A 57,671-nucleotide genomic window follows, 5' to 3' on the forward strand; every position below is an offset into this window, starting at 1 on the left:
GGGGGGGGGGGGGGGGGGGGGGGGGGATCCTGGGGCGTCCAGTTCGCTGGGCCACCAGATGTGGTGGCCCAGGTCGAGGGTGATCGCGGAGACCAGGACCGACCGGACGACGAAGGTGTCGAGCAGCACGCCGAAGGCGACCGCGAACCCCATCTCGGCGAAGCCGACGAGCGGCAGGGTGCCCAGGGCGGCGAACGTGCCGGCCAGCACCAGCCCCGCGGACGTGATCACGCCGCCGGTCGCGGCGAGGCCGGTGAGGGTACCGGTGCGGGTGCCGGAGTGGGTCGTCTCCTCACGGATCCTGGTCATCAGGAAGATGTTGTAGTCGATGCCCAGCGCCACCAGGAACACGAAGACGAAGAGCGGGAACGCGGTGTCCTCGCCCTCGAACCCGAACAGGTGGTGGAAGGCGAACGTGCTCACCCCGAGCGCCGCCGCGAAGGAGAGCACGACGGTCGCGATGAGGACCAGCGGGGCGACCACCGCCCGCAGCAGCAGCCCGAGGATCAGCAGCACGACGGCGAGGATCATCGGGATCAGGAGCTTGTTGTCGTGCGAGGTCGCGCGGTTGGCGTCCTGGATGACCGCCGTGCCGCCGCCGACCTTGGCATCGGCGCCCGGCACCGCGTGCAGCGTGTCACGGGCCCGGTCGACGGTCTGCTTGGCCTGCGCGCTGTCCGCCGCCGACGCCAGCGTGGCCTCCAGGTAGACCCGGCCGTTCTTCTCGGCGGGAACGCCCGGCGGGGTGGTGACGGAGCCCGGCGCGACGCCCTGGACCGAGCCGAGGGCGGTACGCACCTGGCCCGCGGCCCCGGCCTTCGCGACGACGACGAGCGGCTGCCCGGCGCCCGCCGGGAAGTAGCGGCCCGCGACCTCCTGGCCGACCACCGAGTCGGGGGTGCCGGTGAAGCCCTGGGCGGTGGTCAGACCGTCCGCCTTCAGACCGATCACTCCGAGCGAGAGCACGCCGAGCACCACCGCGGTGGTCACCCAGACCGCGCGCGGCCGCTGGGCGATCCGCTCGCCCAGCCGCGCCCACACCCCGCTGCGGGTCGGCTCCTCGGAGCCCACGTGCGGCACTGCGGGCCAGAACACCCAGCGGCCGACGATGACGAGCAGCGCGGGGAAGAGCGTGATCATCGCGAGCAGGGCGACGGCCACCCCGATGGCGGCGACCGGTCCGAGACCCGAGGTCGAGTTCATCTCGGCGGCCATCAGGCAGAGCATGCTGACCGCGACCGTCGAGGCGCTGGCGAGCACCGCGGGCCCGGCCCGGTGCAGGGCGAGGGCCATCGCCTCGTGCCGGTCGTCGTGGCGCCGCAGTTCCTCGCGGTAGCGGGCGACGAGCAGCAGCGCGTAGTCCGTGCCGGCGCCGAAGACGAGGACGGTGAGGATGCCCGCGCTCTGCGCGTTGACCACCAGGCCGGCGTGCTTGGAGAGCAGATAGATCACCGCCTGGGCGGTGAACAGCGCGCCGACGACGGAGATGATCGGCAGGAAGAGCAGGCTCACGCTGCGGTAGGTGAGCAGCAGGATCACCACGACCACCGCGAGCGCGGCGAACAGCAGGGTGCCGTCGAGTCCTTCGAACGCCTCGGCGGAGTCGGCGGCGTAGCCGCCAGGACCGGTGATGTGCACCTCGAGGCCGGCGGCGTTCCTCTCGGCGGTGGCCCGGATCGCCTTCACCGCGTCGGCCAATCCGTTCCAGCCGCCCGCGTCCACACCGACCGGGACGATCAGCTGGGCCGCGCGCGGGGTGCCGGTCTTCTCCAGCACCGGACCGATGGTGCGGGAGCCGAGGATGCCGTGCTGCGTCATGGTCCTGAGGGACGCCGCGTCCTGGGTGACCTTGGCGCGGTCGGCCGCGGTGAGACCGCCGGGCCGGGCGTACACGACGACCGCGGGGGCGGTGTCGGGAAGGAAGTCCTTCTGCAGGTTGAGGACCTGGGTGGACTCCGCACTGCCGGGGAGCCATGTCGAGGAATCGTTCTTCTGCTCGTCCGTCAGTTTCTGCGCCAGTGGCGAGACCACCACCAGCAGCACCAACCACAGGACCAGCACGACCCACTTGCTGCGCCGGCCGCACACCAGGTGCGCCCACCGTCCGGTTCCGCTCACGACGAGTCCCCGTTCCCCGTTGCGTACAGTGCCGGCAGCCCTCCCGAACCCTGCGGGGAGGATGGTCCGTGATCCAGCATGGCACCGGTGTTCGAGATCGTTCTGCCGTTTTACGGAACGGGCGCGTTCCTTGGGCGGGCAGTGGTCGGGGACGTCCCGGGATCTGGTTTGCTGGGCATATGAGCGTGCAGATCAGCCCCAGTATCCTTTCCGCCGATTTCGCCCGGCTCGCCGACGAGGCGAAGGCCGTGGAAGGCGCCGACTGGCTCCATGTCGACGTCATGGACAACCACTTCGTGCCCAACCTGACGCTCGGCGTGCCGATCGTGGAGTCGCTGAGCAGGGCGACGGACATCCCGCTCGACTGCCACCTGATGATCCAGAACCCGGATCGCTGGGCCCCCGCCTACGTGGAGGCGGGCGCCGGTTCCGTCACCTTCCACGTCGAGGCTGCGGCGGCCCCGGTGCGGCTGGCGCGGGAGATCCGGGCGAAGGGCGCGCGGGCGTCGATGGCGCTGCGGCCCGCGACGCCGATCGAGCCGTACGAGGACCTGCTGCCCGAGCTGGACATGCTGCTGATCATGACGGTCGAGCCCGGCTTCGGCGGTCAGGCGTTCCTCGACATCATGCTGCCCAAGATCCGCCGTACCCGGCAGCTCATCGACAAGCACGGCCTCGAGCTGTGGCTGCAGATCGACGGCGGGGTCTCGGAGCGGACCATCGAGCGGTGCGCCGAGGCGGGCGCGGACGTCTTCGTCGCGGGTTCGGCGGTCTACGGTGCGGACGACCCGGCGGCGGCGGTGCGGGGGCTGCGCGACCTGGCCTCGGCGGCCTGTGCCCACTGACGATCGGGCTACGCGTCCGTAACACGCGCGCCATCTGCGAGGATGAGCGCGGAGCCGATCAGATGGGCAACTGGGGAGAGCAACGTGACCACAGGCCGCACACAGGTGCGCATGGGCCCCGGCGAGATGGTCCAGGCCGCAGCGATGGCGCGCCGTTTCTACCTCGAGGGAAAGTCCAAGATCCAGATCGCCGAGGAGTTCGGCGTGAGCCGCTTCAAGGTGGCCCGGGTGCTGGAGACCGCCCTCGAACGTGACCTGGTCCGGATCGAGATCCGGGTCCCGGCCGAGCTGGACGCCGAGCGCTCCGACGCGCTGCGCGCCCGCTACGGCCTGCGGCACGCGGTCGTCGTCGAGACACCGCCCGAGCAGTCCGACGCACCCGACCCGGAGAACCTGGGCAAGGTCGCCGCCGACCTGCTCGGCGAACTGGTCACCGAGGGCGACGTGCTCGGCCTGGCCTGGGGCCGCTCCATCATCACCATGGCCAACGCCCTGGACCGGCTGCCGCCGTGCACCGTCGTCCAGCTCACCGGTGTGTACGACGTGGGCACCGCCGAGCGCGGCTCCGTCGAGGCGGTGCGGACCGCCGCCGCGGTCTCCGGCGGCGAGGCGCACCCGCTGTACGCGCCGATGGTGCTGCCCGACCCGGCGACGGCCGCCACGCTGCGCGCCCAGAGCGGGATCGCCGCCGCCATGGGGTACTTCGACAAGGTCACCGTCGCGGTGGTCTCCATCGGCTCCTGGGCGGCCGGCATCTCCACCGTCCATGACGCGCTGACCGACGCCGAGCGCGAGCACTACGCGGGGCTCGGCGTCGCCGCCGAGATGTCCTCGCACCTGTTCGACGCCGCCGGGCGCCGGGTCGGCCGCGACCTGGGCGAGCGCTGCATCACCATCGAGGCCGACCGGCTCCGCCGGATCCCCGAGGTGCTGGCCATCGCGGGCGGGCTGCGCAAGGCCGCCGCGATCGATGCCGTGCTGCGCTCCGGGCTGGTCACCAGCCTCGTGACGGACACCGCCGCCGCCGACCACCTGCTGTACGCGACCGGCGCCGCCCCCCGCCCCGCCCTGGTCCGCGCGGACCCCGACGGCTCGTAACCCGCCGCAGGGGACCGGACGCCGCGCGTCCCCCGGCGCCGTGCGGAACCGGTCCACCGGACGCGACCGATCCGCAGGTCACGCCCGCCGTCCGACCGCGCGCCACCGTGCTCGGGCCGGGACCGTGTGGCAGCATCGGCCGCATGCTGCTGCGGTCCGCCACGCGCGCGGCCGCCGCCGCGCTCCTGCTGTGCCTCGTCCTGCTCCTCACCAGCTGTTCCGCGCACTCCGGGAGTACGCGTGCGGGGAGCACGACGCGCCCCCCGGCGTCCACAACCGCCTCCGATCCTTCCGGCCCCTCCACTTCCGGCCCCTCCGCCAAGGTCCCGCGCTGGGCCGACGGGCGGGCGGCGGTCGGCGGCGGCCGGCTGCCCGCCGAGGCGCGGGACACCCTGGCGCTGATCGACCGGGGCGGCCCGTACCCGTACCCCAAGGACGGGGCGGTGTTCGGCAACTACGAGAAGGAACTGCCCCGCGAGAAGCCGGGCTACTACCACGAGTACACCGTCCCGACCCCGGGCTCGCGCGACCGCGGCGCCCGCCGGATCATCACCGGCGCGGGCGGAGAGCTCTACTACACCGACGACCACTACGAGACCTTCAAGGCGGTGCTTCGGTGACGGCCACCGTGCTCGACCTCGCCGGCGTCACCACCCGGCACGAGTTCATGGACCGCTGCGCCCGGTCGCTGTCCCTGCCGGAGTACTTCGGCCGCAACTGGGACGCCCTCGCGGACTGCCTCACCGACCTGTCCTGGTGTCCGCCGACCCCGCGCCGGCTGCGGGTCACCGGCTGGCAGGAGTACGCCGCCGCCTCGCCCCGTGAATGGCGCATCGTCACGCAGATCCTGCGGGACGCCGCCGACTTCTGGCAGCACACCGACACCCCCCTCCACGTGAGCGTGGAGGAAGCCACAAACGCGGAATGAGTGCGCTGGTGGAAGGCACAGAACGGGGGCCACCGGTTCGCCAGAACTTGGTCGCATCGGCGATGATGGCGTAGGAGCCGCAGCCTGGACGGTGCTGGTTCGGTGCTGACTCCCCACCCGCCCCAGACGTACAACCGCAGGTGAGAGAGCCAGTATGAAATTCCTGAACGACGTGAAGCCCCCCTACGACCTGACCTACGACGATGTCTTCATGGTGCCCAGCCGCTCCGCGGTCGGGTCCCGGCAGGCGGTGGACCTCGCGTCCCCCGACGGCACCGGCACCACCATCCCGCTGGTCGTCGCGAACATGACCGCCATCGCCGGCCGCCGGATGGCCGAGACGGTCGCGCGCCGCGGCGGCCTCGTCGTCATCCCCCAGGACATCCCGATCGACGTGGTCGCCGACGTCGTCGCGTACGTCAAGAGCTGCCACCTGGTGCTCGACACCCCGATCACGCTCGCTCCCTCCCAGACCGTCGCGGACGCGCTGTCGCTGCTGCCCAAGCGGGCGCACGGCGCCGGTGTCGTCGTCGAGGACGGCCGCCCGGTGGGCGTCGTCACCGACCACGACCTCACGGGCGTCGACCGCTTCACCCAGCTGTCCGAGGTGATGACGCGCGACCTGCTGCTGGTGGACGCCGACATCGACCCGCGCGAGGCCTTCAACCGCCTCGACGCCGCCAACCGCAAGCTGGCCCCGGCCGTGGACGCGGACGGCCGGCTGGTCGGCATCCTGACCCGCAAGGCCGCGCTGCGCGCCACCCTGTACACGCCCGCCACCGACGCGAACGGCAAGCTGCGCATCGCCGCGGCCGTCGGCATCAACGGCGACGTCGCGGTCAAGGCCAAGCAGCTGCTGGACGCGGGCGTGGACACGCTCGTCGTCGACACCGCGCACGGCCACCAGGAGTCGATGCTCGCCGCGGTCAGGGCCGTACGCGCGCTCGACCCGCAGGTGCCCATCGTGGCGGGCAACATCGTCGCCGCCGAGGGCGTGCGCGACCTCATCGAGGCCGGCGCGGACATCATCAAGGTCGGGGTGGGCCCCGGCGCGATGTGCACCACCCGCATGATGACCGGCGTGGGCCGCCCGCAGTTCTCCGCGGTCCTGGAGTGCGCCGCCGAGGCGAAGAAGTACGGCAAGCACGTCTGGGCCGACGGCGGCGTCCGGCACCCGCGCGACGTCGCGATGGCGCTGGCCGCGGGCGCGTCCAACGTCATGGTCGGCTCCTGGTTCGCCGGTACGTACGAGTCGCCCGGCGACCTCCAGCAGAGCGCCGACGGGCGGCTGTACAAGGAGAGCTTCGGCATGGCCTCGGCCCGCGCGGTGCGCAACCGCACGAGCGAGGAGTCGGCCTACGACCGGGCCCGCAAGGCGCTCTTCGAGGAGGGCATCTCCACCTCGCGGATGTTCCTCGACCCGACACGCCCGGGCGTCGAGGACCTGATCGACTCGATCATCGCGGGGGTGCGCAGCTCGTGCACCTACGCGGGCGCGGGCTCGCTCGCCGAGTTCGAGGAGAAGGCCATCGTCGGCATCCAGAGCGCCGCCGGCTACGCCGAGGGCAAGGCCCTGCACGCCAGCTGGAGCTGACGGAACCGCCTGCTGAGCGCCGGACCGGTGGGAGAACCCGCCGGCCCGGCGCTCTCGCGTTCCGACCCCTCACAAACCGGACAACGCAACGACCCGCCACCCCGGGGGCAATGATTCGGCGCGGCACGGCGGTTTCGCGCAACGATCATCCGCCGATGCGCAACGGACCCGCATTACGGGTTCCCCTCATACCTCGTAAGGTCATGCCCTGTACGTGGAGCGGTGGCGACCCCCAGCTCGGCGGTTCCCACCGGTAGTGCGCCGGGACGCGCACTCCCGTACGGTGCCGCCGCGACCTCGCCGCCGTCGTCCGAGCCGGCACGACCAAGGAGCCCCCGCAGTGGCACGATCTGGCGCAGCGCCGTCCACCCCCGACCCGACCCGGGCGGACCAGGCCCCGGGCGGACCCCCCGCCGGCGGTGGCTTCGGCGGCAGGCTGATGCGGCGCAAGCCCGTCGACCGGCTCGTCGCCGAGGGCGGCCACGGTGACGGCGGAGAGCTGAAGCGTTCACTCGGCATGTGGCAGCTGACGATGATCAGCATCGGCGCGACCCTGGGCACCGGCATCTTCGTGGTGCTGGGCGAGGCCGTCCCCGAGGCCGGCCCCGCGGTCGTGATCTCCTTCGTCATCGCCGGGCTCACCGCGCTCTTCTCCGCGCTGTCCTACGCCGAACTGGCGGGCAGCATCCCGGTCTCGGGATCCTCGTACTCCTACACCTACGCCACGATGGGCGAGTTCATCGCCTGGCTCTGCGGCTGGTGCCTGATCCTGGAGTACGGGGTGTCGGTCGCCGCGGTCGCCGTCGGCTGGGGCCAGTACCTCAACGAGCTGCTGCAGGGCACGATCGGGCACACCATCCCCGACGCGCTGGCCAATCCGCCGGGCGAGGGCGGCGTCGTCAACGTCTGCGCCCTGGCGGTCGTGCTGCTCGCCATGGCGTTCCTGCTGCGCGGCGCCCGGGAGAGCGCCCGTGTCAACACCGTCATGGTCGTCGTGAAGATCGCCTCGCTGGTGCTGTTCTGCGCGGTCGCCTTCACCGGCATCCGGGCCGGCAACTTCCGCCCCCTGATGCCGCTGGGCATGGCGGGCGTCAGCGCCGCGGGCGCCACGCTGTTCTTCTCGTACATCGGCTTCGACGCCGCCTCCACCGCCGGTGAGGAGGCCAAGAACCCCAAGCGCGACATGCCGCGCGCGATCATCCTGTCGCTGCTCATCGTCACGGTGCTGTACTGCCTGGTGGCGCTGGTCGCCGTCGGCGCCATGCCGTGGCAGCAGTTCGGCGACGCCGACGCCGCCCTCGCGCTGATCCTCCGCCAGGTCACCGGGCAGAGCGTCTGGGCGGTGCTGCTCGCCGCGGGCGCCGTCATCGCGATCGCCAGCGTGGTGCTGACGGTGCTGTACGGGCAGACCCGCATCCTCTTCTCGATGTCCCGCGACGGCCTGGTGCCCAAGATCTTCTCGAAGGTCGACCCGAAGTCCGGCACCCCGCGTGCCAACACCGTGATCGTCTCGCTCTTCTGCGGCGTGCTGGCCACGCTGGTGCCGCTCGGCGAGCTCGCCAACGCGACCAGCATCGGCACGCTCTTCGCCTTCGCCCTGGTCAACGTCGCGGTGATCATCCTGCGCCGCACCCGGCCGGACCTGCCGCGCACCTTCCGCGTCGCGTTCTCCCCGGTCACGCCCGCCATCGGGTTCCTGCTGTGCGGGTGGATGATGACCAGCCTCGGCGCCGAGACCTGGAAGTGGTTCGGAATCTGGATGGCCGGCGGACTCGTGCTGTACTTCACGTACGGCATGCGCCGGTCCCAGCTCGCCCGAGAAGAAGTGTGAACCACCCGCTGTGCGCCTGAATGATCTCGACGAACGCATCGTCCACGCCCTTGCCGAGGACGCCCGGCGCTCCTACGCCGACATCGGCACCCAGGTCGGGCTCTCCGCCCCCGCCGTCAAACGGCGGGTGGACCGGCTGCTGGCCTCCGGCGCCATCACCGGCTTCACGGTGCGGGTGGACCCGGCGGCGCTCGGCTGGGAGACCGAGGCGTTCGTCGAGATCTACTGCCGGCGCAACACCGGGCCCGGTGACATCCTGCGCGGGCTCACCCGCTACTCCGAGGTCGCGACCGTCTCGACCGTCACCGGCGAGGCGGACGCCCTCGTCCAGGTCTTCGCCTCCGACGTGCGGCACTTCGAGCGGGTCCTGGAGCGGATCGCGGGGGAGCCGTTCGTCGAGCGGACCAAGTCCGTCCTGGTGCTGTCGCCGCTGCTGCGGCGCTACACGTCGGGTTCGCCCGCCTGACGCCCGCCGGCCGGGCCCGCGCAACAGATCGCCGCTGATCCGCTCCGAGACGCAACGGATCGCTGGTCGGTGCGCAATATTCAGATCTTGTCGCCCGAGTGGCCGGAAACGTACGGTCTAGGAGACCCCGAACCGACCACCTTGCGACGAAGAGGATCCATGCCGCCGCTGCGCATCGCGCTGTACCAAGGGCCCGGCGGCGTTCCGGATTCCACCGGCGCCAGCCTGGCCGCGCTGGACGGCGCCGCGCGGCGCGCGGCGGCCTCCGGCGCCCGGCTGCTCGCCACCCCCGAGATGTACCTGACCGGGTACGCGCTCGGCGACCGGATACCGGAGCTGGCCGAGGCCGCCGACGGTCCGGGCGCGCGGCGCGTCGCGGAGATCGCCGCCGAGCACGGCATCGCGATCGTGTACGGCTATCCCGAGCGTGCGGGCACCGCGGTCTTCAACTCCGCGCAGCTCATCGGCCCGGACGGCACCGCGCTGGCGAACTACCGCAAGACCCATCTGTTCGGCGGCTTCGAGCGCGAGCACTTCACGCCCGGCGACACCGCCGTGGTCCAGGCGGACCTCGACGGCACCCGGATCGGGCTGCTGATCTGCTACGACGTCGAGTTCCCGGAGAACGTCCGGGCCCATGCCCTCGCGGGCACCGACCTGCTCGTCGTCCCCACGGCGCTGATGCGCCCGTACGAGTTCGTCGCCCAGACCCTCGTCCCGGCCCGCGCGTACGAAAGCCAGCTGCATCTGGCCTACGCCAACCGCAGCGGCGCCGAGGGCGAGTTCCACTTCACCGGGCTCAGCTGTCTGGCCGGCCCCGACGGCACGGTCCGTGCCCGCGCCGGCACCGGTGAGGAGCTGGTGATCGCCGACGCCGACCCGGAGCTGCTGCGGGCCGCGCGGGACGAGACCCCGTACCTGCCCGACCGGCGGCCCGAGTTGTACGGCACGCTCGTCTGACGCGTTCGGCCGACCCCTTTTTTCGTTTTTCGCGAGGAGACACCCCCCGATGACGTCCGTGCCCACCGCGGTCCATGACGAGCAGCACGTCCAGGCGCAGGCCGAGCCCCCCATCACGATGTTCGGGCCCGACTTCCCCTACGCCTACGACGACTTCCTGGCGCACCCGGCCGGGCTCGGTTCCATACCGGCGACCGAGCACGGCACCGAGGTCGCGGTCATCGGCGGCGGCCTGTCCGGCATCATCACGGCCTACGAGCTGATGAAGATGGGCCTCAAGCCCGTCGTCTACGAGGCCGACAAGATCGGTGGCCGGCTGCGCACCGTGGGCTTCGAGGGCTGTGACTCCGGGCTGACCGCGGAGATGGGCGCGATGCGCTTCCCGCCGTCGTCCACCGCCTTCCAGTACTACGTGGACCTGGTCGGCCTGCAGACCCGGCCGTTCCCCAACCCGCTGGCGCCCGGCACCCCCTCCACCGTCGTCGACCTCAAGGGCGAGTCGCACTACGCCACGTCCGTCGACGACCTGCCCGAGGTCTACCACCAGGTGATGCACGCGTGGAACGCGTGCCTGGAGGACGGCGCGGACTTCTCCTCGATGCAGCGCGCCCTGCGCGAGCGCGACGTCCCCGCCATCCGCGCGATCTGGTCCGCGCTGGTCGAGAAGCTCGACAACCAGACGTTCTACGGCTTCCTCTGCGACTCCCCGGCCTTCAAGTCCTTCCGGCACCGGGAGATCTTCGGCCAGGTCGGCTTCGGCACCGGCGGCTGGGACACCGACTTCCCCAACTCCATCCTGGAGATCCTGCGGGTCGTCTACACCGGCGCCGACGACGACCACCACGGCATCGTCGGCGGCAGCCAGCAGCTGCCGCTGCGCCTGTGGGACCGCGAGCCGGACAAGCTCGTGCACTGGGAGCGGGGCACCTCGCTGGCCTCGCTGCACAGCGGCGCTCCGCGCCCGGCGGTCACCCGGCTGCACCGCACCGCGGGCAACCGCATCACCGTCACCGACGCGGCGGGCGACATCCGGACGTACCCGGCGGCGGTCTTCACCGCGCAGTCCTGGATGCTGCTGTCCAAGATCGCCTGCGACGACTCGCTCTTCCCGATCGACCACTGGACGGCGATCGAGCGCACCCACTACATGGAGTCGTCCAAGCTCTTCGTGCCCGTCGACCGGCCGTTCTGGCTCGACAAGGACGAGCAGACCGGGCGCGACGTGATGAGCATGACGCTCACCGACCGGATGACGCGCGGCACGTACCTGCTCGACGACGGCCCGGACAAGCCCGCGACCATCTGCCTGTCGTACACCTGGTGCGACGACAGCCTCAAGTGGCTGCCGCTGAGCGCCAACGAGCGCATGGAGGTCATGCTCACCTCCCTCGGTGAGATCTACCCCAAGGTCGACATCCGCTCGCACATCATCGGCAACCCGGTGACCGTGTCGTGGGAGAACGAGCCCTACTTCATGGGCGCGTTCAAGGCGAACCTGCCCGGCCACTACCGCTACCAGCGGCGGCTGTTCACCCACTTCATGCAGGACGCGCTGCCGCAGGACAAGCGCGGCATCTTCCTCGCGGGCGACGACATCTCCTGGACGGCGGGCTGGGCCGAGGGCGCGGTCCAGACGGCGCTCAACGCGGTGTGGGGCGTCATGCACCACTTCGGCGGCGGCACCGACGGGACCAACCCCGGTCCTGGCGACGTCTACGAGGACATCGCGCCGGTCTTCCTCGACGAGAACTGATCCCAACCGGTCACGTATGCGCCCGAAACGATAGACGTCGTAACGTGACCAGGGCTTAAGGAGACGTATAGCGGGACGCCAGCGCCGCGCGGTGCAATCCTCCGAGTAAGCGGTCCGCCCCACGCGGACCGCCGCAACCCGGAGGTAGCGCATGAGCCGTCGCCTGCCCGTTCTCCTGGCCGTTCCGGCCGCCGCCCTGATCGCCGTCGCCGGAGCCGCCGTTCCGGCGTCGGCGGCACCCGCCGACAAACCCCAGTTCCTGTCCAGCTGGACCCAGACCAGCGCCTCCAGCTACAACTCCTACATCTCGGCACGCAACAACCAGGGCGCCTGGTCCGCCTACGGCTTCGACTGGTCCACGGACTACTGCTCGTCGTCGCCCGACAACCCGCTGGGCTTCCCGTTCAACCTGTCCTGTGCGCATCACGACTTCGGCTACCGCAACTACAAGGCCGCCGGTCAGTTCAGCGCCAACAAGCCCCGGCTGGACAGCATGCTGTACGAGGACCTCAAGCGGGTCTGCGGTTCGCACGGGTACAACGTCGTGACGAAGGCGGCCTGCAACAGCCTCGCCTGGACGTACTACCAGGCCGTCAAGCAGTTCGGCTGACCTTCCGGTCCGCCCCCGGTCAGCGACCGGCCAACGGGGTGAGCAGGAACCGGCCGACGAGCCCCACGCCCGCGTCGAGCCGGTCCACGCACTCCCGGTACACCTCTCCGGTGTGCCGCAAGGACCAGAGCAGGCGGGACGCGGCCCAGGCCGCGTCCCGCGCCCGTTCCAGGCTCCAGGCTCCGACCAGGTGGGTCAGCGGGTCGGCGATGTCGAGCAGGTCGGGCCCCGGCATCAGGTCCTCGCGCACCCGCTCCTCGATGGCCACCAGCACGTCCCCGATCCGCTCGAAGTCCCGCTCCATCGTGGCGGGTTCACGGTCCAGGTCCCGGCAGGTGTCGACCAGCGCGAGCGCCAGGTCGTGGCCGATGTGCGCGTTGATCCCGGCCAGCGCGAACTGCAGGGGCCGCACCCCGCGGTGGCCGCGCAGTTGCAGCAGTGGACGCCAGCAGTCCGGGGCGCGGCGCGGGGACGTTCCCGCGCCGACCGCCGTCAGGTAGCGGCCGGCGAAGCGCACGTCCAACTCGGCGGCGGCGTAAGGGTCGTCGAAGAGACCGGCCGAGATCAGCCGCCGCACCTCCTCGGTGACGGAGAGGTAGACCCGGTTGAAGACCGCGACCCCGTCGTGCGGTGGGAGCGAGGCGCCCAGCGCGCGCATCCGCGCCACCACCTCGTCCACGTCACCGGGGACCGCCCGCCGCACCGTCGTCATGGGCCCAGGGTCCCAGCCTGCCCGCCCGCGGCACGGCCGCGCGCCGGTGCTTCCCTGAAACGGGTGACGCGCCGGCCCGGCGCCGCTTCCCGGCCGGGCCGGGCAGGGGACCGTCGATCAGGGGATCAGCACTCCCTGGATACCGTCCCGCCGCGGCCGCATGCTGGTGAGGTGGACGGAACCGAACTCGCCGACTTCCTGCGCCGCGGCCGAGCGCGCCTCAGTCCCTCGGACGTCGGCCTCACCGGGGGCGTCCGGCGCCGCACCCCGGGGCTGCGCCGCGAGGAGGTCGCGCGGTTGGCGGGGATGTCCGCCGACTACTACGCGCGCCTGGAGCAGGCCCGCGGGCCGCGGCCGTCCCGGCAGATGCTCGGCGCGCTGGCCCGCGCGCTGCGGCTGACGGAGGACGAGCGCGGCCGGCTGTTCCACCTGGCGGGGGAGGAGCCCTCACCGGCCCGCAGGCGGGGGGACCCGGCGTACGACCGTGCCGGCTCCGCCCACGTCAGGCCCGCGCTGCTGCTGGTCCTCGACCGGTTGCACGACACCCCGGCACAGGTGGTGAGCGACGCCGGCGACGTACTGGCGCAGAACGCGCTGGCGGCCGCGCTGGTCGGCGACCTGTCCTCGGGACACCGGCTGTGCGAGGCTCCCGACGCCCACGGCGTCGCCGACGTTGCCGACGTCGCCGTCGATGGATCCTCCGCCCTGCGGTTCCGGCATCCCGTGGTGGGGTCGCTGGAGTTGGACCGTGAGGTCCTGCTGAGCGCCGGGCACGGCCAGCGGCTGATCGTCTGCTCGGCACGGCCGGGCACCGACTCCTACGAGCGGCTGCGACTGCTGCGCGTGGTCGGACTGCAGGACCTCACGCCGAGCGGCCCCGGCTGACCGCTCGGCGCTCCGGTCCCGCTCACCTCACCGCGACAGCCGCTTGCGGATCTTGCGCTTGACCATCCCGGCCACGCCGCGCCAGTTGGTGACGATCAGTTCCACCTGGCCCTCCCGGTCGCGGGAGAGCCAGACCAGCATCGGGCGGAGCCCGGAGAAGAACTTCCTGCGGCCCGCCGCGCCCGCCGGGAGCTTCGTGCCGGGGAAGCGCACCGGGAAGTCCTTGGACTGATCGCCGTACGACAGCCGCAGCAGTATCTTCCACGCTCCCGGCCGGCGGACCTCGGTGCCGAGGTGGCGCACGTCGAAGACGGTCTTGAACGTCAACTCCGTCTCGTCGCCGCCCGGTTCCCCGGCGGGCACCACGATCTCGTGCCCGTCGCCCACGCGCTGGAGCACGAAGTGGTGCTCCAGCTTCGCGGGGCTGCCGGTGGCCCGCAGCCGGGTGCGCAGGCCGGCGGTGAACCGGCGGTTGTCGGGCAGCCAGGTGACGTCGGTGAGGTCCGCCCAGTCGGACTGCTCGAACCGGGCGAGGGCGATCAGTTCATCCAGCTGACCGCGGCGGAGCAACTGCCCGCGCGCCTGGTCGAGCGGGGAGAGCGGCGTCAGGACCTCCTCCGGGATGAAGTCCTGGAGGAGCTCCGACGCCAGCCGCACGTAGGCCTTCTGCTGCTCCTCCGGCCAGCGCGGGAAATTGCGGCCGAACTTGCCGAGAATCTCCACCTGGCCCCAGCGCAGGAGCAGGCTGTTGCGCCGGGCGCCGGGTTCGGTCTTCTCGACCACCGTCTCCAGGACCTTGCGGATGCCCGCGTAGAAGACCTCGGGGTCGGGCCCCTGCTGGGTGAGGTGCGGGAATCCCTCCCGCATCATGAGGTAGTAGCAGTCGTAGTCCGCGACCACCGAGATCGCCTTGGCGGCGAAATAGGCGGGCACGATGAAGATCTGCTCCTCGGCCAGCCGGACACCCTCCGCGAAGCGCAGTCCGTGCTCGGCCACCAGCGACCGGCGGAACAGCTTGTGCGCGGTCAGGCTCCATACCGCCTTGGTGCTGTAGATGTCGCCCCGCTCGACGTTCTTCTTGAACGGTCCCGCCGCCGCGGTGCGACCGACTCCGCGGATACGTCCGAGTACGACATCGGAATCGTCGCGGCGGGCCGCCGCGAGCATCCGCTCGAAAGCCTCGGTGCCCAGATAGTCGTCGGGATCGGCGAAGAAGAGGAATTCTCCGGTGGCGACGTCGATGGCACGGTTGCGCGGGCCGCCGGGGGCGCCGGAGTTCTCCTGGTGGATCACGCGGATCTGCGGGTACTTCGCCGACCAGGTGTCGAGCAGCTTGCCGCTGCCGTCGGTCGATCCGTCGTCGACCGCCACGACCTCGATGCGGTCGATGCCGATCGTCTGCTGAACGATCGATTCCAGGCATTCATCCAGAAAGTCGACAGCGTTGTAGACCGGAATGATGACGCTTACCCATTTCTCGGGCACGGTCGCGGTCGCCTCCTTGGTATTGGCCGCAGCAAAGAGAGGGGGGAATGCATGATCCGGTCGACGAGGTGGGGCTCGCGGTGCCGAGGAAGGGCAATCTAGCGCAAGCGCGCGTGGAGGGCTCCAGCCCGCCCAGGGCGTTGTCAGGCAGCGATGGCTGCCCTACGCTCACACCGGTCGTCAATGTGAACACCATTCATGTATGTGATTGGAGTGTTTGATGAGCGGAAGACGTAGGGGCCGGGGAGCGCTGCTCGCCACCGCGGCCGGGATCGCCGCCCTGCTCGTCCCCCTGGCATCGCCGGCGTCCGCGGCGCCCGGTCACGCACCGGCGGCGGCCGTCCGTGCCGCGGGGGCCGCGCCGAAGGCGCCACGGACCGTGGTGCTGGACGGCGAACGGCTGCGGCAGGCGAAGACCCGCCTGGCGAAGGGCGACCCCGCGCTGCGGCGGGCCGTCGCCGACCTGCGCACGCAGGCCGACGGCTGGCTGGGCCGAGGGCCGTGGACCGTCACCGACAAGGACCGCACACCGCCCGGCGGCGACAAGCACGACTACCTCAGCCAGGCCCCGTACTGGTGGGCGAGCCGGCCGAAGACGGCGGACAACCCGATGGGATGCCCGTACGTCCAGAAGGACGGGCAGCGCAATCCCGAGGTCGACGCACTCACCGACCACGACGAGCGCGGGGAGGTGTTCGCCTCCGCCTACACCCTGAGCCTCGCCTGGTACTACACCGGCGACCCGGCCTACTCGCGCCACGCCGCCGAGATCCTGCGCACCTGGTTCACCGACCCGGCCACCCGCATGAACCCGAACCTCGACCACGCGCAGATCATCCCGTGCAGGTACGACGGCCGGGCGATCGGGATCATCGACTTCTCCCAGGGCTTCACCAGCGTGCTCGACGCGACCGCGATCCTCGACACCGGAGCCCCCGGCTGGACCGCGGGCGACCGCGGCGGGATGCGTACCTGGTACGAGGGTTTCCGCGGCTGGCTCGGCGGTGCCTTCGGCACGGAGGAGGCCGCGGCCGCCAACAACCACGGCACCTTCTTCGACATGCAGCTGGCTGCGCTCCAACTCGCCACCGGTCACCGCGACCTCGCCGCACAGACCGTGTCGAGGGCGCGCTCCTCGCGGATCGACCCGCAGATCGCCGCCGACGGCAGCCAGCCGGGCGAGATCTCCCGCACCCGCAGCTGGCACTACTCCACCTTCAACCTGGTGGCGTTCACCCGGCTCGCGGCGGTCGGCCGGCACGTCGGCGTGAACCTGTGGTCCTACCGCGGTCCGACCGGCCAGCGGCTCCCGGCCGCGGTCGACTACCTGCTGCCCGCGGCGACCGGCCAGGCGCCCTGGCCGCACCCGGAACTGGACTTCCGGGCCTACGCGGCGAGCGACCTCGTGCACGCCGCCGCCGACGCCGGGGACGCGCGGGCCCGCGCGGCGGTGCCCGCGCTCCAGGCTCCGCCGGGCGGCGACCTGTGGGCGCTGCGCCCCGCGGCCGAGCAACTGGACTCGATCACCGGCTGAGTCCACCGCTCACGCGCCGGACGAGTCGGAGACGGCCCGTCCGGCGGCCGGGCGCAGTACCCCGGCGCCCACCACGAGTCCCGCCGCCAGCAGCGTCACGAGTCCGAACGACACCGTCAGAGAGGTGGCGTTGGCGATGATCCCGATGGCGGCCGGGGCCACCAGGCCCGACGTGTACGTCACGGTCGCGACACCGGCGATCGCCTGGCTGGGGACCGGGCCGGCGTGCCCGGCCGCGGCGAAGCAGAGCGGCACCACCACCGCGATGCCCACACCGAGCAGGGCGAAGCCGGTGATGGCCAGCGGCTGGGCGTCCGCCGCGACCACCATCAGGCCGCCCACGACGGCCAGTACGCCGCCGATCCGTACGGTCAGCACCGGACCGAGGCGCCGGACCACCGCGTCCCCGGCGAGCCGGGTCGCGGCCATCGTGCAGGCGAAGGCGGTGTAACTGGCCGCGGCGACACCGGCGGAGGCGCCGGTGACATCGCGCAGGTAGACCGCGCACCAGTCCATGCTGGCGCCCTCGGCGAAGACCGCGCAGAAGCCGATGGCCCCGATGATCAGGGCGGAACGAGGCGGCAGGGCGAATCGCGGCGGCGCCTCCGTCTCCAACTCCGGGCGGAGGTCGGGAGCGCCCGCGCAGGCGAGGAAGCCGAGCGGGATCAGGACGGCGGCCACGACCGCCAGGTGCAGCCGGGCGTCGATGTCACCGTGTGCGGCGGCGACGCCGATCGCGGAGCCGGCCAGGGTGCCCGCGCTCCACATGCCGTGCAGCCCCGACATGATCGACTTTCCCTTGCGCTGTTCGACGTCGACGCCCAGCGCGTTCATCGCCACGTCGGCCATGCCGGAGGTGGCGCCGAAGACGAAGAGCAGCCCGCACAGCCAGACCAGGTTGGGCGCCGCGGCGGGCAGCGCGAGCGCCGCGCACCACAGGGCCAGCAGGCCGCGCAGCGCCGCCCGGGAACCGAACCGGTGCATGATCCGGCCGGCCAGCGGCATCGCCACCGACGCGCCGAGGGCCGGGAAGACCAGCGCCAGGCCGAGCTGCCCGGCACTGAGGTCCAGATGGTCCTTGATCCAGGGGATCCGGGTGGCGAAGTTGCCGGTCACCGAGCCGTGCACGGCGAAAACCGTCGCGATGGCTATGTGGGCCCTTCGGAGCCCCGGCTCGGCCCGCTGCGTCGCTGCACTTGTCATGCCGCGTAAACTATCAGGGAGCCTGCCTGATAGAAATGGCATTACGGATGCCCTTTCGGCGTCCGGTGTCTGGAAGGATTCCGGCATGACCGCCACCCGCGCGCACGCAGGCCCCCAGCTCTCCGGCCCCACCGCCTCGCCGCGCACGGCCCGCGTCATCAACGACCGTCTGGCGCTGGGGCTTCTGCAGAGCGAGGGGCCGCTCACCGCCGCCCAGCTGAAGAACCTCACCGGGCTGTCCCGGCCCAGCGTCGCCGACCTGGTCGAGCGGCTCCAGGACGCCGGGCTGATCGAGGTCGTCGGCACGGCGGGGGAGGACCGCCGCGGTCCCAACGCCCGGCTCTACGCGATCGTCGCCGACCGCGCGTACATCGCCGGCGTGGACGTCCGCACCTCCGGCATCGCCATCACGGTCGCCGACCTCCTCGGCCGCACCGTCGGCACCGCTGCCATGCCCGTCGGCCCGTCCGACGACCCGGACGAGGTCACCCGGCGCGGGACCGCGCTGCTGGAGCGCACCGCGCGCGAGGCGGGTGCGAAGGCGCTGCACACCGTCGCCTTCGGTGCGCCGGGCCTCGTCGACCCCGCCACCGGCCAACTCCGCGCCACCGGCGCGCTGCCCGCCTGGCACGGCGACCTGGTGACCGAGGTGCGCGGCCGGCTGGGGATCCCGGTCCTGCTGGAGAACGAGTGCAACCTGGCGGCGGTCGCCGAACAGCGCGTCGGCGCCGCCCTCGGCCAGCAAACCTTCGTCCTGCTGTGGCTCGGCGCCGGCGTCGGGGCGGCCGTCGTGCTCGACGGCCAACTGCGGCGCGGCGCCTCGGGCGGAACGGGCGAGATCGGCTTCCTTCCGGTGCCCGGCACCTCGCGGCTGCCGTCCGTCACCGACTGCGAGGGCGGCTTCCACTCCCTGGCCGGCTCCGCCGCGGTCTGCGCGCTCGCCCGCCGGCACGGCTTCGCCGGGCCCGGCGACGGCGTCGACACCGCGGAGGCCGCCGTCCGCTGGGCCCGCGGACCCGGCCCCGGGGAGCACGTCCCGGCGTTCCTCGACGAGCTGGCCGACCGGATCTCGATCGGCACGGCGGCCGTCTGCGCCGTCCTCGACCCCGGCTGCGTGGTGCTGGCGGGAGAGATCGGCCGGGCCGGCGGCGACCCGCTGGCGGAAAGGGTGGCGGCGCGGCTCCCGCTGATGACACCGCTGAGCACCGACGTACGGGCCGGAACGGTCACCGGCAGCGCGGTCCTGCGCGGCGCCGTGCTCTCCGCGATGGACGCGGCCCAGGAGGACCTGTTCGTCCCCGCGCCGTGAGCCCCGGTGGCCTGAACTGGCCGCTCCTCCGGAACCCCTGACGGGGCTCGCGCGGCCCCCTCCCGTGAGTGAGACCCCGGTCACCCCTCTACCGGCGCTGTGATCGGACGTGGCAGACTGGGGGCTGTATCAGTGACGTTTGCGCACTCCGGGGTCGGTGTAATTCCGAACCGGCGGTTACAGTCCGCGACCCGTCCGCATCCAGCGGCCGGTTGACCAGGTGAAACTCCTGGACCGACGGTGAAAGTCCGGATGGGAGGCAGTGCGCGGCGGGCTATCACCGATGCGCCGCTGCTGTCGGCTCGTCCTTCGGGCGAACCGTTTCCCGGCCTCGGCGTCTCTTGGTGCCACCCGCTTCCTGTCCTCGTGACAGCCCCGGAGTCCGTGCCCTATGAGGCAGGAGGACCGGGTGGCCACAGCAGTTCCGGCCCATATCGCGGCAATGCGCCGAGCCATCGAGCTCGCCGCCCGCGGGCTCGGCTCCACCAGCCCCAACCCCGTCGTCGGCTGCGTCGTCCTGGACGCCGCCGGCCGCACCGTCGGCGAGGGCTGGCACCAGCGGGCCGGCGGCCCGCACGCCGAGGTGCACGCGCTGCGCGCGGCCGGAGAAGCGGCCCGCGGCGGCACCGCGCTGGTCACCCTCGAACCCTGCAACCACACCGGCAGGACCGGCCCCTGCTCCCAGGCCCTCATCGAGGCCGGCCTCGCCCGCGTCGTCTACGCGGTCGCCGACCCGAACCCCGACGCCACCGGCGGCGCCGCCACCCTGCGCGCCGCCGGGATCGACGTCGAGGGCGGGCTGCTCGCCGCCGAGGCCGCCCGCGGCAACGAGGTCTGGCTGACCACCCTCGCCCGCCGCCGCCCCTTCGTGGCGTGGAAGTACGCGAGCACCCTCGACGGCCGGATCGCCGCCGCCGACGGCACCAGCCGCTGGATCACCTCCGCGGAGTCCCGCGCCGACGTCCACCGGCTGCGCGCCGAGGCGGACGCCGTCGTCGCCGGCTCCGGCACCCTGCGCGCCGACGATCCGCATCTCGCGGTGCGCGGCCTGGACGGCGCCACCCAGCCGCTGCGGGTCGTCGTCGACACCGCCGCGACCGTCAAGCCCGGCGCCCGGGTGCTGGACGCCGCCGCCCCCACCCTGATCGCCGTCGCCCAGGACACCGCGACCGCGCACCTGGACGGCCTCGCCGAGACCGTCCGGCTGCCCCGCGCGGCCGCCGGGACCGGGCTGGACATCCCTTCCCTGCTCACCGCCCTGTACGAGCGCGGAGTCCGCTCCGTGCTCCTGGAGGGCGGCCCCACCCTGGCCGGCGCCTTCGTGGCCGCGGGCGCCGTCGACAAGGTCGTCGGCTATCTCGCGCCCGTCCTGCTCGGCTCCGGACCGGCCGCGCTGGCCGACGCCGGAATCACCACCATCACGCAGGCGTTGCGGCTCGATGTGACCGAAGCGGTCCGCATCGGCCCCGACCTCCGCATCACCGCATACCCGCACGCCGAGGAGAACTGAGTGTTCACCGGAATCGTCGAAGAACTGGGCGAGATCACCGCAGTCGAGGAGCTGGCCGAAGCCTCCCGCTTCCGGGTGCGCGGCCCTGTCGTCACCGAAGGCGCCAAGCACGGCGACTCGATCGCCGTCAACGGCGTCTGTCTGACCGTCGTGGACTTCGGTGACGGCGAGTTCACCGCCGACGTGATGGCCGAGACGCTCAACCGCTCCAGCCTCGGCGCGCTGGCCGCCGGCTCCCGCGTCAACCTGGAGCGCCCGATGGCGCTCGGCGGACGCCTCGGCGGCCACCTCGTCCAGGGGCACGTGGACGGCACCGGGACCATCGTCGAGCGCAAGCCGGCCGAGCACTGGGAGATCGTCAAGGTCTCGCTGCCCGCCGAGCTGACCCGCTACGTCGTCGAGAAGGGCTCGATCACGGTCGACGGCATCAGCCTCACCGTGGTCGACGCCGGCCCCGACTACTTCACCATCAGCCTCATCCCGACGACCCTCGCGCTCACCACGCTCGGCTTCAAGCAGCCCGGCGACCCGGTCAACCTCGAGGTGGACGTACTCGCCAAGTACGTCGAGCGGCTGCTCGGCGCGAACCGGACGGAGACCACGCCATGAGTGCGCTCGACTGGCTCAACAGCGAGGCGTTCACCGCGTTCGACCAGCACATCCTCTGGTCCGACATGGCAGGCAACCTGCTCGGCCTGGGCGCCCTCGCGCTCGGCTGGCGCCGTTCCCTGCTGACCTGGCCGGTACAGCTGCTGTCCGGCCTCGTGCTGGTCGCCGCCTACGCCTCCGCGCACCTCAGCGGCGGCATCGGCAAGCAGCTCGTGGTCATCACCGTCGCCGTGTGGGGCTGGGCCCAGTGGCGGCGCGGCGGAGCCGACCGGGGCCGGCTCGCCATCCGGTTCGCCACCTGGACCGAGCGGGCCTGGCTGGTGGCCGGCACCGCCGCGGGCACCGTCGCCCTGGCGCTGCTCTTCACCGCCTACCCGAAGCTGTCCTGGGACCCGTGGCCCGACGCGTACATTTTCGTCGGCACGCTGACCGCCATGGTCGCCCAGGCCCGCGGCTGGGTGGAGTTCTGGTTCGCGTGGCTCGCCGTCGACGTGGTCGGCGTCCCCCTCGCCTTCAACAACGGGCTCGCCTTCTCGGGCCTGGTCTATGTCATCTACTTCGTCCTGGTCCTCCTCGGTCTGCGCGCCTGGTGGCTGCAGACCCGGACGGACAGGGCGCCGAGCGGGACCGTCCCGGATGGAGCCACAGCATGACCGCGCTGCAGACTTGGTACGCCGACCACGACGGTGATCTCGCGCTGGACCCGGTCGAACGGGCCATCGCCGACATCGCCGCCGGCCGTCCCGTCGTCGTGGTCGACGACGAGGACCGTGAGAACGAGGGCGATCTCATCATCGCCGCCGAGAAGGCCACCCCCGAGCTGGTCGCCTTCATGATGACCGAGTGCCGCGGGCTGATCTGCGTGCCGATGGAGGTCCCGGAGCTCGACCGGCTGGAACTGCCGCAGATGGTCGAGGCGAACACCGAGTCGATGAAGACCGCGTTCACCGTCTCGGTCGACGCGAGCGCCGCGCACGGCGTGTCCACCGGCATCTCCGCCGCCGACCGGGCCACCACCATCCGGATGCTCGCCGACCCCTCCTCCGTCGCGGGCGACTTCGTGCGCCCCGGCCACGTCTTCCCGCTGCGCGCACGGCCGGGCGGCGTCCTGGTCCGCAACGGCCACACCGAGGCCGGCGTCGACCTGGCGCGGCTGGCGGGACTGCGGCCGGCCGCCGCGATCGTGGAGATCGCCCGCGAGGACGGCACCATGGCCCGGCTCCCCGAACTGGTGCCGTTCGCGCGCAAGCACGGCCTGTCGATCATCTCCATAGAGGATCTGATCGCCTACCGCCGCGCCGCCGAGCCCACCGTGCGCCGCGAGGCCGCGACCCGGCTGCCCACCGCCTTCGGCGACTTCCGGGCGTACGGCTACCGCAGCACCACCGACGGCATCGAGCACATCGCGCTCATCGCCGGCGACCTGGACGCGGACGGGGCGCTCGCCGACGGCGACGACGTCCTGGTGCGGGTGCACTCCGAATGCCTCACCGGCGACGTGTTCGGCTCGCAGCGCTGCGACTGCGGACCGCAGCTCCAGGCGTCGCTCGAAAGGGTGGCTTCCGAGGGCCGCGGAGTCGTCGTCTACCTGCGGGGCCACGAGGGCCGCGGGATCGGCCTGCTGTCGAAACTGCGCGCGTACGAACTCCAGGAGCTCGGCCGCGACACCCTGGACGCCAACCTGGAACTGGGCCTGCCCGCCGACGCCCGCGACTACGGCGCCGCGGCCCAGATGCTCGCCGACCTCGGGGTGCGGTCCGTGCGGCTGCTGACGAACAACCCGGAGAAGGTCGACGCGCTCACCCGCCACGGCCTGACGGTCCTGTCCCGGCAGCCGATGGCCGTCGCGGCCGGGGAGCACAATCTTCGGTACCTGCGCACCAAGCGGGACAGGATGGGCCACGACCTGCCGTGGCTCGACCCGGTCGTGACCAGCCCCTGCGGCAACCAGTAGGCACCGCACGACCCCCGCAGCACCCCGTACGACCTGACGACCAGTGCGACCAGTGCGACCAGTGCGACCAGTACAAGAAGAACCGGAACTGAGGAGAGACGTGAGCGGTAAGGGCGCCCCCGAGCTGACCGTGAAGAACTGCGGTGACCTGCGCGTGGCAGTGATCGCGGCCCAGTGGCACACCCAGGTCATGGACGGCCTGGTCGAGGGCGCGCTGCGCGCCCTCGGCGAGCTGGGCATCGACGAGCCGACCGTCCTGCGCGTGCCCGGCAGCTTCGAGCTGCCGGTCGTCGCCAAGGTGCTGGCGGGCCGGGGCTACGACGCGATCGTCGCCCTCGGCGTGATCATCCGCGGTGGCACCCCGCACTTCGAGTACGTCAGTCACGGCGTCACCGCCGGCCTCACCCAGGTCAGTGTGGACACCGGGGTGCCGGTCGGCTTCGGGGTGCTGACCTGCGACACCGAGGAGCAGGCGCTGGACCGGGCCGGCCTGCCCGGATCGAACGAGGACAAGGGACACGAAGCGGTCACCGCCGCGGTGGCCACCGCGACCATCCTGCGTTCAGTATCCGAACCCTGGCGCTGAGCGTCCGGCACTTCCGCGTAGGGTGTGAGCCACCATGGCCAAGAAGACATTCGAGGAGCTCTTCACCGAGCTCCAGCACAAGGCCGCCACCGGCGACCCCAGCACCTCCCGCACCGCCGAGCTGGTGGGCAGCGGTGTGCACGCGATCGGCAAGAAGGTGGTCGAAGAGGCCGCCGAGGTGTGGATGGCCGCCGAGTACGAAGGCGCCGACCGCACCGCCGAGGAGATCTCGCAACTGCTCTACCACCTGCAGGTGATGATGGTCGCCCGGGGAATCTCCCTGGACGACGTCTACGCCCACCTCTGAGCGGGCACGCGAACCGAGCCCGCAAGCCTCCCGCACCCTCCGAACCGCAAAGGAAGCCGTCCTCATGCTGCGCATCGCCGTTCCCAACAAGGGTTCACTCTCCGGGCCTGCGTCGGCGATGCTCCATGAGGCCGGCTACCGGCAGCGCAAGGAGTCCAAGGAGCTCGTCCTCGTCGACGGCGACAACGAGGTGGAGTTCTTCTACCTGCGGCCGCGCGACATCGCGATCTACGTCAGCTCCGGCCGGCTCGACATCGGCATCACCGGCCGCGACCTGCTGCTGGACTCGGGCGCGGACGCCGAGGAGATCCTCCAGCTCGGCTTCGCCCGCTCCACGTTCCGCTACGCCGCGGAGCCGGGTACGGCGGAGTCGGTCAAGGACCTCGGGGGCATGACGGTCGCCACCTCCTACGAGGGCGTCGTCGAGAAGCACCTCGCCGACAACGGCATCGCCGCCTCCGTCGTGCACCTGGACGGCGCCGTCGAGACCGCGATCCAGCTGGGCGTCGCCCAGGTCATCGCGGACGTCGTCGAGACCGGCACCTCGCTGCGCAACGCGGGCCTGGCGGTCTTCGGCGAGCCGATCATGGAGTCCGAGGCGGTCGTCATCAGGCGTACCGGCGTGGACGGCGAGGACCCGAAGGTCGCGCAGTTCCTGCGCCGGCTGCAGGGCGTCCTGGTCGCCCGGCGCTACGTGATGATGGACTACGACATCCGCGTGGAGCAGGTCGAGCGGGCCGTCGCCCTCACCCCGGGCCTGGAGTCGCCGACCGTCTCGCCGCTGCACCACGAGGGCTGGGTCGCCGTGCGCGCCATGGTCCCCAGCCGTGACGCCCAGCGGATCATGGACGAGCTGTACGACCTCGGCGCGCGGGCGATCCTCACCACCGGCATCCACGCCGCCCGCCTGTGATGTCCGGCAAACCCGGCCCGTCCGCCGCCGCGACCCCGCCGGCGCTGCCGGTCACGTTCCGTCCGGTCCGCACCCGCGTGGCGCTGCTGGCGATCGGGGCGGGGCTGCTTGTCGTGCTCACCGTCGTCGCGCTGATGATGCCGAGCGACGGGGCGCAGCCCTGGGGCCCGGGGGACCGGGCCACCATGATCATCACCGGGGTGCTGATCTTCGCGCTGCTGGCGGTGCTCAGCCGGCCCAAGGTGGTCGCGGACGACGCCGGGGTCACCGTGGTGAACCTGGTCGTCCGCCGCCGGCTGGCCTGGGCCGAGATCGTCAAGATCAATCTGCGCACCGGTGACCCGTGGGCCTATCTCGACCTCACCGACGGCACCAGCCTGGCCGCCATGGGCATCCAGCCCGGTGGCGGCCGGGACCAGGCGATCCGCGCCGCCCGCCAGTTGCGGGCGCTGGCCGAAGCGCGCGGCAGCGGGCAGCCCGGCACCAGGTAGGGCTGCCGACCGTGCCCCGCACTTGATTACTCTGGTAGTCGGGCAGTGCTTTCCGGGACTGCCGCGCGGGGCCCCACCGACCCAAGGAGTGACACCCAAACGACGATGTCCAAATCGTCTGGTAGTACCTGCGCCGCCCCTCCCTCCAGCGGAGTTCGCGTAACTCCCGGAGCGGCGGCATGAGCACCTCGTTGTTGCTGCTGTGTGCGGCATTCGTCCTGATCCTCGCCAACGGCTTCTTCGTCGCCGCCGAATTCGGTCTGGTGACCGTCGACCGGCCGGCCGCGGAACGCGCCGCCGCCGAGGGCGACCGCCGGGCCCGGAGCGTGGTGGCCGCGCTGCGGAAGCTGTCGTTCCAGCTCTCCGGCACCCAACTCGGCATCACGATCACCTCGCTGGTGGTCGGCATGCTCGCCGAACCGGCCCTCGCCCAACTGCTCACCGGCCCGCTCGTGGCGGCCGGACTGCCCGAGGGCGCGGCCCCCGGGGTCGGCGTCGTCATCGGCATGATGCTCGCCTCGGCCGTGCAGATGGTCGTCGGCGAGCTCGTCCCGAAGAACTGGGCGGTCTCCCGCCCGCTCCAGGTGGCCCGCTTCGTGGCCGGCCCGCAGCGGGTGTTCTCCACCGCCTTCCGGCCGGTCATCGAAGTGCTCAACCGGATCGCCAACCGGCTGGTGCGGATGCTCGGCGTCGAGCCCGCCGACGAGCTGGCCTCGGCCCGCACCCCCAGCGAACTGGTCTCCCTCGCCCGGCACTCGGCGCAGGCCGGCACCCTGGAGCAGGACACCGCCGACCTGTTCGTCCGCACCCTGTCGCTCGGCGACCTGACGGCCGCCAACGTGATGACGCCGCGGGTACGGGTCAGCGCGCTGGAGGACACCGCCACGGCCGCGGACGTCCTGAACCTCACCCGGGCCACGGGCCTGTCACGCTTCCCGGTCTACCGGGAGCGGCTGGACGACATCATCGGCATGGTCCACCTCAAGAACGCGCTCGCTGTCGCCGCCCCGCTGCGCGACCGCACCCCGGTGGGCCGCATCGCGGTCTCGCCGCTGCTGGTCCCCGAGACGCTGGCGGGCCGGCAACTGCTGCAACTGCTGCGCAGCCAGCAGCCGATCGCCGTCGTCGTCGACGAGTACGGCGGCACGGCCGGCGTCGTGACCCTGGAGGACATCATCGAGGAACTCGTCGGCGAGGTGCGCGACGAGCACGACGCCGTGGACCTGCCGGAACTGGCGCAGGCCGCGGCCGAGGACGGCCTGCCGGCCTGGGACGCCGACGGCGGCTGCCGGGTGGACACGCTCGCCCGGATCGGGCTGCAGGCCCCGGAGGGCCCGTACGAGACGGTCGCCGGGCTCGTCGCCGACCTGCTGGCGCGCATCCCCGAGCCCGGTGACACCGCGGAGCTGCCCGGCTGGGAGCTGCGGGTGCGCGAGGTCTCCCACCACCGGGCGGAACGGGTCCGCATCGTGCGCACCGGGACCGGAACCGGCACCGAGGACGAGCGGGAGGCCACCCGATGAGCGTCCTCCAACTGCTCTTCGCCGGCCTGCTGGTGCTTGCCAACGGCTTCTTCGTCGGGGCGGAGTTCGCGCTGGTCTCGGTACGCCGCAGCCAGATCGAACCGCTCGCGGCCGAACAGCGGCGGGCCCGTACCGTCCTGTACGGGCTGGAGAACCTGCCGCGCATGATGGCGGCGGCCCAGTTCGGCATCACCGTCTGCTCGCTCACCCTGGGCGCGGTCGCCGAGCCGACCATCGCCCACCTGCTGGAACCGCTCTTCGAGGCCATGCAGGTGCCCGACGGGCTGGTGCACCCCATCGGGTACGTGCTGGCGCTGGCCGTGGTGGTCTCACTGCACCTGGTGATCGGCGAGATGGTGCCGAAGAACCTGGCGATGGCCGCCCCGGAGAAGACCGCGCTGTGGCTCAGCCCGGGACTCGTGGCCTTCGCCCGCGTCTTCCGGCCGGTGATCACGGTACTGGGCAGCTGCGCGCGGCTGATCCTGAAGCTGTTCCGCGTCGAGCCCAAGGACGAGGTCGACTCCGTCTTCACCAGCGAGGAGCTGACCGTGCTCGTCGAGGACGCCCGGCGGGCCGGGCTGCTCGACCACGACGAGCAGGAACGCCTGGAGGACGCCCTGGAGCTGGGTACCCGCCCGGTCACCGAGGTACTGCTGCGCCCCGCCGAGCTGATCACGGTCGATCCGTCGGTGACCCCGCGCCAGGTCGAGGAACTCACCGTCCACACCGGGTACTCGCGCTTCCCGGTGGCCGGCCCCGACGGCGTCTACCTGGGCTATCTGCACGTCAAGGACATGCTGGACGTCGAGGACGGCAGCCACCCGGTGCCGCAGCGGCTCTGGCGCCCGATGGCGACGCTCCGCGCCGACCTGCCGCTCGACGACGCGCTCACCCAGATGCGGCGCGCCGCGTCGCACCTCGCGGCGGTCGCGGACGCCGACGGCCGCCCGATCGGGCTGGTCGCGCTGGAGGACGTGCTGGAGATGCTGGTCGGCGAGGTCCGCGACCCGGCGCACCGGCAGCTGCCGACCATCGCCGGACGGGCCTGACCCGCGGATCGCCGCGGGCGGACCGGCGCTACTCGGCCGGTTCGCCCGGCGGCACCCCCGGGCCGCGCCCGGACAGCACCTCGCCGTACGCCTGCATCAGGTCAGGGAGCCGCAGAGTCGACAAATCGTCACGGTTGGGCGAGCCCGGGTAGTCCGTCAGCCGCAGATCGCGGTAGGCGCAGCTCTTCTCGTACAGAGTGCGCAGCAGCCGGCCGTTGCCCAGCTCATCTATCCACCCCTGGTCGACGACGTGGGCGCTGATGGCCCGCAACTCCTCCAGCGCCTCCTCGTCCCAGTGGTCGCCGTTGTCCGCGGCCAGGACCTCGCCGATGCGGGTGAGCTCCAGCGGCCGGTAGCTGGGGAAGTCGACCCGGGTGGTGAAGCGGGAGCTGAGCCCGGGGTTGACCGCCAGCAGCCGGTCCATGCCCTCCGGGTAGCCGGCGAGGATCACCACGAGGCGGTCGCGGTTGTCCTCGGCGCGCTTGAGGAGCACCTGGAGCGCCTCGTCGCCGTAGGCGTCGCCCTTCGAGTAGCCGGAGTTGGACAGGGCGTACGCCTCGTCCACGAAGAGCACCCCGCCGAGCGCGGAATCGATCAGCTCGTTGGCCTTGACCGCGGTCTGCCCCAGGAACTCGCCCACCAGGTCGGACCGTTGGGCCTCGACGAGATGGTCGCCGCCGAGCAGCCCCAGCGCGTAGAAGACCCGGCCGAGTATCCGGGCCACGGTCGTCTTGCCGGTGCCGGAGGGTCCGGAGAAGACGAAGTGGCGTTTGGGCGGCTGCACGGGCAGCCCCTGGCCGGCCCGCAGCCGGGCCATCCGCAGCTGCGCCGACAGCGCCCGCACCTGCCGCTTCACCGGCTCCAGGCCCACCATGCGGTCCAGTTCGGCGAGCGCCTGGCCGAGCAGCATCGGGTCGGGCGCCGTCATCGACAGCGGGGGCGGCAGGGCCGGCGACGCCACCCCGGCCTTCTCCCGCACGTCGTCGTCCGGCGGGCCGAGCGTCAGCGTGGGCTCCTCCAGTTCGGTGCCGGGGCCGCGGCCGTCCATCGGCTCGCCGGTGAGTAAGGCGGAGTCCGGGCCGTCGAGCACGTCGGGGGAGGCCTGGCCGAAGCCGGAGAGCGAGACGGCCGCCAGTCCGGCGCCCGCGCCCTCGTCGAGCCCGTCGGACTCGTTGATCGCCGCCAGCCGGGCGGCGGTGTCCATGAAGGCCGGGTCCACCCGGTGCACCGCCCGGTACAGCGGCAGTGCCGCGGCGGTGCGGCCGGTGCCCTCGTAGGCGCGGGCCAGCCAGTAGCGCAGCTCCTTGCGCTGCGGCTGCTCGCTGCGGCAGCGCATCAGCGCGGCGGCGAGCAGCGGTTCGGCCTGCCCGCACAGCTCCAGCCGGACCCGGGCCATCCCGCCGAACAGGCCCGCCTCGATGCCGAGCACCGGATCGCCCAGCAGCGGCTCGGTGTTGCGGACCAACTGCTCCCAGTCCTTGACCAGATAGGCCCGGCAGGCGTGCAGGAAGCGGACCTGCCGGTCGGTGTCGACGGGAGGGCACTCGGCCAGCGCGCGGTCCAACTCGGCGACGTGCCGGCCGTCCAGCCAGTGCGAGGCGTGCGCGAGCAGCAGATCCCGACCGGACTCCAGCACCGGCTGCACCCACCAGCCGAGCCAGTACCAGGAGTTGAGCGACCGGCGGTGCGTGCGGCGCTCCTCGCCGAAGCGGTCCCGGTGGCGGTACATCTGGAGCAGCGCGGTCGAGGTGTCCGCGCGCAGCGCGTGCAGGCCCAGCCAGGCGTCCGCCATGCCCGGATCGAGCCGGACGGCGGTGCGGAACTCCTCCTCCGCCTGCGCGTACGCCCCAACGGTGTAGGCGTCCACGGCGCGCAGCCAGGCGAGGCCGGCGGGGGCGCCCGAGCGCTCTGTCCCGAAGTCCATCAGGTCCCCACCAACCGTTCCCCCGCGGCTTGCTGCTGTATCCCGTCCCAACCGTGATGACCGGGACGGGAGTTGGCGCAGGGGAGTCGTGCCCCCACCTGCCACCGCACCCCGATCGCATCGTACCTGCGATAACCGGCGTGCCGTAGAGCGGCGCAGCGCTCCCCTCGGCTCGGCGCCGTTCGACGCACGGACTCCGGATGGTGACGCTGGGTGAGGGTCATGGGGCCCAAGGGGGCCGGTGGACCGGCCCAGGACGCGGCGAAGCCCCCGGTCACGGGGGAACAACCGGGGGCTTCGGATCATGGGAGCGGGCCGCACTGGCCGCGTATTGAGAACGTAATTCCTGTACACCCCCCCGGTCAAGCCGCTCTCGAAGGCTCCGTCGAGGTCGTCGGGAAGTGGCAGCGCACCGACGGTGAGCGGTCACCGTCCGTGATGGATCATGCTCTTCCGGGGCGCCTCCCGGGCCCCGGCAGCATCGCGTAACCCTCTGGTCGCAGCAGTACCAAGTGGTCGGCGAACGGCTGTGAGGGATCGGACACGAAGTGCGCGTCCTGCGCGCGCATCCAGGAGGACCAGAACGCGTCCATCTCCGGCCCGTCCCGCAACTGGCCGCGGTTCCTGGCGGTTTCACGGGAGACCTCGAGCCACAGCAGGTGCGCCAGCAGCGGGCGCAGGGCGGACCGTCCGCTCCCCACGCCCTCCAGGAGGACCACGGGCGCGGCGGGCACCTCGCGGACGCCGTCGAAGCGCCGCCGGGTCCAGTCGTAGACCCCGTGGCGGGCCGTCCGGCCGGCCGCCAGCGGCTCCAGGAGCTGCTCCCGCAGCCGGCCGGTCCACTCGAACAGCTCGTCATGGGTGGCCAGATCGTCCAGATGGACGACGGGCGCCCCGCCGAGCGCGCCGGCGAGCCGGGCGGCGTACGTGGTCTTGCCGGAGCCGGCGTGCCCGTCCACCGCGACGAGCCGGACCGGGCCGCACGACGGCGGCAGCTCCCGCAGGTGCGCGGCGAACTCCGCGAGGGGGTCGCCCGGGGCGGCGGCGTGATCGTTCATCGGGCTCAGCGTAGCGAGCCCGCGGTACGGCACGGCGCGTCCTGCCGGCGGGCCGCCGCCGCGCTGCGACGCGTCCTGCCGGGCGCCCTCCGCCGGGCGCCGGAGGCGTCTACGGTGTGACGCGTGACCGACTCCTCCGCTTCCGCCTCCGCTGCCGCCGGGCTGCACCCGGCCGAGCGTCTCGAACTCGCCCGCAAGGCCGCCGCGGGCGCGGGTCTGGACGCCCTGCTGATCTCGCCCGGCGCCGACCTGCGCTACCTCACCGGCTACCAGGCGCTGCCGCTGGAGCGCCTCACGTGCCTGGTGGTGCCCGCCGAGGGCGACGCCTTCCTCGTCGTGCCCGCCCTGGAGCGGCCGGCCGCGCTGGCCTCGCCCGTCGGCGCCCTCGGCATCGACATCGCCGGCTTCGCCGAGACGGACAACGCGTACGAGCTGATCGCCGGCCGGCTGCCCGCCGGGGTGCGCCGGGTCGCCGTCGACAACCACATGTGGGCCGAGAAGCTTCTCGCCTTCACCGCCGCGCTGCCGCAGGTGGAGGCGGTGCTGGCCGGCGGGGTGCTGCAGGAGCTGCGGATGCGCAAGAGCCCGGCCGAGGTGGCGGCGCTGCGGCGGGCGGGGGCCGCGATCGACCGGGTGCACCGCAGGATGGGCGAGTGGCTGCGGCCCGGCCGCACCGAGCGGGAGATCGCCCGCGACATCGCGGACGCGATCCTCGCGACGGACCATGCGACCGTGGACTTCGTCATCGTCGCCTCGGGGCCCAACGGCGCCAGCCCGCACCACGAGGTCTCCGACCGCGTCGTCCGTGCCGGTGACCCCGTCGTGGTCGACATCGGCGGTACCACCGAGGACGGCTACTGCTCCGACTCGACGCGCACCTACGCCGTCGGAGAACCGCACGCCGACTTCCGGGAGTTGTACGACGTGCTGCTGCGCGCCCAGCACGCGCAGGTCGAGGCGGTGCGCCCGGGGATCACCGCCGAGGCGCTGGACGCGGTCGGACGCGACATCATCGCCGCCGCCGGCTACGGCGAGCACTTCATCCACCGCACGGGGCACGGCATCGGCCTGGAGACACACGAGGAGCCGTACATCGTGGCGGGCAGCGACCGCCCGCTGGAGCCGGGCATGGCCTTCTCCATCGAACCCGGCATCTACCTCCCCGGCCGCTTCGGCGCGCGGATCGAGGACATCGCCATCTGCACCGAGGACGCCGGCGAACGGCTGAACCTGACGGGCCGTGACCTCGTCGTGCTGCCCGGATAGCACGGCGGCTTCCCGGACCTGCGTGTTCGTCCGGCGGAGCGTCAGTGGTCTGCTCCAATGTTGCTCCGTGGCGCGCGGCGGAAACCCTGGCAGAAAGGCCGCGGGAGCCGCGATAGTAAGGCGCATCCGCCGCGTGCCCGCCGGCGCGGCAGGACCGACTCCGTCGTTCACAGCGAGGGGAACACCGCCATGACCAGACCCGCTCCGCGGCGCACCGTCCTGACCGCCGCGCTCGCCGCCGTGGCCGCCACCGCGGCGGCCCCCGCGACCCGGGCGGCCGCCGCCCCGCGAGCCGCCGGGAGGCCGGAGGCGGCGGTCGCCTACCCGGGCGCCCCCGCCGACGGCACGCCGGCCGACAGCGCGCCGGTGGAGTACACCGGCTGGACCTCGTACACCGACTGGCGGTGCGGTGAACGCGGCGGCACCCGCCCGGTGGCGGGGGCGCGGCCCGGCCTGGTCATCGACCATCCCGACGGTTCGCTGGTCTACCCCGACCCGCACACCGGCACCACGTCCACCTGGGACTCCGCCACCTGGACCTCCCCGGTGCACACCCTGCGGCACCCCGCGAGCGAACTGATCGCCTCGTGGAACGCCCGTACCCCCGCCGGCACCTGGCTCCAGATCGAGCTCCTCGGCACCTACACCGACGGCACCGCCACCCCCGCCTACGTCCTGGGCCGCTGGGCCTCGGGGGACGGCGACATCCGGCGCACCTCGGTCGACGACCAGACCGACGGGAAGAGCAGCATCTGGACGGACACCTTCGCCATCGACGACGCGGCGGCCGGTCCGCTGCTCGCCTCGTACCGGCTGCGGGCGACGCTGTACCGCAAGCCCGGCAGCCGGCTCACCCCGACGCTCTGGCGGCTGGGCGCGATGGCCTCGACCATCCCCGACCGCTTCACCGTCCCGGCCTCGGTGCCCGGCGCGGGCGCCGGGATCGAACTCCCGGTGCCGCGCTACTCGCAGAACATCCACAAGGGCCAGTACCCGGAGTACGACAACGGCGGCGAGGCCTGGTGCAGCCCGACCTCGTCGGAGATGGTCATCGAGTACTGGGGCCGCAAGCCCTCCGCGGCCGACCTCGCCTGGGTCGACCCGGCCTTCGCCGATCCGCAGGTCGACCACGCCGCCCGCTTCACGTACGACTACCAGTACCAGGGCTGCGGCAACTGGCCGTTCAACGCCGCCTACGCCGCGACCTACCGTGACCTGCAGGGCGTCATCACGCGCCTGCGCTCGCTGGACGACGTCGAGCGGCTGATCCGGGCCGGCATCCCGGTGATAACGTCCCAGTCCTTCCTCGCCACCGAACTGGACGGCGCCGGCTACGGCACCGCGGGGCATCTGATGTGCGTCGCGGGCTTCACCGCGGAGGGCGACGTGGTCGCCAACGACCCGGCGAGCTCGGGTGACGACGCGGTGCGCAACGTCTACCGGCGGGCCCAGTTCGAGACGATCTGGCTGCGGACCAAGCGCTACAACGCCTCGGGCAACATCAGCAGCGGGACGGGCGGTGTCTGCTACCTGTACTGGCCGGCCCACCCCAGCCCGGGCCAGCGCCGCGCGCTGGCCTCCGTCGGCGTCCGCTGACGGGGGCGGGTCCCCTCCGGCCGCGCCGCGGGGGACCCGTGCCGCCGCGCGGCCGGGTACCGTCCCGTTCCGACTACCTCTCGTGCTCCGATCCGAACGGCACGGGGCCGTTCCCGGTGACCTCGGCACGTCCCGTCTCCGGAAATACCTTGGTGATGACGCACTCTCCCTGCCGCCCGTTGGGCAGCCGCAGGTCCAGCGTCTTCCCGCGCACCGCCCATCGGCTCCCGCCCGCGGCGGTGTGGAGACTGCCGTGCCAGGCCGACAGGCGGCCCTTCTCCTGGATCGCGTAGAGATCGGCCTCGACCGGAGTCCCGGCCCCGTCCGCGATCACTGTTGCCCAGCCCCGATAGGTGTTTCCCATAGGGCCAGGATCCGCCGCCCGACCGACAATTGCGACCCGACCCGGGTCCCGGGCCGAAAGCACGGGCCGAAAGCCCGTGCCGGAACGACGGGCCGCCACCGGCCCGGGGCCCTCTGCGATCATGTGCCGGACGGCCGGGACAGGGCGGACGCCCAGTGACCGGACGGGCCGGGACCGTACGGAACGGGTGGAGGACCCCCGAATGGTGGAGACGGGTGCGGACGACGCACGGGTGACCGCGTTCTGGCGCGGCCTCGGGCTGCCGGGGCTGATCGACGTGCACACGCACTTCATGCCGGAGCGCGTGCTGGACAAGGTGTGGGCGTACTTCGACGCCGCCGGACCGCTCGTCGGCCGCCACTGGCCCATCACCTACCGCCACCAGGAGGACGAACGGCTCGCGGTGCTGCGCGGGTTCGGCGTCCGGGCGTTCACCTCGATGGTCTACCCGCACAAGCCGGGTATGGCCCGCTGGCTGAACGGCTGGGCGGCGGAGTTCGCCGCCCGTACGCCGGACTGCCTGAGCACCGCCACCTTCTTCCCGGAGGAGGGCGCCGCGGACTACGTCCGCGCGGCCGTCGAGGGCGGCGCCCGGGTCTTCAAGGCGCATGTCCAGGTGGGGGCCTACGACCCGGATGACGCCCGGCTGCGACCGGTCTGGGGGCTGCTGGCCGAGGCGGGCGTCCCCGTGGTGACGCACTGCGGGTCCGGGCCGGTGCCCGGCAGGTTCACCGGCCCGGGGCCGATTGCCCGGGTGCTGGACCGGCATCCCGGGCTGCGGCTGGTCGTCGCGCACATGGGGATGCCCGACTACACCGCCTTCCTCGACCTGGCCGAACGCCACCCCGGCGTCCTGCTGGACACGACGATGGCGTTCACCGACTTCTCCGAGGAGTCCGCCCCGCTGCCCCGGCGGGAGTACGCGCGGCTCGCGGACCTCGGCGACCGGATTCTGTGGGGGAGCGATTTCCCGAACATCCCGTACTCCTACGCCCATGGCCTGGAGTCGCTGCGGCGACTCGGCCTCGGGGACGCGTGGCTGCGCGCCGTGTGCCACGACAACGCGTCAACTCTCTTCAAGATCTGACGGCACGCCAGGTCGGAGGCTTCTAGTGGTTTAGTCCTAGGTCTAGTCCAAAGCCTTGACGGGGTCGCGTCACGGCTGGATTCTGGCTGCGATTCCCCCCACAGGAGGTATGACGTGAAGCGCCTCAAAGCACTCTGTTCCGGGGTGGCGGCAGCCACCTTCGCGGCAGCCGGACTCGCCGCCGCCGCCACGCTCGGCACCGGCCAGGCGTCCGGCGCCGAGACCTCGGCGGCAGCCCTGGGCAACAACTGGTACGCGGCGGCGCCGTATCTGATGCCCCGGGACAACAACCCGCCCGACGCGGGGGCGATCATGGACGCCACCGGGCTCAAGGCGTTCCAGCTCGCCTTCATCCTCGCCCCCAACGGCGGTGGCTGCAGCCCGACCTGGGACGGGACCGCGCCCGTCTCCTCCGACACCGCGGTCGGCTCGGTGATCAGCGGGATCCGCGCCAAGGGCGGTGACGTCTCTGTCTCCATCGGCGGCTACGGCGGCACCAAGCTCGGCCAGGCCTGCTCCACCTCCGAGGCGACCGCCGCCGCGTACCAGCAGGTCATCAGCAAGTACCAGTTGAAGGCGATCGACTTCGACCTCGAGGAGCCGGAGTACGAGAACGCCACCGCGATCGCCCACGAGATCGGCGCGGCGAAGATCCTCCAGCAGAACAACCCCGGTCTCTACGTCTCGGTGACCACCGCCGGCACCGCCGACGGCACCGGCTGGTTCGGCAAGCAGATGCTGAACGAGGCCAAGGCCCAGGGCTTCACGCCCAACAACTTCTCGATCATGCCGTTCGACGGCGGCTTCAACGGGGCCGCGGCGCAGACCAGCGCGCTCACCAACTTCAACGCGATCCTGCAGACGACGTTCGGCTGGAACGCGGCCACCGCCTACGCCCACGAGGGCTTCTCCGGGATGAACGGCCGCAGTGACACCGGCGAGTACTTCCGCCAGGCCGACTTCCAGACGGTGCTGGACTTCGCCACCAGCCACGGAATGGGCCGGTTCACCTTCTGGTCGCTCAACCGTGACCGCCAGTGCACCCCGCCCGACAACGGCACCACTTCCGGAGTCTGCAGCAGCGTTCCGCAGACTCCCTGGGAATTCGCCAAGTTCTCGGTGAAGTTCGCCGGAGCGACCCCTCCCACCAACCCTCCGACGACCCCGCCCACCACGCCTCCGACCAACCCGCCGGGTCAGTGCACGGTGGCGGCGTGGAGCAGTGCCGCGGTATACGTCAACACCAACGAGGTCTCCCACAAGGGCCACAAGTGGAAGGCCAAGTGGTGGACCCAGAACGAGGAGCCCGGCACCACCGGTGAGTGGGGCGTCTGGCTGGACGAAGGCGCCTGCTGACCTTCCTCCGAAGCCCCGGCCCGGCCGTGTCACCGGCCGCCGGGGGCAGCGGTGAAGCACGGGACCCACCGGCCGTCGGCCGGTGGGTCCCGTACATGTGCGCGAATCCGCAGCGGCGCGTTTTGGCAGGTGCATATGCCGGGAGTTCTCGCCGAAAACGGACGGACCATTTCCGGATGATATTCCGCTTGGCACAGGTGATCGATAGCCTTTGCTGGAGAGTAGGCCGGTATCTTGGTCAACCCAAGATCATCTGATGAGCTGGAGACCGTGATGGAGCGTCCCGCCTGGGCACCCCAGGGTATTGACCTCTCGGTACCGAGTGTGTCGCGCATCTACGACTACTACCTCGGTGGGTCCCACAACTTCGAGGTGGACCGCGAGGCCGCGCGCCAGGCCATGGAGATCTTCCCGGGGCTCCCCAAGATCATGCAGGCGAACCGCGCGTTCATGCGCCGGGCGGTCCGCTACGCCGTCGACCAGGGCATCACCCAGTTCCTCGACATCGGATCCGGCATACCCACCTTCGGCAACGTGCACGAGGTCGCCCAGGCCGCCAGCCCCGGCGCCCGGGTGCTCTACGTCGACAGCGACCCGGTGGCCGTGGCGCACAGCCGGGCGGTGCTCGACGGCAACGCGACGGCCCGGATCGCCGCCGCCGACCTGCGCAAGCCCAAGGACATCCTGTCCAGCCCCGAGGCCATCGAGCTGCTCGACTTCGACAAGCCGGTGGCGCTGCTGCTCGTCGCCGTCCTCCACTTCGTGCCCGACGAGGACGAGCCGGCCACCGCGGTGGCCGAACTGCGGGACGCGCTCGCCCCCGGCAGCCTGCTGGTGCTCACCCACGCCTCGACCGAGGGCGGCCCCATCTCGGCCGAGCAGGGCGGCGGCGTCCAGGGCGTCTACCGCAAGGCCAGCTCCCCGCTGATCATGCGCACCCGCGCCGAGGTGGCCCCGTTCTTCGAGGGCTTCGACATCGTGGAGCCCGGTCTGGTGTCGATGCCCGACTGGCATCCGGACACCCCGGCCGGTCACGAAGAGGACCCCGCCGCCTTCGTCGGCTTCGCCGGCGTGGGGCTCAAGGCGTGACCTCAGAGCCGGCCGGAACCGAGGACCCCGGGCTGCACCTGGCCGGAGGCATCGGGCAGGACGCTTCCGGGGACACCGAGCTGGACGTACGGGCCGACGGCCTGCGGCGGTTCGCCACCATATGGAGCCGTGCGATCTACCCGGCCACCGCGACGTCGATGACGCGCTCCGAGTTCGAGGAGTACCTGCTCCCGCTGGCCCGCGGACTCGACGAGGCGCTGTGCGCCACGCCGTTCGACCCGCGCCCGGCCTTCGAGGTCGGAGCCGCGCTGGTCGCGGCGCACTGCACCGACCCCGAAGTGCTGCCCAGCATCCTGCGGGTGGTCGACGCGTACCTGGTGCTCTACTGCCCGCCGGAGGGCCTGCCGGCCGACGAGAGCCGGTCCCGCTGCGCCCGGCTGCAGCACGCCGTCGCGGCCGGGTTCGCCCGCGCCCTGGTGGAGCGCACCCGCTACGAGCAGGAAGCCATCTCGCGGGCGGCGATCGCCGCCCGTGCGGAGGCGGAAACGGCGCTCCAGGCCAGCGAGGCCCGTTTTCGCGCTGTTTTCGAGGGAGCGGCGATCGGGATCGGGATCGCCGGCCTCGACGGCCGGATCCTCGAACTGAACGGCGCGCTGACGCAGATGTTCGGCGGCGAGCACCACGTGCGCAACCGGAACGTCAGCGACTTCGTGCACCCGGAGGACGGCGCCGAGGTCTGGGGGCTGTACGGGGAGCTGGTCCGCGGTGAGCGCGAGGAGTACCGGATCACCAAGCCGTACTACCGGCCCGACGGCACCGCGCTGTGGACCAACCTGTCCGTGTCGCTGCTCAGGGACTCCTCGGGGGTCCCGCAGTACCAGCTGGCGCTCATGGAGGACATCACCGAGGCGCGGCTGCTGACCGAGCGGCTGCGGCACGAGGCGACCCACGACACCCTCACCGGGCTCCCGAACCGGGCGCTCTTCTTCGAACGGCTGGAACAGGCGCTGTCGCCCGGCACCGGCACCGAACGCCTCGGCCTGTGCTACCTCGACCTCGACGGCTTCAAGGCCGTCAACGACAGCCTCGGCCACGCGGTGGGGGACCGGCTGCTGGTCGCGGTCGCCGAGCGGCTGCAGGCGTGTGTCACCGGCCCCGGCCAGCTGGTGGCCCGTATCGGCGGCGACGAGTTCGCGGCCCTGATCGTCGACCCCGCGACGCAGGGCGAGGTCACCGACCTGGCCGACCGGATCCTGGCCGCGCTGTCCACCACCGTCCGCCTCGACGGCCGTGAGCTGCCCGTCCACGGCAGCATCGGCATCGTCGAGGGCCCCACGGGCACCCGCGGCGCGGCCGACGTGCTGCGCAGCGCCGACATCACGATGTACCGGGCCAAGGCCGCGGGCGGCAACCGCTACGAGGTCGCGGACCCGGACTCCGACGCCCGCGCGATCACCCGGCACGGTCTGACGAACCGGCTGCCGACCGCCCTGGAGCGCGGCGAGTTCTTCATCGAGTACCAGCCCCTCATCCGGCTCTCCGACGGCAGCGTCCAGGGCGCGGAGGCCCTGGTCAGATGGTGCCACCCGCTGCACGGCGTGCTCGGGCCCGACCAGTTCATACCGCTGGCCGAGAGCACCGGGCAGATCGTCCCGCTCGGCCGCTGGGTGCTGCAGGAGTCCGCCCGGCAGGCGTGCGCCTGGCAGCGCCGGAGCGCCGACGGCCTCCCGGTCCGGGTCAACGTCAACCTGTCACCGTGCCAGCTGTACCACCCGGGGCTGGTCGACGAGGTCGCCGCCGTACTCGACGAGACCGGTCTCGACCCCACCGCGCTCTGCCTGGAAGTCACCGAGAGCGCCCTGATCGGCGCCGACGAGGACGCCCTCAAGCCGCTGCGCCGGCTGGTCGACCTGGGCGTGGACATAGCCCTCGACGACTTCGGAACCGGCTACTCCAACCTGTCGTCGCTGCGCTGGCTGCCGATCAGCAACCTCAAGCTCGACCGGGCCTTCACCCGGGGCATCCGGCAGCACCCGGCCGACCCCGTCGACCTCAAGATCGTCGAGGGGATCGTCTCCCTCGCACACACGCTCGGTCTCACCGTGACCGTCGAGGGCGTGGAGACCCGCACCCAGGCGGAGCACCTGGGACTGCTCGGCTGCGACACCGCCCAGGGCTGGTACTACGCCCGGCCGGGTCCGCCGGACCACCTGCACACCCTGACCCTGGCCGACGCGATGAGCGCCTGAGGGCGGCCCGCCCGAACGGCGCGGGGGGACTCGCCGCCGCTGCCGCCCGGCCTGTCAGTGGCGTGGTGCATGCTGGCTGCTGACCTGGTCGCGCGCGCCCGCCTCAGCGGCTCCGCCGGCCGACCGCCGCACGGCCCGTGGAGAGCGACCCTGAGCAGCACCGCAGCCGAGATCCTGTCCGTCGTCCTGCTCCTGCTGGTCCTCGGGTTCGCGGTCGCCCGCCCGCGCGGCCTGCCCGAGGCGGTCGCGGCGGTCCCGGCGGCGGCCCTGGTGATCGCCACCGGCGCGGTGACGTGGCAGGACGCCTGGGCGCAGACGAGGGAGCTGCTGCCCGTCGTCGGCTTCCTCGCCGCCGTGCTGGTGCTGGCGGAACTCTGCGCCGGCGCCGGACTGTTCACCGCCGCCGGGGACGCGATGGCCCGCGCCTGCCGGGGCGAGCCCCGCCGGCTGCTGGCCGGGGTGTTCGCGGTGGCCTCGCTGATCACCGCCGTGCTCAGCCTGGACGCGACGGTGGTGCTGCTGACCCCGGTGGTCATCGTGACCGCCGCCCGCGCCGGCACCAGGTCCCGGCCGCACGTCTACGCGTGCGCCCACCTGGCGAACTCGGCGTCGCTGCTGCTGCCGGTCTCCAACCTGACCAACCTGCTGGCCTTCGCCGCGGCCGGACTCTCCTTCACCCGCTTCGCGGCGGTGATGGCGCTGCCCTGGCTGGTGGCGATCGGGCTGGAGTACCTGGTCCTCCGCCGGTTCTTCGCCGCCGACCTGGCCGCCCCCTCGCGCGGCACCGAACCGGTGCCGCGGCCGGCGCTCCCGGTGTTCACCCTCGTCGTCGTGGCCCTGACGCTCCTCGGCTTCGTCGTGACCTCCCTGGCCGGGGCCGACCCCGCATGGGCGGCGCTCGCCGGGGCGCTGGTGCTGGGGGCGCGGGCGCTGCGCCGCGGGCGGACGACCGTACGCGGTCTGGTGGGCGCCGCGAACCCGCTGTTCTGCCTGTTCGTGCTCGCGCTGGGCGTCGTCGTGAAGGCCGTGGTCGACAACGGTCTGGCCGACGCGGCGGGCCGGGTGCTGCCGGACGGCGCGGGGCTGCCCGAGCTGCTGGCGGTGGCGGCGCTCGCCGCCGTGCTCGCCAACCTGATCAACAACCTGCCCGCGGTGCTGGCGCTGCTGCCGCTCGTCGCGACGGCCGGGCCGGGCCCCGTGCTCGCCGTCCTGATCGGGGTGAACCTCGGCCCGAACCTCACCTACGCCGGCTCGCTGGCCACCCTGCTGTGGCGCCGCATCCTCAGCGACCACGGCAAGGACCCCCAGCTGGGCGTCTTCACCCGGCTCGGCCTGCTGACGGTGCCTCTGACGCTGGTGGGCGCCACGACGGCGCTGTGGGCCATGCTGCGGCTCACGGGCACCTGAGGGGCTCCTGACGGCCCTCCGGCGGTCCCGGCAGCCAAGGGCCCGCCTTCAGGCAGCCGGCTGCCCGCCGGTGCCGCGCATCCGCCCGGCGGCGTACACGCAGCCCGCCAGCGCCAGGTCGGACAGCAGCATGAAGCCGATCGAGTACGAGCCCTTGCCGCTGTAGATGGCGCCCATGACCAGCGGCGGCACGAAGCCGCCGAGGCCGCCCACCGCGCCGACGATGCCCGTCACGCTGCCCACCTGGGGCTGTGGGGTGACGCGGGAGACCAGTGCGAACACCGACCCGCTCGCCGCGCCCAGCCCGGCCGCCATGATGAGGAAGCAGATCGTCCCCAGCGGGTCCAGGGCCGGGTCGAAGGCCTGCACGATCGCCAGCAGCGCGACCGCGGACAGCGCCCAGGCGGTGACGACGGCGGGGTGCACCCGGTCGGAGAGCCAACCGCCGATCGGCCGGAAGACCACGGTGACCAGCGCGAAGCCCGCCGCCTTGGTTCCCGCGTCGGTCGGGCTGAGCTCGTACCAGGTCTTGAGGTACGTGGGCAGGTAGACGCCGAACGCGACGATGCCGCCGAACCCGATCGCGTACAGCGCCGACAGCTCCCAGGTGACCCGGAGCCTGCCCGCCTGCCCCAGCCGCGTCGTGAGCGGCGCGGCCGGCACCGCCCGGTCGGGCCGGTCCCTGATCAGCAGCCAGGCCAGGACCGAGTACGCCGCCAGTGCGGCCGCCACGATGAGGAACGGCAGGTCCTCGTCGTGCTTGTACAGGCGCGGGGTGAAGTACCCGGACAGGGCCACCCCGCCCATGCCCATCCCGAAGACGCCCAGCGCCAACCCCCTGCGGGCGGGCGGGAACCAGGAGTTGACCAGCGGGATGCCGATGGCGAACGTCGTACCGCCCAGGCCGAGCAGGAAGCCCACCGCCAGCAGCGCGCCGAACGAGCCCTTGGCGGGGATCAGCAGCAGGACCGGCACGATGGTCAGCGCCGAGACCAGCGGGAACATCAGCCGGGCGCCGTAGCGGTCGGTCAGCGCGCCGACCGGGATACGGCCGAGCGACCCCACGATCACCGGGACGGCCACCAGCACCGACTGGGAGAACGAGTCGAGCCCCAGACTGTCCTTGAGGTCGCTGCCCAGCGGCGCGACCAGGGCCCACGCCCAGAACGTCAGCGTGAAGCCGATCGTGGCGACGACCAGGTTCCGGTACGCGGTACCGGACGGCGCGTCCGCGGCACCGGGGGCAGGTCGTCCCGGAGGGGCGGTCCGCGCTGTCGATGTCATGGGCCGCTCCTCGCGTACGTCCGGACCTGCACTGCGTCCATCGTGTGCGGGCGGATCCGCCCGCCGCCGCCGGGGAGAGGCCGTACGGATGACGGGCGGCTACGCCGCCGTGCCCGTCGTCCGCCGCGCCCCGGCGTACGACCGGCTGCGCGGGGTGTCGGGGCCGCCGACCCCGAAAGACCCCTGATCCGCACCGGAAGCGGGCCTCGCCCCGTGACGCGGGGCGCCCGATCGGGCATACTCCATCGCGCCACAGCCGTTGATCAAGCCGCGCCGAGACCCGGCGCGGGACGATCGGCATTTGGGCACCGCAAGACGTACGGCGCCGCCACACCCTGGGCGGGCGCCGCCGCGCCTGACAGGGAGGAGCGTGCCGCCATGCCCCGCAACGGCCCGCAACCGGTAGACCGCCACTTGCCCACCGAGGAGGCCCGAGACCTGCTCGCCCTCACCCGCGAGCTGGCCCAGCGGGAGATCCTGCCCCGGGCCGCCGAGGAGGAGGACACCGGGCACTTCCCGCGGGACACGTTCTCCCTCATCGGCGAGGCGGGACTGCTCGGCCTCCCGTACGCGGAGGAGTACGGCGGCGGAGGACAGCCCTACGAGGTGTACCTGCAGGTACTGGAGGAGCTGGCGGCCGCCCGGCTCACCGTCGGCCTCGGCGTGAGTGTCCACACCCTCGCCTGCCACGCACTGGCGCACTTCGGCACCAAGGAGCAGCGGGCCGAGCACCTGCCCGCCATGCTCGGCGGCACGCTCCTCGGCGCGTACTGCCTCTCGGAGCCCGCCGCGGGCTCGGACGCCGCGTCCCTGAACACCCGCGCGGTCCTCCGCGACGGCGACTGGACCATCGACGGCACCAAGGCGTGGATCACGCACGGCGGCGTCGCCGACTTCTACACCGTGCTCGCCCGCAGCGGCGCCGAGGGGCCGCGCGGCATCACCGCGTTCCTGGTCCCCGCGGACTCACCGGGTCTGACCGCCGCCCAGCCCGAGCGGAAGATGGGGATGAAGGGATCGCCCACCGCGCAGGTGCACTTCGACGGTGTGAGCGTCCCGGACGGCCGGCGGGTCGGCGAGGAGGGCCAGGGCTTCTCCATCGCCCTGTCCGCGCTCGACTCGGGCCGGCTCGGCATCGCGGCGTGCGCCGTCGGCGTCGCGCAGGGCGCTCTCGACGAGGCGCTGGCCTACACGCTCGCCCGCAAGCAGTTCGGCCGTCCGCTGGTGGACTTCCAGGGGCTGCGCTTCATGCTCGCCGACATGGCCACCAAGATCGAGGCCGGCCGGGCGCTCTACCTCGCCGCCGCCCGACTGCGCGACGCGGGCCGGGACTTCTCGCGGCAGGCGGCCATGGCCAAGCTCTTCTGCACGGACGCCGCGATGCAGGTGACGACCGACGCCGTCCAACTCCTCGGCGGCTACGGCTACACGGTCGACTTCCCCGTCGAGCGGTACATGCGCGAGGCCAAGGTGCTGCAGATCGTCGAGGGCACCAACCAGATCCAGCGCATGGTCATCGCCCGGCACCTCGCCGGGCCGGAGAGCAAGCCGTAACCCCGCGGCGGTGCCGCGCCCCCCGGGGACGCGGCACCGCGGCGCGGACGGCCGGTCGAGCAGCCTGCGGGTTCAGGCCGCGCGCTGGCGCGGCACCCGCACCGGGCGCGACTCGGGGCCGTACGCGTGCGAGAACGGCTGGGTGCGCCAGTCGAGTCCGGCCGGCAGCGTCAGCAGCGTGGCCAGCTCCTCGCCGGTGTACTCCATGCCGTCCACCTGCTGCGCGTCCCGCAGCGCGCGCCCGGAACCGGCGCAGACGGTGAGGCCGAACGGATTCCACGGCGTGGGGCACAGCGCGTGCTCCGGAAGCACTTCCTCGCCCTCGAACAGCGCGATCGGCCGTGCGCAGTCCGGGCAGTGCACCCGCAGGACGGCGTAGATCTCCTCGTCGAACGCCTCCTCGGCGTCCAGGGCGGCGGCTTCGAGCGCCTGGGCCCGTTCGTCGTCCTCCGCCGGCACGGGTTGCGTACGATCGCTGCGGCTGGGCCGCACATGGGTGCGCATAGGTGGATCCCCCTTGGATGAACGCCCGTTCGACGGGCCCGCCGGGCGCGACGGCCACGGCCATAGCGAGCACTTCCCGTCCAGCGCCGTCGATAACCTCTGCGGCGGCCATCGCGGGGTGCACGCGGTGTGGCCTTCATCACATTCGGCGCCGTTCGGGGCGTGCGCGCCCCCGGAGAACGCCCTCCCGCCCCGGCGTGCCCCATGCCCGCTGTGCCGGAGTGCCTCCGGGGCAGTAGGTTGACCGCCGTGGAGGAGCTGGACCAGCAAATCGTGGAACTTCTCGTCGCCGATGGGCGGATGAGCTACACCGACCTGGGCAAGGCCACGGGCCTGTCCACCTCGGCGGTGCACCAGCGGGTGCGCCGTCTGGAGCAGCGCGGGGTGATCCGCGGCTACGCCGCGATCGTCGACGCCGAAGCGGTCGGACTGTCCCTGACGGCGTTCATCTCGATCAAGCCGTTCGATCCGAGCGCGCCCGACGACATCGCGGAGCGCCTCGCCGAGGTACCGGAGATCGAGGCCTGCCACAGCGTCGCGGGGGAGGAGAACTACATCCTCAAGGTCCGCGTCGCGACCCCCGGCGAGCTGGAGCACCTGCTCGCCCGGATCCGCACCCTGGCCGGGGTCTCCACCCGCACCACCGTCGTGCTGTCGACTCCGTACGAGGCCCGGCCCCCGCGCATCTGAGCGCCCCGGGCAGGGGAGAGACTGTCCCTCATGAACGAGCGCACCCTTTCCACCACCGTGCTGCTGCGCGGCGGAACCGTCTACAGCCCCGCCGACCCCTTCGCCACGGCCATGGTCGTGGAGGGCGGCACCGTCGCCTGGGTGGGATCCGAGGGCGCCGCCGACTCCTTCGTGGACGGCGTCGACGAGGTGGTCCGGCTCGACGGCGCGCTCGTCACCCCGGCGTTCACCGACGCGCACGTCCACACCACCGCCACCGGCCTGGCGCTCACCGGTCTCGAACTCAGCGCCGCCGCGTCCCTCGCCGACGCGCTCGCCCGCACCGCCGCGTTCTCGCTCGCACGCCCCGGCGACCGGGTGCTGCTCGGCCACGGCTGGGACGAGTCGCGCTGGCCCGAGCGGCGGACCCCCTCACGCCGGGAACTGGACGAGGCGGTCGGCGGCCGCCCGCTCTACCTGACCCGGGTGGACGTGCACTCCGCCGTCGTCACCACCGCGCTGCTCGACCTCGTCCCCGGGGTGCGCGACCTGCCGGGGTACCACCCGCAGGGCCCGCTCACCGGCGACGCGCACCACGCGGTACGCCGCGCCGCGCACGGGGCCGTCACCCCCGCCCAGCGGCTCGCGGCGCAGCGCGCGGCGCTGCGGCACGCCGCCTCGCTGGGGATCAGCGCGGTGCACGAGTGCGCCGGCCCCGACATCTCCTCCGAGGACGACCTCACCGGCCTGCTGGCGCTCGCCGCGGCGGAATCCGGTCCCCAGGTCTTCGGCTACTGGGCGGAGGCCGTCAAGGACGCCTCGGGGCTCGACCGGATCCGGGACCTGGGCGCCGTCGGCGCGGGCGGCGACCTGTTCGTCGACGGATCCCTCGGCTCCCGCACCGCCTGCCTGCACGCGCCCTACGCCGACGCCCCGCACCACGGCACCTCCTTCCTCGACACCGACACCATCGCCGCCCACGTCGCCGCCTGCACCGAGGCCGGCGTCCAGGCGGGCTTCCACGCCATCGGGGACGCCGCCGTGTCCTCCGTCGTGGCCGGGGTGCGGGCCGCCGCGGAGCGGGTCGGCACCGAACGGATCCGGGCGCTGCGCCACCGGGTCGAGCACGCCGAGATGATGACGCCCGGCACGATCGCCGGCTTCGCCGAGCTGGGCCTGATCGCGTCGGTCCAGCCGGCGTTCGACGCGGCCTGGGGCGGCGAGGACGGCATGTACGCGGAGCGGCTCGGCGCCGAACGGGCCGGGACGCTCAACTCCTACGCCGCCATGGTGCGGGCCGGGGTGCCGCTCGTCCTCGGCTCCGACAGCCCCGTCACCCCGCTCGACCCCTGGGGCGCCGTGCGGGCCGCCGCGTTCCACCGCACTCCCGGGCACCGCATCTCGGCGCGTGCCGCGTTCAACGCCCACACCCGGGGCGGCTGGCGCGCGGTCGGCCGGGACGACACCGGCGTCCTGATGCCGGGCGCGCCCGCCGACTACGTGCTGTGGCGCGGCGGCGAGCTGGTGGTGCAGGCGCCGGACGAGCGGGTCGCCAACTGGTCGACCGACCCGCGTTCGGGCACGCCGGGCCTGCCGGACGTCGCGCCGGACCGTGCCCTTCCGGTCGCCCTGCGTACCGTCGTGTCCGGGCGGACGGTCTACGCACGGCCGAATGAGTGACCGATGGCGGTCACATGCGGCCGAACGGTGCCCCCTCGGCCTGTCGCGCCGACGCGCCGGGCCCCGCACTGACCTGCTGATTTGAAGGATCATCGCAGGTCAAGCCGCTATTGACAGCCAGCGGTCGAGGGCGAGTAGGTTCGGCCGAGTCCACCACAGGACGTCGGACCGGGGACCCTCCGCGAATCCGTCGGCCGCCGCTGGGCCATGGGGTGTCGCGCCGCACGTGCACGCCGCCACTGGCAGCCAGGTCCAGCGTCAGCGGCACGGAAAGCGGCTCGCTCCACGGCGAGTGCCGCCGGACGGCAGGTGTGACCCGGGAGGGCCCGGACGCCCAGTAGACAACGGCCTTGGCGCCGACTCGCAGCCAGCGGGTCCCAGGTCGGCCCGAAGGGCGTTCCGGGCTCGTTCCGCAGCGGGCGCTCCCGCCGTACCACGCCCCGCGCAACCGCGGCCGAGCCTTTACACACCCGCGACCCGCCGTGGCGCGAACACGTTGTACCGTCACTGCACCAGCTCACCACCTGCAGGAAGGCCGCGACGTGCGCCCGCGACCCGATACCGCCCCGGCCGTGGACCCAGCCGCAGAACCGGCCGCGGAGCCCGCCGAGGAGGCGCTCGTGGACCGGGCCGCCGACCCCGGGACGCCGCAGGCCCCCGCCGGGCCCGTGCCCGAGCGGCCCGGCCGCCGCCGGCGTGCCGCGCTGGCCGCCCGCCGCGCCGCCCCGCGCACCGTCGCCGCAGTGCTCTGCGGACTGGCGCTCGCCGCCGCGTTCCCGCCCTACGACCTGTGGCCGCTGTCGATCGCCGCGGTCGCCGGGCTGTCCGTCCTCACCCGCGGCAGGTCCGCCCGCCAGGGCGCCTGGCTCGGCTTCGCCTTCGCGCTGCCCTTCTTCCTGTGGCTGCTGCTGTGGCTGCGGGTCGTCGGCTACGACGCGGTCTTCGGGCTGTCCGTGCTGGAGGCGCTCTTCATCGCCGTGCTCGGGGCCGGTCTGGCCGTCACCTCGCGGCTGCCGGGCTGGCCGCTGTGGGGCGGCTGCCTGTGGGTGGCCGAGGAACTGGCCAGGGACCGGCTGCCCTTCGGCGGCTTCCCCTGGGGCCGGCTGGCCTTCGCCAACACCGGCTCGCCCTTCACGCCGCTGGCGGCCCTCGGCGGGGCCCCGCTGGTGACCTTCGCCGTCGCGCTGACCGGCACGCTGCTGGCCGCGGCCGTGCTCGCCGCCCTGCGCCTGCGCACCGCGGGGACCGCGCGCACCGCCCGGACGCTGCTGCCCGTCGCCGGGTCCGCCGCGATCGCGGCCGCCCTGCTCGCCGCCGGGTACGCGGTGCCGGTGCCGACCGACGCCACCGGATTCGTCAGGGTGGCCATCGTGCAGGGCAACGTGGAGCAGCCCGGGATGCACTTCCTCGGCCGCCCGCTGCAGATCCTGGACAACCATGTCGCGGCCACCCTCCAACTGGCCAAGGACATCAAGGCGAAGCGGACGCCCAGGCCGGATCTGGTGATCTGGCCGGAGAACTCCTCCGACCTCGACCCGTTCAGCAACCCGCAGGCCTACGACAGGATCACCGGCGCGGTCCGCGCCGTGGGCGTCCCGATCCTGGTCGGCGCGCTGGTCGACGGCCCGGACGCCCGGCACGTGCAGAACGAGGGCATCGTCTGGGACCCGGTCTCCGGGCCCGGCGCCTCATACACCAAGCAGCACCCGGTGCCGTTCGGGGAGTACGTGCCCTTCCGCGCGGAACTCAGCAAGGTCATCAAGCGGCTCGACCAGATCCCGCGGGACTTCTACCCGGGCAGGAACACCGGCGTGCTCAAGATCGGGCCCGCCACGCTCGGCGACGTCATCTGCTTCGAGGTCGCCTACGACGAGATCGTGCACGACACCGTGAAGGCCGGGGCCCGCGCGATCATCGTCCAGACCAACAACGCGACGTACGGCCGCACCGGCCAGCCCGAGCAGCAGCTCGCCATGTCGCGGCTGCGGGCCGTCGAGCACGGGCGCGCCATCGTCACCGCCGCGACCAGCGGCATCAGCGCCGTGGTGGCCCCCGACGGCACCATCGAGCAGCGCACGAAGGAATTCACCCGGGATGTCCTGAGTGCCCGGATCCCGCTGCGCGACGAGCTCACGGTGGCCGACCGCGTCGGTACGGTTCCCGAGTGGACTCTCGCTATGGTGGGGATTCTGTCCTGCGCTGTCGCCATCGCGCTCGGCAGGCGCGAAGCCACAAAAGCGAAGGGGCAGCAGTGAACGAGGGCGGTGGGGTTCCCCATGGCGGAACCCAGGGGCGTGACTTCGGGCCGCTCGGCACGATTCTGGTCATCATCCCGACCTACAACGAAGCCGAGAACATCCAGCCGATCGTGGCCCGGGTCCGGTCCTCGGTGCCCGAGGCGCACATCCTGGTCGCCGACGACAACAGCCCCGACGGCACCGGCAAGCTCGCCGACGAACTGGCCTCCGCGGACGACCACGTCCACGTGCTGCACCGGCAGGGCAAGGAGGGCCTCGGCGCCGCCTACCTGGCCGGCTTCCGCTGGGGCATCGACCAGGGCTACGGCGTCCTCGTCGAGATGGACGCCGACGGCTCGCACCAGCCCGAGGAGCTGCCGCGGCTGCTCACCGCGCTCAAGGGCGCGGACCTGGTCCTCGGCTCCCGCTGGATCCCCGGCGGCCGGGTCGTGAACTGGCCCAAGTCCCGCGAGTTCCTCTCGCGCGGCGGCAGCACGTACTCGCGGATCCTGCTGGACGTGCCGATCCGTGACGTCACCGGCGGCTACCGGGCCTTCCGCAAGGAGACCCTGGCCGGACTGGGCATGGAGGAGGTGGCCTCGGCCGGCTACTGCTTCCAGGTCGACCTGGCCTGGCGCACGGTCAAGGCCGGCTACCACGTCGTCGAGGTCCCCATCACCTTCGTGGAGCGCGAGCGCGGCGACAGCAAGATGAGCCGCAACATCGTGGTCGAGGCGCTGTGGCGGGTCACCGCCTGGGGTGTGGGCTCGCGAGTGAAGCGGACCCTGGGCCGCAAGTCCGGCTGAACGTGATCGGCGATGTCCGCCGGTGATCGTGGCTTTATCCGGGCCCAGGCACAATTGACCGTATGACTACCAGCACCCCGCCCCCGGTCCGCCCCCGGCGCTCACGCGTCCGCACCTTCGCGCCGCTCGTGGTGGCGGCCTGGGTGGTCCTGGAGATCTGGCTGCTGACCGTGGTGGCCTCGGCCACCAGCGTCGGCGCCGTCCTGCTGCTGCTCGCGGCCGGGGTCGTGCTCGGCGCGCTCGTGGTGAAGCGGGCCGGGCGCAGTGCCTGGCGCAGCCTGACCGTCTCCATGCAGCCCGGGGCCCCGGGCGCGCCCGGAACGCCGGGGATCGCCCCGCCGGGGAGCGAGGCGACCGGGGCGGCGCTGGGCATGCTCGGCGGCCTGCTGCTGATGATCCCGGGCTTCGCGTCCGACGTCGTCGGGCTGCTGTGCCTGTTCCCGCCGACCCGCCTGCTGCTGCGCAAGGCGGCGGACCGCGCCCTGGGGCGCCGCAAGAGCTACGACTCCGGCTCCATCGGCGATCTGTTCCAGCAGGCGCGGGTGGTCAACGAGCAGGTCCGTATCCACCGCCCCGACGGCAAGGTCATTCCCGGCGAGGTCATCCAGGGCGAGGTCGTGGACCCGGAACGCAAGAACCCCGGGACAGAGCGCTGATCAGCGCTCCGCCACGGGGCGGAAGTGTTGGGCGGGCCCGTGTGTCACCACGGGCCCGATGCCTGTTGGTCAGGCGCTCTTGCGGTTGTCGCGCGGATGCACCGCGATGTTCATCGCTCCGGACCTCAGGACGGCCAGCCTCTCGGCCAGCACCTCCTCGAGCTCCTCGAGCGTGCGCCGCTCCATGAGCATGTCCCAGTGCGTGCGCGCGGGCTTGGTTTCCTTCTTCTCCGGGCCCTCTCCGTCCACCAGAAGTGCGATGGTGCCGCATGCACGGCACTCCCACTCCGACGGAATCTCGGCCTCAACCGAGAACGGCATCTCAAAACGATGTCCGTTCCGGCATGCGTACTCAACGGTCTGGCGAGGTGCCAGATCGATACCACGGTCGGTCTCGTAGCTAGTGGCCCCGAGTCGCGTACCGCGGAGAGCTCGCTCACTCATGAATCGTGCCTCCCGGGCTTAGTCGCCCACAGGACAGGTGTCGCTGTCGTCGTCATCCGGTCAACGTCCGGTCGGCGGTGAAGATTCCCGTGTGGGACAAGTGTCGTCCGTCGTGCCGCCCCTGTTTGTACCCACCGTTGACCGTTTTGTCACATCTGTTATCAGATGTCACCCGGCGTTTTCGTATCTTTGGCGCGCAGTAACGGTCAACCTGGCGGGACAACCGCGTACACTACCGGCCCGCGACCCCCAATACCTAAATTATGTCCGGGACGCGATTTCCGGCGGCCTCCACGGCCGCGCGCACCGGCACCCTGGCCAGCAGCACGAACCCCGCGGCGAAGAAGACCACCAGCGAGATGATCGCGTCGCGGTAGCTTCCGGTCAGCTGGTAGGTCAGCCCGAAAAGCAGAGGTCCGAGCCAGCTCGTACCCCGGTCGCTCACCTCGTACACCGAGAAGTACTCGGCCTCCTTGCCGCGCGGCACCATGTGGGAGAAGAGCGATCGGGACAGCGCCTGGCTGCCGCCGAGGACCATTCCGATGGCGGCGGCCAGGGCGAAGAACCAGACAGGTTCACCCGCGGGGAGGAAATATCCGGCGCCGATGGTGACGGTCCAGGCGGCCAGCGAACCCAGCACGGTTCGCCGGGCGCCGTAGCGGGCCGCCAGCCGGCCCAGCGCCAGCGCGCCGACGACGGCCAGCACCTGCACCAGCAGGATGGCGGTGATCAGCGTCCCCTGCTCCAGGCCCAGCTCCTCCGACCCGTACACCGACGCCTGCGAGATCACCGTCTGGATGCCGTCGTTGTAGATGAGGTACGCCAGCAGGAAGGCGAGCGTCAGCGGATAGCGGCGCATGTCCCGCGCGGTGGCGGCCAACTGCCGCAAGCCCTGGCCGAGCGCGCCGGATCCGGCGTCGCGGGAGGGCAGGCCGGCGGCGGCGCGCGGCCCCGGGCGGTCCCGCAGCCACCGCAGCGGCACCACGGTGAACACCGCCCACCACAGCCCCGCCGAGGCGAGGCAGATGCGCACCGCCAGCCCCTTGGAGACGCCGAAAGCGTCATGGCCCAGGAACAGCCCCAGGTTCGCCACCAGCATCAGCGCGCCCGCCGCGTACCCGAAGGCCCAGCCCCTCGACGACACGGCGTCCCGCTCGTGCGGCTCCGCGATCTGCGACAGGAAGGCGTTGTAGAGCACGACGGAGGCCGCGTACGAGACGTTCGCCACGATCAGCAGCGCGCCGCCGAGCAGATAGCGGTCGCCGGCCAGGAAGAACATCCCCATGGTCGCCGCCGCGCCCAGATAGGCGAACGCGCCCATCAGCGGCTTCTTGCGGCCGGTGCGGTCCGCGATCGCGCCGGCCAGCGGCATCACCAGCACCGACAGCAGCACCGAGGCGGAGATCGTGTAGGCGAAGTAGGCGCCCGCCCGCACCGGGATGCCCAGCGGGTGCACATACCCGTCGGCGTCGGCGGCGGCCTTCGCGACGTCCGTGAGGTAGGGGCCGAGGAAGACCGTGATCACGGTCGTGGAGAAGACCGAGTTGGCCCAGTCGTAGAAGTACCAGCCCTGCTGCTCGCGGCGCCGCTCCGCCGCGCGCTCCGCGACCGCCGCCTCCGTTATCGCCGTGCCCACCAGGTCCCCCGCTCGGACAGCACCGTGCGCAGTGCCTCGATGTGATCGGTCATGATGCCATCGACCCCGAGGTCGAGGAGCGCGCCCATCCGCCGCGGGTCGTTGACCGTCCAGACGTGGACCTGCAGCCCCCGCCGGTGTGCGGCGTCGATGAACCTGCGGTCGGGCACCGGCAGGCCCGCGACGCGCTCCGGCACCTGGACGCAGACGGCGCCGCCCCGTACAGCCGCGTTCAGCAGCCGCGCGGGCAGCCGCTCCAGCGGCCGGCCGCCGTACGAGCGCAGCCGCAGGCCCGCCACGCCCCGGGTGCCCAGCGAGGTGGCCAGCCGCGGACCGGCCAGCGCCCGCAGCCGGGCCACCCGCGCCTCGGAGAACGATCCGGCGCACACCCGGTCCCAGGCGTCCGCCGCGCGGACCGCGTCGAGCAGCGGGCCGGCGGCCGCCTCCGCCTTCACGTCCACGTTCCACCGGGCGTCCGGAAAAGCCGCCAGCAGCTCCGCGAACGTGGAGACCGGCTCCCGGCCCGCGACGCGGGCGCGGGCGACCTCGCTCCACGGCAGGGCGGCGATGGCGCCGCGCGCGTCGGTGACCCGGTCGAGGGTCGCGTCGTGGAAGGCGACCAGGACGCCGTCCGACGTCAGGTGGACGTCGGTCTCCAGGTAGCGGTAGCCGAGGTCCACCGCGCGGCGGAAGGCCGCCAGGGTGTTCTCCAGCCCGTCCGCCGCGCCGCCGCGATGGGCGAAGGCGAGAGGTGCCGGATGGTCCAGATACGGGTGGACCGGGGGAGGGGGAGGTGCGCTCACCTACGGCAGTATGGCCGGGTCCGGGGCGGCTCCGGCCACCGGCTTCGGCTCCCGCCGGGCGACCGGCTCCCCAGCCGGCTCCTCCACCGGCTGCGGAATCTCGAAGAACCGCAGGAAGTACTGGGCGAGCGGCCCGATCGCCACCGCGTACAGCACGGTCCCCACCCCGACACTGCCGCCCAGCGCGAAGCCGACGGCCAGCACGGCCAGTTCGATGCCGGTGCGGACCAGCCGGATCGACCGTCCCGTCCTGCGGTGCAGTCCCGTCATCAGCCCGTCGCGCGGGCCGGGTCCGAAGCGCGCCGTGATGTAGAGGCCGGTCGCCAGGCCGTTGAGCACGACCGCCACCACCAGCAGCGGGATCCGGACGGCGAGGGAGTGGACCTCCGGCAGCAGCCGCAAGGTGCCGTCCATCGCGAGCCCGACGATGAAGACGTTGGAGACGGTGCCCAGGCCGGGCCGCTGCCGCAGCGGCCACCACAGGAGCAGCACCGCCGCGCCCACGATGATCGACATCAGGCCGATGCTCAGCCCGGAACGTTCGGAGAGCCCCTGGTGGAAGACGTCCCAGGGGTCCAGGCCGAGTCCCGCGCCGACCAGGAGGCCGTCGCTGGCGCCGTACAGCACCAGGCCGACATAGAGATGGACGACGCGACGACCGGTGCGCATGGTGTTCCCCTGGTGAAGGTGGCTGGATACGTGGCACTCTGTGGCATGGATGTGGGTGAACGCCACAGCCAATCCGGGAAAGGTGGACTGAATTTTATGTCGCAGTGGACTGCATCGGTGGGAGCGGCGCCGCTCGCCCGGCTCCTCGAACCCCGACCGGCCCCCGGCGGCGGCCGCCGCGTACCGGCCTACCGCGGACTGGCCGACGGTGTACGGCTGCTGGTGCTCGAGGGCCGGGTGCCGGTCGCCGCCCGGCTGCCCGCCGAGCGGGAACTCGCCCTCGCCCTGGGCGTGAGCCGTACCACCGTCGCCGCCGCGTACGAGGCGCTGCGCGCCGAGGGGTTCGCCCGCTCCCGGCGGGGCGCCGGCAGCTGGACCGCCGTACCGGAGGGCCACGCGCTGCCGAGCCGGATCCTCGACCCGCTCCCGCCGGATTCCGCGGGCACCGTCATCGACCTCGGCTGCGCGGCCCTGCCCGCCCCCGAGCCGTGGCTGACCCGGGCGATGGAGGGCGCGCTGGGCGAACTCCCGGCCTACGCGGCCACCCACGGCGACTTCCCGGCCGGGCTCCCGGTGCTGCGCGAGGCGATCGCCGACCGCTACACCGCCCGCGGGGTGCCGACCATGCCCGAGCAGATCATGGTCACCACCGGTGCCATGGGCGCCATCGCCGCGTCGGCCCGCCGGCTCGTCGGGCTCGGCGAACGGGTCGCGGTCGAATCCCCCAGCTACGCCAACGTGCTGGAGCTGTTCCGCGAGACCGGCGCCCGGCTGGTGCCGGTCGCCATGCGCGACGGGCTGGGCGGCTGGGACATCGACGCCTGGCAGCGGGTGCTGCGCGACGCGGCGCCGCGGATGGCCTATGTCATGCCCGACTTCCACAACCCGACCGGCACCCTGGTCGGCGACGAGCAGCGCCGCGCCCTGGTGGAGACGGCCCGCGCCTCCGGAACCGTGGTCGTCGCGGACGAGACGATGGCGGAGCTGGTGCTGGACGCGGAGACGCCCATGCCCCGGCCGATGGCCGCCTTCGACCGCGGCGGCACGGTGATCACGGTCGGCTCCGCGAGCAAGGCGATCTGGGCGGGGCTGCGGATCGGCTGGGTCAGGGCGGCGCCCGACGTTGTCCGCCGCCTCGTCTCCGCCCGCGCCTATCTGGACCTCGGATCCCCCGTCGTCGACCAGCTCGCCGTGGCCTGGCTGCTGCGCGGCGGCGGCTGGGACCAGGCCGTCGCCACCCGCCGCGCCCGCGCCGGCGGCCACCGGGACGACCTGGTGGCGGCGCTGCGCGCGCAGACCCCCGACTGGGAGTTCACCGTGCCGAACGGCGGTATGACGATGTGGGTGCGGACCGGTGACGTGTCGGGTTCCCGGCTCGCGGTCGCCGGTGAACGCCTCGGCGTCCGCGTCCCGTCCGGGCCGCGGTTCGGTGTCGACGGGGCTTTCGAGTCCTATGTGCGCCTGCCGTTCACGGTCGGCGGCGCCACCGCCGAGGAGGCCGTCTCCCGGCTGGCCGCGGCCGCCCACATCGTGCGCTCCGGCGGTGGCTCCGACGCCGAGGGCGCCGGCCTCTTCGTGGCCTGACGTCCCGGCCCCGCCCCGCGGGCGGCGTCAGCGCTCCAGGTCCGCCGTCGGACGGAGCAGCGGTTCGGGCAGCGGCACCCGGCCGGGCTCCGGTTCCGGCGTCGGAGCCGGTTCCTGCTCCAGGGCGTCGGCGGGGGAGCCGATCGGCGGCAGCAGGGCGAGCACGGCCTCGCGCTCGGCCTCGCCGGTCTCCTCGTCGTACGGGTCGGGGGTGGCGGGGACCTGCAGTCGCAGCACCGGGCCGGTGCCGAGCCGGGCGTAGCCGCGGCCGGCCGGGACCTCGGCCGCCGAGGTGGTGCACTGCGGGGCGCCCAGGACGGCCCGTACGTGCTCGGGGTCGAGCGCGCCCAGCAGGACGCGGGCGCGGGTGTGGGCGATGACGGCCGGGGTCAGCACCTCGGTGGCGTCGATCTGGTCGGCGACGGCCACCGCCACACTGGCGGTGCGCCCGTGCCGCAGCGGCACGTCGAGCAGCAACTGCGGGTCGGGGCGGCCCTCGGCGTGCGCGAGTTGGGTGAGCGCGGTGGGCCGGTCGACCAGGATCCACAGCGGGCGGCGGGTGTCCTCCGGCGCCGAACGCCCGGCCTGACGCGCCCGGTTGACGGCGATCAGCCGCCGTTCCGTCTCGTGCGCGGCCCATTCGAGGGTGGCGCAGGTCCCGGCCAGGCCGCTCTCGACGGCCAGCACCCCGGGACGTCCCACGAGGCAGGCGTACTCACCGCTGCCGGTGCCGTCGATGACCACGACATCGCCGTGGCACAGCGCCTGCAGGGCGATCGACCGCAGCAGACCGGTCAGGCCCGAGCCCGGCCGGCCCAGCGCCAGCAGATGCGGTTCGGTGGCGCGCGGCCCGGTCCGCCAGACGACGGGCGGGGCGTCGCGGACCTCGTCCCCGTCGACGACCGGGACGGTACGCCGGACGGCTTCGGAGTCGGTGAAGCCGAGGACGGTCTCGCCGGGCGCGGTGACGAAGCGCTGGGCGGTGATGCGGGTGGAGAGGGGCGGCAGCGCGGTGAGCGTGAGGTGGTTCTCCTCCTCGTTCCAGTCGAACCGGTACTCGCGGCCGCGCCCCGCCTTGGCGTGCAGCAGCTGCTCGACGCGGGACCGCGCCGTGGCCTCGCCGTCGGTGAAGTACGCCGGGTAGCGCAGGTGCAGCCGGGCCAGCCGGCCCTCCTCGAACGCGTACTCGCTGAAGGCGCTGTCCCAGCCGCCGTCGCGGGCGTAGAGCGGAGCCGGGTCGTCGGGATCGGACAGATACGGCACCAGTGCCTCGTACAGCGCCTGGAGCCTGCCGGCCTCGGCCTCGCTGGGGCCGGTCGGCGCCGGCGCGGTACGGTCGCGGCCCATCCAGCCGGCGCAGGCCAGCACCGCCCCCAGCGCCAGCAGGGGGCCGTAGGGCATCAGCGTGACGACGACGACCCCGGCGCCGCAGAGCAGCAGCGCGGGGCCGCGCCGGTCCTTGGGTGTGCGGGCCCACCAGCTGCGGGCCCAGCCGGCCTGCATGCGCATGCCCTT

51 protein-coding genes and 1 riboswitch (1 of these 52 cut by a window edge) are annotated in these 57,671 nt (G+C 72.7%); of the genes, 37 read left to right on the forward strand and 14 right to left on the reverse strand.

The window, feature by feature from the left end; all coding sequences use genetic code 11:
* The coding region (locus O3X23_RS13410; protein WP_269271550.1) for an MMPL family transporter at positions 1–2,118 on the reverse strand (2,118 nt) is incomplete at its 3' end.
* A 179-nt stretch (positions 2,119–2,297) separates the two neighbouring features.
* Between O3X23_RS13410 and rpe the strand changes: the two genes are divergently transcribed.
* The 10 genes from rpe to O3X23_RS13460 all read left to right on the forward strand — a co-directional run bounded on the left by rpe (position 2,298) and on the right by O3X23_RS13460 (position 12,203).
* The gene (gene rpe, locus O3X23_RS13415) at positions 2,298–2,963 is read left to right on the forward strand and encodes a ribulose-phosphate 3-epimerase (protein WP_269271551.1); all 666 of its coding nucleotides are present in this window, start codon (positions 2,298–2,300) and stop codon (positions 2,961–2,963) included.
* A gap of 111 nt (positions 2,964–3,074) precedes the next feature.
* Positions 3,075–4,061, forward strand: coding sequence for a sugar-binding transcriptional regulator (locus O3X23_RS13420; protein ID WP_269271730.1), 987 nt, complete (start codon positions 3,075–3,077; stop codon positions 4,059–4,061).
* Between the two features lie 143 nt (positions 4,062–4,204).
* Entirely contained in the window at positions 4,205–4,681 is a 477-nt protein-coding gene (locus O3X23_RS13425; RefSeq protein ID WP_269271552.1) for a ribonuclease domain-containing protein, read from the forward strand.
* On the forward strand, positions 4,678–4,989 hold the full coding sequence (locus O3X23_RS13430) for a barstar family protein (RefSeq protein ID WP_269271553.1): 312 nt from the start codon (positions 4,678–4,680) through the stop codon (positions 4,987–4,989). The genes O3X23_RS13425 and O3X23_RS13430 overlap by 4 nt, the downstream gene beginning before the upstream one ends.
* 154 nt (positions 4,990–5,143) lie before the next feature.
* Positions 5,144–6,583 (forward strand): GuaB1 family IMP dehydrogenase-related protein, encoded by a 1,440-nt coding sequence (locus O3X23_RS13435; protein WP_269271554.1) that lies wholly within the window; start codon positions 5,144–5,146, stop codon positions 6,581–6,583.
* 340 nt (positions 6,584–6,923) lie between these two features.
* On the forward strand, positions 6,924–8,414 hold the full coding sequence (locus tag O3X23_RS13440) for an amino acid permease (protein ID WP_269271555.1): 1,491 nt from the start codon (positions 6,924–6,926) through the stop codon (positions 8,412–8,414).
* 10 nt (positions 8,415–8,424) lie between these two features.
* Complete coding sequence (locus O3X23_RS13445) at positions 8,425–8,880, forward strand: Lrp/AsnC family transcriptional regulator (RefSeq protein WP_269271556.1); 456 nt, start codon at positions 8,425–8,427, stop codon at positions 8,878–8,880.
* 159 nt (positions 8,881–9,039) lie between these two features.
* A complete protein-coding gene (locus tag O3X23_RS13450; protein ID WP_269271557.1) occupies positions 9,040–9,840 on the forward strand; it encodes a carbon-nitrogen hydrolase family protein in 801 nt (266 codons plus the stop codon).
* A gap of 49 nt (positions 9,841–9,889) precedes the next feature.
* The gene (locus O3X23_RS13455; RefSeq protein ID WP_269271558.1) at positions 9,890–11,593 is read left to right on the forward strand and encodes a flavin monoamine oxidase family protein; all 1,704 of its coding nucleotides are present in this window, start codon (positions 9,890–9,892) and stop codon (positions 11,591–11,593) included.
* 151 nt (positions 11,594–11,744) lie between these two features.
* Positions 11,745–12,203 (forward strand): phospholipase, encoded by a 459-nt coding sequence (locus tag O3X23_RS13460; protein ID WP_269271559.1) that lies wholly within the window; start codon positions 11,745–11,747, stop codon positions 12,201–12,203.
* A gap of 19 nt (positions 12,204–12,222) precedes the next feature.
* Here the strand turns inward: O3X23_RS13460 and O3X23_RS13465 are convergent, their stop codons facing one another.
* Complete coding sequence (locus O3X23_RS13465; protein ID WP_269271560.1) at positions 12,223–12,915, reverse strand: DUF5995 family protein; 693 nt, start codon at positions 12,913–12,915, stop codon at positions 12,223–12,225.
* Between the two features lie 171 nt (positions 12,916–13,086).
* Here O3X23_RS13465 and O3X23_RS13470 point away from each other — a divergent pair, with 171 nt between their 5' ends.
* Positions 13,087–13,800 (forward strand): MmyB family transcriptional regulator, encoded by a 714-nt coding sequence (locus tag O3X23_RS13470; RefSeq protein WP_269271561.1) that lies wholly within the window; start codon positions 13,087–13,089, stop codon positions 13,798–13,800.
* A 27-nt stretch (positions 13,801–13,827) separates the two neighbouring features.
* Here O3X23_RS13470 and O3X23_RS13475 read toward each other — a convergent pair whose 3' ends face one another.
* The gene (locus O3X23_RS13475; protein WP_269271562.1) at positions 13,828–15,285 is read right to left on the reverse strand and encodes a glycosyltransferase family 2 protein; all 1,458 of its coding nucleotides are present in this window, start codon (positions 15,283–15,285) and stop codon (positions 13,828–13,830) included.
* A gap of 220 nt (positions 15,286–15,505) precedes the next feature.
* Between O3X23_RS13475 and O3X23_RS13480 the strand changes: the two genes are divergently transcribed.
* Positions 15,506–16,819 (forward strand): alginate lyase family protein, encoded by a 1,314-nt coding sequence (locus tag O3X23_RS13480; protein ID WP_269271563.1) that lies wholly within the window; start codon positions 15,506–15,508, stop codon positions 16,817–16,819.
* A gap of 9 nt (positions 16,820–16,828) precedes the next feature.
* Here the strand turns inward: O3X23_RS13480 and O3X23_RS13485 are convergent, their stop codons facing one another.
* Complete coding sequence (locus tag O3X23_RS13485; protein WP_269271564.1) at positions 16,829–18,022, reverse strand: MFS transporter; 1,194 nt, start codon at positions 18,020–18,022, stop codon at positions 16,829–16,831.
* Between the two features lie 85 nt (positions 18,023–18,107).
* On the opposite strand from O3X23_RS13485, the gene O3X23_RS13490 reads away from it, so the two are divergent.
* The 11 genes from O3X23_RS13490 (at position 18,108) to O3X23_RS13540 (ending at position 28,273) form a co-directional block, all read left to right on the forward strand.
* Entirely contained in the window at positions 18,108–19,331 is a 1,224-nt protein-coding gene (locus O3X23_RS13490; RefSeq protein ID WP_269271565.1) for an ROK family transcriptional regulator, read from the forward strand.
* Positions 19,332–19,470: 139 nt separating this feature from the next.
* Positions 19,471–19,601, forward strand: a riboswitch (FMN riboswitch).
* A 121-nt stretch (positions 19,602–19,722) separates the two neighbouring features.
* Positions 19,723–20,841, forward strand: coding sequence for a bifunctional diaminohydroxyphosphoribosylaminopyrimidine deaminase/5-amino-6-(5-phosphoribosylamino)uracil reductase RibD (ribD, locus tag O3X23_RS13495; protein WP_269271566.1), 1,119 nt, complete (start codon positions 19,723–19,725; stop codon positions 20,839–20,841).
* Positions 20,842–21,450: a riboflavin synthase gene (locus O3X23_RS13500; RefSeq protein WP_269271567.1), complete on the forward strand. Its 609-nt coding sequence runs from the start codon at positions 20,842–20,844 to the stop codon at positions 21,448–21,450.
* Positions 21,447–22,103: a nicotinamide mononucleotide transporter family protein gene (locus O3X23_RS13505; protein WP_269271568.1), complete on the forward strand. Its 657-nt coding sequence runs from the start codon at positions 21,447–21,449 to the stop codon at positions 22,101–22,103. The genes O3X23_RS13500 and O3X23_RS13505 overlap by 4 nt, the downstream gene beginning before the upstream one ends.
* Positions 22,100–23,404: a bifunctional 3,4-dihydroxy-2-butanone-4-phosphate synthase/GTP cyclohydrolase II gene (locus tag O3X23_RS13510; RefSeq protein WP_269271569.1), complete on the forward strand. Its 1,305-nt coding sequence runs from the start codon at positions 22,100–22,102 to the stop codon at positions 23,402–23,404. The genes O3X23_RS13505 and O3X23_RS13510 overlap by 4 nt, the downstream gene beginning before the upstream one ends.
* Before the next feature lie 100 nt (positions 23,405–23,504).
* Positions 23,505–23,990: a 6,7-dimethyl-8-ribityllumazine synthase gene (gene ribH, locus O3X23_RS13515; RefSeq protein ID WP_269271570.1), complete on the forward strand. Its 486-nt coding sequence runs from the start codon at positions 23,505–23,507 to the stop codon at positions 23,988–23,990.
* 34 nt (positions 23,991–24,024) lie between these two features.
* Positions 24,025–24,297 (forward strand): phosphoribosyl-ATP diphosphatase, encoded by a 273-nt coding sequence (locus O3X23_RS13520; RefSeq protein ID WP_138353026.1) that lies wholly within the window; start codon positions 24,025–24,027, stop codon positions 24,295–24,297.
* A gap of 64 nt (positions 24,298–24,361) precedes the next feature.
* A complete protein-coding gene (hisG, locus tag O3X23_RS13525) occupies positions 24,362–25,210 on the forward strand; it encodes an ATP phosphoribosyltransferase (RefSeq protein ID WP_269271571.1) in 849 nt (282 codons plus the stop codon).
* Complete coding sequence (locus O3X23_RS13530; protein WP_269271572.1) at positions 25,210–25,701, forward strand: PH domain-containing protein; 492 nt, start codon at positions 25,210–25,212, stop codon at positions 25,699–25,701. The genes hisG and O3X23_RS13530 overlap by 1 nt, the downstream gene beginning before the upstream one ends.
* Positions 25,702–25,880: 179 nt before the next feature.
* Complete coding sequence (locus O3X23_RS13535; protein WP_269271573.1) at positions 25,881–27,224, forward strand: hemolysin family protein; 1,344 nt, start codon at positions 25,881–25,883, stop codon at positions 27,222–27,224.
* Positions 27,221–28,273 carry a hemolysin family protein gene (locus O3X23_RS13540; RefSeq protein ID WP_269271574.1) on the forward strand — a complete coding sequence of 351 codons (1,053 nt, stop codon included), beginning with the start codon at positions 27,221–27,223 and terminating at the stop codon, positions 28,271–28,273. The genes O3X23_RS13535 and O3X23_RS13540 overlap by 4 nt, the downstream gene beginning before the upstream one ends.
* A gap of 28 nt (positions 28,274–28,301) precedes the next feature.
* Here O3X23_RS13540 and O3X23_RS13545 read toward each other — a convergent pair whose 3' ends face one another.
* The gene (locus tag O3X23_RS13545; RefSeq protein ID WP_269271575.1) at positions 28,302–30,197 is read right to left on the reverse strand and encodes an AAA family ATPase; all 1,896 of its coding nucleotides are present in this window, start codon (positions 30,195–30,197) and stop codon (positions 28,302–28,304) included.
* Between the two features lie 443 nt (positions 30,198–30,640).
* Positions 30,641–31,255, reverse strand: a complete 615-nt coding sequence (locus O3X23_RS13550; RefSeq protein ID WP_269271576.1) for a uridine kinase family protein — start codon at positions 31,253–31,255, stop codon at positions 30,641–30,643.
* Positions 31,256–31,378: 123 nt separating this feature from the next.
* Here O3X23_RS13550 and O3X23_RS13555 point away from each other — a divergent pair, with 123 nt between their 5' ends.
* Both O3X23_RS13555 and O3X23_RS13560 read left to right on the forward strand, forming a co-directional pair.
* A complete protein-coding gene (locus tag O3X23_RS13555; protein WP_269271577.1) occupies positions 31,379–32,521 on the forward strand; it encodes a M24 family metallopeptidase in 1,143 nt (380 codons plus the stop codon).
* A 189-nt stretch (positions 32,522–32,710) separates the two neighbouring features.
* Entirely contained in the window at positions 32,711–34,117 is a 1,407-nt protein-coding gene (locus tag O3X23_RS13560; RefSeq protein WP_269271578.1) for a peptidase C39 family protein, read from the forward strand.
* Between the two features lie 73 nt (positions 34,118–34,190).
* Here O3X23_RS13560 and O3X23_RS13565 read toward each other — a convergent pair whose 3' ends face one another.
* Positions 34,191–34,481 carry a hypothetical protein gene (locus tag O3X23_RS13565; RefSeq protein ID WP_269271579.1) on the reverse strand — a complete coding sequence of 97 codons (291 nt, stop codon included), beginning with the start codon at positions 34,479–34,481 and terminating at the stop codon, positions 34,191–34,193.
* 202 nt (positions 34,482–34,683) lie between these two features.
* On the opposite strand from O3X23_RS13565, the gene O3X23_RS13570 reads away from it, so the two are divergent.
* From O3X23_RS13570 to O3X23_RS13590, 5 genes are all read left to right on the forward strand, one after another.
* A complete protein-coding gene (locus tag O3X23_RS13570) occupies positions 34,684–35,568 on the forward strand; it encodes an amidohydrolase family protein (protein WP_269271580.1) in 885 nt (294 codons plus the stop codon).
* 114 nt (positions 35,569–35,682) lie between these two features.
* Positions 35,683–36,924 (forward strand): chitinase, encoded by a 1,242-nt coding sequence (locus O3X23_RS13575; protein ID WP_269271581.1) that lies wholly within the window; start codon positions 35,683–35,685, stop codon positions 36,922–36,924.
* 273 nt (positions 36,925–37,197) lie between these two features.
* Positions 37,198–38,013 carry an SAM-dependent methyltransferase gene (locus O3X23_RS13580; protein WP_269271582.1) on the forward strand — a complete coding sequence of 272 codons (816 nt, stop codon included), beginning with the start codon at positions 37,198–37,200 and terminating at the stop codon, positions 38,011–38,013.
* A gap of 38 nt (positions 38,014–38,051) precedes the next feature.
* Complete coding sequence (locus O3X23_RS13585; RefSeq protein ID WP_443047850.1) at positions 38,052–40,223, forward strand: putative bifunctional diguanylate cyclase/phosphodiesterase; 2,172 nt, start codon at positions 38,052–38,054, stop codon at positions 40,221–40,223.
* 150 nt (positions 40,224–40,373) lie between these two features.
* Complete coding sequence (locus O3X23_RS13590; RefSeq protein ID WP_269271732.1) at positions 40,374–41,630, forward strand: SLC13 family permease; 1,257 nt, start codon at positions 40,374–40,376, stop codon at positions 41,628–41,630.
* A gap of 48 nt (positions 41,631–41,678) precedes the next feature.
* On the opposite strand, the gene O3X23_RS13595 is transcribed toward O3X23_RS13590, so the two are convergent.
* Positions 41,679–42,914, reverse strand: coding sequence for a nitrate/nitrite transporter (locus O3X23_RS13595; RefSeq protein ID WP_269271583.1), 1,236 nt, complete (start codon positions 42,912–42,914; stop codon positions 41,679–41,681).
* A gap of 378 nt (positions 42,915–43,292) precedes the next feature.
* Between O3X23_RS13595 and O3X23_RS13600 the strand changes: the two genes are divergently transcribed.
* A complete protein-coding gene (locus O3X23_RS13600; protein ID WP_269271584.1) occupies positions 43,293–44,468 on the forward strand; it encodes an acyl-CoA dehydrogenase family protein in 1,176 nt (391 codons plus the stop codon).
* Between the two features lie 72 nt (positions 44,469–44,540).
* Here O3X23_RS13600 and O3X23_RS13605 read toward each other — a convergent pair whose 3' ends face one another.
* A complete protein-coding gene (locus tag O3X23_RS13605; protein WP_269271585.1) occupies positions 44,541–44,972 on the reverse strand; it encodes a hypothetical protein in 432 nt (143 codons plus the stop codon).
* Between the two features lie 249 nt (positions 44,973–45,221).
* On the opposite strand from O3X23_RS13605, the gene O3X23_RS13610 reads away from it, so the two are divergent.
* The 5 genes from O3X23_RS13610 (at position 45,222) to fxsA (ending at position 51,020) form a co-directional block, all read left to right on the forward strand.
* On the forward strand, positions 45,222–45,662 hold the full coding sequence (locus O3X23_RS13610; RefSeq protein ID WP_138353046.1) for an Lrp/AsnC family transcriptional regulator: 441 nt from the start codon (positions 45,222–45,224) through the stop codon (positions 45,660–45,662).
* Between the two features lie 30 nt (positions 45,663–45,692).
* Positions 45,693–47,321, forward strand: coding sequence for an amidohydrolase (locus O3X23_RS13615; protein WP_269271586.1), 1,629 nt, complete (start codon positions 45,693–45,695; stop codon positions 47,319–47,321).
* Between the two features lie 572 nt (positions 47,322–47,893).
* Complete coding sequence (gene lnt, locus O3X23_RS13620) at positions 47,894–49,576, forward strand: apolipoprotein N-acyltransferase (RefSeq protein WP_443047842.1); 1,683 nt, start codon at positions 47,894–47,896, stop codon at positions 49,574–49,576.
* Positions 49,573–50,364 carry a polyprenol monophosphomannose synthase gene (locus O3X23_RS13625; RefSeq protein ID WP_269271587.1) on the forward strand — a complete coding sequence of 264 codons (792 nt, stop codon included), beginning with the start codon at positions 49,573–49,575 and terminating at the stop codon, positions 50,362–50,364. Before lnt ends, O3X23_RS13625 begins: the two co-directional genes overlap by 4 nt.
* Before the next feature lie 62 nt (positions 50,365–50,426).
* A complete protein-coding gene (gene fxsA / locus O3X23_RS13630; protein ID WP_269271588.1) occupies positions 50,427–51,020 on the forward strand; it encodes an FxsA family membrane protein in 594 nt (197 codons plus the stop codon).
* A gap of 69 nt (positions 51,021–51,089) precedes the next feature.
* Here the strand turns inward: fxsA and O3X23_RS13635 are convergent, their stop codons facing one another.
* The 4 genes from O3X23_RS13635 to yczE all read right to left on the reverse strand — a co-directional run bounded on the left by O3X23_RS13635 (position 51,090) and on the right by yczE (position 54,572).
* Positions 51,090–51,464: an RNA polymerase-binding protein RbpA gene (locus O3X23_RS13635; RefSeq protein ID WP_138353051.1), complete on the reverse strand. Its 375-nt coding sequence runs from the start codon at positions 51,462–51,464 to the stop codon at positions 51,090–51,092.
* A gap of 256 nt (positions 51,465–51,720) precedes the next feature.
* Positions 51,721–53,100: an MFS transporter gene (locus O3X23_RS13640; RefSeq protein WP_269271589.1), complete on the reverse strand. Its 1,380-nt coding sequence runs from the start codon at positions 53,098–53,100 to the stop codon at positions 51,721–51,723.
* Positions 53,085–53,903 (reverse strand): glycerophosphodiester phosphodiesterase, encoded by an 819-nt coding sequence (locus tag O3X23_RS13645; RefSeq protein WP_269271590.1) that lies wholly within the window; start codon positions 53,901–53,903, stop codon positions 53,085–53,087. Before O3X23_RS13645 ends, O3X23_RS13640 begins: the two co-directional genes overlap by 16 nt.
* Entirely contained in the window at positions 53,904–54,572 is a 669-nt protein-coding gene (gene yczE / locus O3X23_RS13650; RefSeq protein ID WP_269271591.1) for a membrane protein YczE, read from the reverse strand. It lies immediately after the preceding gene.
* A gap of 96 nt (positions 54,573–54,668) precedes the next feature.
* On the opposite strand from yczE, the gene yczR reads away from it, so the two are divergent.
* Positions 54,669–56,156, forward strand: a complete 1,488-nt coding sequence (gene yczR, locus O3X23_RS13655; RefSeq protein ID WP_269271592.1) for a MocR-like transcription factor YczR — start codon at positions 54,669–54,671, stop codon at positions 56,154–56,156.
* A 27-nt stretch (positions 56,157–56,183) separates the two neighbouring features.
* Here the strand turns inward: yczR and O3X23_RS13660 are convergent, their stop codons facing one another.
* A protein-coding gene (locus O3X23_RS13660) for a hypothetical protein (RefSeq protein ID WP_269271593.1) crosses the window boundary here: on the reverse strand, positions 56,184–57,671 show its 3' portion. It continues 153 nt past the right edge of the window; the window shows 1,488 of its 1,641 coding nt (coding positions 154–1,641); its start codon lies off the right edge, out of view; the stop codon is at positions 56,184–56,186.

Origin of the sequence: Streptomyces sp. H39-S7 (genome assembly GCF_027158205.1) — a bacterium.
Lineage (GTDB): Bacteria > Actinomycetota > Actinomycetes > Streptomycetales > Streptomycetaceae > Actinacidiphila.

Coding starts and splice junctions, on each gene's coding strand:
- O3X23_RS13595 (WP_269271583.1), bottom strand. CDS start 42,914: ATGACATCGACAGCGCGGACCGCCCCTCCGGGACGACCTGCCCCCGGT.
- O3X23_RS13545 (WP_269271575.1), bottom strand. CDS start 30,197: ATGGACTTCGGGACAGAGCGCTCGGGCGCCCCCGCCGGCCTCGCCTGG.
- O3X23_RS13425 (WP_269271552.1), top strand. CDS start 4,205: ATGCTGCTGCGGTCCGCCACGCGCGCGGCCGCCGCCGCGCTCCTGCTG.
- O3X23_RS13510 (WP_269271569.1), top strand. CDS start 22,100: ATGACCGCGCTGCAGACTTGGTACGCCGACCACGACGGTGATCTCGCG.
- O3X23_RS13485 (WP_269271564.1), bottom strand. CDS start 18,022: ATGACAAGTGCAGCGACGCAGCGGGCCGAGCCGGGGCTCCGAAGGGCC.
- fxsA (WP_269271588.1), top strand. CDS start 50,427: ATGACTACCAGCACCCCGCCCCCGGTCCGCCCCCGGCGCTCACGCGTC.
- O3X23_RS13435 (WP_269271554.1), top strand. CDS start 5,144: ATGAAATTCCTGAACGACGTGAAGCCCCCCTACGACCTGACCTACGAC.
- O3X23_RS13570 (WP_269271580.1), top strand. CDS start 34,684: ATGGTGGAGACGGGTGCGGACGACGCACGGGTGACCGCGTTCTGGCGC.
- O3X23_RS13420 (WP_269271730.1), top strand. CDS start 3,075: ATGGGCCCCGGCGAGATGGTCCAGGCCGCAGCGATGGCGCGCCGTTTC.
- O3X23_RS13465 (WP_269271560.1), bottom strand. CDS start 12,915: ATGACGACGGTGCGGCGGGCGGTCCCCGGTGACGTGGACGAGGTGGTG.
- O3X23_RS13540 (WP_269271574.1), top strand. CDS start 27,221: ATGAGCGTCCTCCAACTGCTCTTCGCCGGCCTGCTGGTGCTTGCCAAC.
- O3X23_RS13615 (WP_269271586.1), top strand. CDS start 45,693: ATGAACGAGCGCACCCTTTCCACCACCGTGCTGCTGCGCGGCGGAACC.
- O3X23_RS13490 (WP_269271565.1), top strand. CDS start 18,108: ATGACCGCCACCCGCGCGCACGCAGGCCCCCAGCTCTCCGGCCCCACC.
- O3X23_RS13635 (WP_138353051.1), bottom strand. CDS start 51,464: ATGAGTGAGCGAGCTCTCCGCGGTACGCGACTCGGGGCCACTAGCTAC.
- O3X23_RS13530 (WP_269271572.1), top strand. CDS start 25,210: ATGTCCGGCAAACCCGGCCCGTCCGCCGCCGCGACCCCGCCGGCGCTG.
- hisG (WP_269271571.1), top strand. CDS start 24,362: ATGCTGCGCATCGCCGTTCCCAACAAGGGTTCACTCTCCGGGCCTGCG.
- O3X23_RS13505 (WP_269271568.1), top strand. CDS start 21,447: ATGAGTGCGCTCGACTGGCTCAACAGCGAGGCGTTCACCGCGTTCGAC.
- O3X23_RS13450 (WP_269271557.1), top strand. CDS start 9,040: ATGCCGCCGCTGCGCATCGCGCTGTACCAAGGGCCCGGCGGCGTTCCG.
- rpe (WP_269271551.1), top strand. CDS start 2,298: ATGAGCGTGCAGATCAGCCCCAGTATCCTTTCCGCCGATTTCGCCCGG.
- yczR (WP_269271592.1), top strand. CDS start 54,669: ATGTCGCAGTGGACTGCATCGGTGGGAGCGGCGCCGCTCGCCCGGCTC.
- O3X23_RS13455 (WP_269271558.1), top strand. CDS start 9,890: ATGACGTCCGTGCCCACCGCGGTCCATGACGAGCAGCACGTCCAGGCG.
- O3X23_RS13560 (WP_269271578.1), top strand. CDS start 32,711: ATGACCAGACCCGCTCCGCGGCGCACCGTCCTGACCGCCGCGCTCGCC.
- O3X23_RS13535 (WP_269271573.1), top strand. CDS start 25,881: ATGAGCACCTCGTTGTTGCTGCTGTGTGCGGCATTCGTCCTGATCCTC.
- O3X23_RS13520 (WP_138353026.1), top strand. CDS start 24,025: ATGGCCAAGAAGACATTCGAGGAGCTCTTCACCGAGCTCCAGCACAAG.
- O3X23_RS13605 (WP_269271585.1), bottom strand. CDS start 44,972: ATGCGCACCCATGTGCGGCCCAGCCGCAGCGATCGTACGCAACCCGTG.
- O3X23_RS13565 (WP_269271579.1), bottom strand. CDS start 34,481: ATGGGAAACACCTATCGGGGCTGGGCAACAGTGATCGCGGACGGGGCC.
- O3X23_RS13460 (WP_269271559.1), top strand. CDS start 11,745: ATGAGCCGTCGCCTGCCCGTTCTCCTGGCCGTTCCGGCCGCCGCCCTG.
- O3X23_RS13580 (WP_269271582.1), top strand. CDS start 37,198: ATGGAGCGTCCCGCCTGGGCACCCCAGGGTATTGACCTCTCGGTACCG.
- yczE (WP_269271591.1), bottom strand. CDS start 54,572: ATGCGCACCGGTCGTCGCGTCGTCCATCTCTATGTCGGCCTGGTGCTG.
- O3X23_RS13550 (WP_269271576.1), bottom strand. CDS start 31,255: ATGAACGATCACGCCGCCGCCCCGGGCGACCCCCTCGCGGAGTTCGCC.
- O3X23_RS13600 (WP_269271584.1), top strand. CDS start 43,293: ATGCCCCGCAACGGCCCGCAACCGGTAGACCGCCACTTGCCCACCGAG.
- O3X23_RS13480 (WP_269271563.1), top strand. CDS start 15,506: ATGAGCGGAAGACGTAGGGGCCGGGGAGCGCTGCTCGCCACCGCGGCC.
- ribD (WP_269271566.1), top strand. CDS start 19,723: ATGAGGCAGGAGGACCGGGTGGCCACAGCAGTTCCGGCCCATATCGCG.